This is a genomic window from Flavobacterium petrolei (genome assembly GCF_003314435.2).
Lineage (GTDB): Bacteria > Bacteroidota > Bacteroidia > Flavobacteriales > Flavobacteriaceae > Flavobacterium > Flavobacterium petrolei.
On sequence record NZ_QNVY02000001.1, the window covers coordinates 288,358 to 346,028 of the forward strand.

The following is a 57,671-nucleotide window of genomic DNA, read 5'->3' on the forward strand; positions in this document are numbered from 1 at the left end:
TTCATATTCATAGCATCTAATTGAACCAAATCTTTAGAAACTAATCCACTAAACATATTGAACGAAATATTCATTTCTTTCAATTTTTTTAATTTTTCCAACTCAAATGGAACCTGGCCTATAAAATTATTATCAAACAAACTGATACTCTCTAAGTTACTTAATGTTGCGACTAAAGGATTTAGTTTTCCTGAGAACTTATTACTATTCAAAAGTAAGATTTTCAACGACTTCAAAGTATATAATGAAGTAGGTATCTCGCCATATATATCATTATTGTAAAGCGACAAGATCTCTAACTGCTTAAGATCACCTATTTTAGAAGGCAATTCTCCTGAAAATCTGTTCATATACAATTCTAAATCTTTCAAATTTGACAATTCACAAACAGAAGAAGGAATTGAACCTGTTAGTTTATTGAACGAAAGATTCAATACTTTCATATCCTTTAATTTTCCAATAGAAGATGGAATTGTTCCTGATATTTGATTTCTATGTAAATCTAATTCTTGAAGATTAACCAAGTTTACAATATCAGTTGGAATCTCTCCCACTAAATTATTATCGGCTAAATGCACTGCGATTACTTTTTCATCTTGCACTTTAACACCATACCAAGTTGAAACAGGTGATGATAAATCCCACTGCACTTTCCATTGTTTACCATTTGTTGACTGATAAAACTTCACCAATGCATTTTTCTCGGATTGAGATACATTTGCAAGCATTGAAAATGAAAACAAAAGGGTTAATAATAGAGTAGATATTTTTTTCATAACAGGGTAATTTTCTTTTACACACCTAAAGCTACATCCATTATAGCTAATCAGCAAATAAAATCGACAAACTACATAATATTGTTTTTTACATACAGTAATACCTTACAATTAGCCTCTTTTTACTAGTAAATAATATTTTATTAAATTTGACTTACTAACCTTAATTTTAAATTTATGGAAATCAATTTCTTAGCACTATTTGTTGCCGCTTTATCTACACTTGTAATAGGATTTGTTTGGTACCATCCAAAAGTTTTTGGAACTATTTGGATGAAAGAATCTGGCTTGACTGAAGAAAAGCTAAAAGGAGGAAATATGCTTTCAATATTTGGAACTTCATTACTGTATGCTTTTTTCATCAGCTTTATACTTCAAATGTTAACTATACATCAATACGGAGCATTAGGTATGATTGGCGGAGATCCCAGTATTGCAAAACCTTCCTATGAAGCTTTTATGACTGACTATGGAAATACTTTCAGAACATTTAAGCACGGAGCTTTTCACGGCTTTATGACGGGACTGTTTTTTGCTCTACCAATTATAGGAACGAATGCTTTATATGAAAGAAGAAGTTTCAAATATACCTTTGTAACTGGTGGATTTTGGATTGTTTGCCTTACAATTATGGGAGGAATTATTTGTGGATGGAAATTATCTTAACTTTTAAATTAAATTTCGCCTTCTGATTCAAAAGGCGAAATTTATTTTGCTTTACATCTTTTCTATGGCTTTTGCCAAATCGATATCTTTATCCGTAACTCCATTTGCATCATGAGTAGTTAAGCGTATTGTGACTTTACTGTAAACATTGAATAATTCCGGATGATGACTACTTTTTTCAGCCACTACTCCTACTTGTACGATAAAACCCAAAGCTTGGGTAAAATCTTTGAATTTAAAATTTTTCTCGATTCCATTATTGACAAATTTCCAGTCTTTCAACTCTTTCAACGCGATTTGAATGGATTCTTCTGTGTAGGTTTTCATAATTAGTTTATTTAGTGATATAAAGTTAGTTTATTTCATGACAATCAGTAATACTTTAACTTTATTAACTAATTTTGAAAAAAATATTTTCACACAATTTGAATCCAGCTTACTCTTTCAAAATTTATAATTCAACTGCTGAACTTCCTGAAAACTGGGATAATTTAGCTATTTCAACTATTTTTTTGTCTAAAAAATACCTGCAGGTTTTAGAAAAATCATCTCCTGACAATATGATTTGTCACTTCTTTGGAATCTTTGATAATACAACTTTAGTTGGCATTGCAATTTCTCAATTTTTAGATTTGAATACATTGGAATCTTTTGGAGAACGTGATAAATGCATCAAAACTGCTGTACGAAATATTGTTTTTAGAAACTTTGGCTCTCATGTGCTGATCATTGGCAACAACATGCTTACGGGGCAAAACTCCTTTGCTTTATCCGATATGATTGTTAAAAAGAAAGCTATACAAACATTACATGCTGCCGCAACCGAATTAAAAAAGATATTTAAATCTAAGGGTGTCAAGATTCATATTACGACTTATAAAGATTTTAGCGAAGAGGAAATTAGACACTTTGCAGTTCCAGAATTCAAAAATGATTATCAGTTTTCGACACAACCCAACATGGTTTTCTCGATTAATGAAAACTGGAAAACGGAGCAGAATTATATCGATTCACTTTCAAAAAAATACAGAGATCAATACAAAAGAGCCCGCAAAAAAGCAGCTGATATTGAGAAAAGAAAGCTACATCTGGAGGACATCATCGCTTTGGAGGATACAATTTATGATTTGTATTTTCATGTTGCGAAAAATGCACCTTTCAATACTTTTTTTCTACCAAAAAATCATTTTAGAATTTTCAAAGAAATCTTTAAAGACAAATTCCTTTTTTACGGCTACTTTATCGATGAAAAACTGATCGGTTTTAATACTTTAATTAAAAATGGCGAAATAATGGACACGTATTTTCTAGGATATGACGAAAGTATTCAACGTGAAAAAATGCTGTACTTGAACATGTTATACGATATGATTGCCTACTCCATCAATAAAGGTTTCAAGGAAATTGTCTTTGCAAGAACAGCATTAGAAATCAAAAGTTCTGTTGGTGCAAAACCTATAAAAATGTATGGAATCATCGCACATAGTAATGAAATGGTTAATCCATATATGCCTAAAATATTCAAATATTTAGAACCAGAAACTATTTGGCAAGAACGCAATCCTTTTAAACAGTAGCACTAATTGGATGTGGAACTGCAACTTTCAATTGCTTTGGCAGAATTTCGATATTCAATTTTGTTTCTTTACCGCAATATTCGCCATCAATTTGAAAACTAACCGGAATATTAGTCGTCACAAAGGCTTTATCTGTAGAAATAATTTCAACATCATTGACATCAATCGGCATATTTCCAGTGATGATTTTTCCCAAAACCACTAAATCCATGTTTTTTAGGATTACCAATTCAAACTTTCCATCATCCATCACACCGTTTGGGTTGATAGAAACTCCAGTCCCGTATTTTTGGGAATTAGCAATAACAATCATTCTTGCTTCGCATTCAATAGTAGGAAAATCACCTGTAATGGTAGCGATAAACGGATCTTCTAAGTCAATCAAAGTCGAAACGGTTTGCAAAGCATATCCCCACTTGCCTCGGATACTGCTATTTTCATAATTCTTTATCATTTCCGCATTTACACCCAAATCACTTAAATGAATACTTTTCTTTCCGTTAATAGAAATCATATCTATTTCCATGTAATAATTATGAAAAGCAATTTCTAAGTTTTCTTCAATTGTTGAAGGCAAATTCAAATCTACCGCTAAACCATTAGCAGATCCGGCAGGTAAAATCCCAATAATAACGTCATGGGCTTCCATAGCTTCAGCAACCATTTTTATAGTTCCATCACCACCCGCTACAATAATTCGCTGAGGAGTGTAGGTATTATAAAGCACTTTTATATTGTCACTATCTGAAATTCCAGAAGTGTTGTAAATCACGAGATTCAAGTTTTCTTTTTCGGCAAAAACAGTCGCGGCATCAATAAGCTCTGATTTATCGACGTCTCCGGAAATAGGATTAACGATAAGGATAATATTATTTTTCAAACTTTTTCTTCTTTTATTGATTAAAAACCTCTAAATTGAACTCTTATCAAAAGTAATACAATATATGAAACCAATTTTAAAATTATACCGAGGATACGCAAATGAACAGGAATTAATCGTCATGGGCCACGTCTTCAAACCAACATCAATGGAAGAGTATAATTTTCAAAAAAAGAATCTAAAAAATGCAACTTCTGTTATTAAAATGTTTCAAATAAAAACGCAGGCAAATGCCGATGTCTATTTAAAACACAACAATTCCAAAATTCATACCAAAACATTAGTTGATGGCTATTTTAAATTTTGCGTCCCATTAGACCAAAACACAAATTACGGTTGGATTGATTATGAAGTAAGCATCGTTTACAAAAACGAAACGATCACCACAAAAGACAGTTATATTAGACCGCATAAGGGAAATCTGGGAATCATATCCGATATTGATGATACCTTTTTAGTATCGCATACGCTAAATCCTTTGAAAAAATTATATGTATTATTATTCAAAAATGTAAATAAGAGAAAAATATATGAAGATGTTGTAACCCATTATCAAGCTTTAAGCACAGCTGGAAGAGAAAAAAAGGAAGAGTTTAATGCTTTTTTCTATGTTTCGAGCAGCGAGTGGAATTTGTACCGTTTCATCACAAAATTCACTGAAATTCATCAGCTCCCAAAAGCAGTTTTGCTATTGAAGGACATTAAAACAAGTCTAGCAGATTTTTTCTTGACAGGAAGAGGAGATCACAACCATAAGTTTGATAAAATAAAACACATTTTAGAATTTTATCCCAATTTAGAATATGTGTTGCTCGGTGATGATTCACAGCATGATCCGTATTTATATGAAGCCATCTGTAAAATATTTCCAGTTACTGTAAAAGCAGTTTACATCCGACAGACTGGTTCAACTAAAAAGCAAAAAATAATCAACGTAATGAAAAATTTAGAAACCTTGAACGTTTCAATTTGTTATTTCAAACATAGTAGCGAAGCCATTGCGCACTCCAAATCCATTGGAATTATTGTATAAAAAAAGAGTTCCTTTGTGGAACTCTTTTTTTATTATAAATTATCTATTTCTTCCTGAACTACTTCCCAGTCCAGCAGCAGCTTATCCAACTCTGCTTTTTTCTTGTTGTAGGCCATGAAAAACTTAGCATCTTCAATATGCTTGTCATAATTAGAAGCCAACATTTTATCATCTTGTTGAATGTCTCTTTCTAATTGCTTGATTTGACTTTCTACTTTACTCAATTTGTTTTGCAAGGCTTTGCCTTTCTTTTGATCTTCGTACGATGATTTATTGCTTTCTTTAGGTGCTGCAGCTTTTTCGGCATCTTTTTTCTCCACTTCACGCATATTTTCCATATTACGCTGTTCAAGGAAATAGTTGATATCGCCTAGATATTCCTTTATTTTTTGATCTTTAAACTCATAAACCAAATTTGACATTCCTTGCAGGAAATCTCTATCGTGAGAAACTAAAAGCAAAGTACCTCCAAATTTTTGAAGTGCGGCTTTCAAAACATTCTTAGATTTGATATCTAAGTGATTCGTAGGCTCATCCATCAACAAAACATTAATAGGTTGCAATAATAATTTACACAGCGCTAAACGGTTTCTTTCGCCTCCAGAAAGCACTTTAACTTTCTTCTCGACATCATCCCCACGAAACAAGAAAGAACCCAGCATATCGCGTACTTTCATTCGGTTTGTATCTGCAGCTGCGTCTTCCATAGTTTGCAACAACGTGATTTCGCCATCCAGATATTCTGCCTGATTTTGTGCAAAATATCCTAGCTGCACATTATGTCCTAACTTGATATTTCCTTTATATTCAAATTCGTCAACAATAGCTTTAATGAAAGTCGATTTTCCTTGCCCGTTTTGTCCAACGAAGGCAATTTTACTTCCACGTTCTACCAAAAGGTTGATATCTTTCAAAATAGTTTTATCACCGTAACTTTTAGTCACATTTTCAGCTTCAATTACAACTCTTCCCGGCTCTTTTGAAACTGGAAAAGTAATATTCATCACTGAGTTATCATCTTCATCTACTTCGATGCGTTCAACTTTATCTAATTTTTTTATTAACGATTGCGCCATAGACGCTTTAGAAGCTTTGGCACGGAATTTTTCGATTAATTTCTCTGTTTCTTCAATTTTTTTGGCTTGATTTTTTTGTGTAGCCAATTGTTTCTCCCTAATTTCATGACGCAATTCTAAATATTGAGAATATGGTTTGTTGAAATCATAAGCCTTACCAAGAGAAATTTCAATAGTTCTGTTGGTCACATTATCTAAAAACATCTTATCGTGCGAAACAATCACCACAACTCCCGGATAATTACGAAGGAAACTTTCTAACCAAATGATACTTTCGATATCCAGGTGATTCGTAGGTTCATCCAGTAACAAAACGTCATTGGCTTGCAATAATAATTTGGCTAATTCGATACGCATTCTCCATCCGCCGGAAAAAGTCTCTGTTTGATTATCAAAAACATCTCTTTTAAAACCTAAACCAAGAAGAATTTTCTCTGTATCGCCCACATAATTATAACCTCCTAAAAGTTCAAAACGATGTGTATAATCAGATAGGTCTTCAATGATTTGACTGTACTCATCACTTTCATAATCCGTTCTTGTAACTAACAAGTGATTAATCTCTTCAAGCTTTTTCTCAACAATTTTTATCTCCGTGAAAGCTTCATAGGCTTCTTCAAGAACGGTTCTTCCTTGCTCAAAATCGATATCCTGACGTAAAAAACCCATTCGAAGATCCTTCTCTTGAGAAATAACACCTGAGTCAGGAGCAAAATCTTTTGCCAACATTTTAAGCATCGTAGATTTCCCCGCTCCATTCTTCCCAACAAGACCAACACGGTCTCCGGCACCCAATCGAAAGGTAACTTCTTCAAATAAATAAGAACCACCAAATGAAACGGATAAATTGTGTATATTAAGCATGTATTGTGATTTTATTCCTTTTCGAATGCGTAAATTTGTAACTCCAAAAAAGGAAAAATTAAATTTTTTGCAAATGTTAAAAAAAGGATCCAAATTATATAGCATTTTAACAGGAACTTGTCCTAAATGTCAGAATGAGAGTATGTATTTGGACAAAAATCCATTGCATTTCAACAAAATATTAAAAATGCATGAAAATTGCAGTCATTGCGGATTAAGATATCAAATTGAACCTTCTTTTTTTTACGGTGCAATGTATGTCAGTTATGGATTAAATGTTGCTATAGGAATTGCAGCTTTTATAATCTCATTTGTCTTTTTTGACTCGAATCTTAAAGTCGCCTTTATGGTCATTATTGCTTCCTTGATCGTATCATTCCCCTTTGTTCTTCGTTGGTCCAGAAATATATATATCAACATGTTTGTTTCGTACGATCCAACTACAAAACTAAAATAATATCAATTCTTACCTTTTGGTAAAAATCTATCAATGTTAATTTCCTTATCCAAAGGAATATCAAATTCTATATTTTCAAATAAAGCTTTTGCCATTGCCGGCCCTAACATCACTCCTCTCGTTCCTAAACCATTCAAGATATGAAGGGTTTTATGATATTGATGTGTCCCCACTAATGGTCTTCTATCTTTTACCGTTGGACGAACACCAGCAAAATGGTCAATAATTTCAAAATCACATGTAATTATTTCCTTGATTCTTTCCATTAATTCGGTTTTTCCTTCTTCCGTAGGTAAATCCGTTTTGTCTCTCCAATTATATGTTGCTCCTACTTTGAACAAATCATTCCCAAGAGGCAAAATAAATACGCTGGTATTCACAATTACATCAAGGTTTAATTGTGGAGCACTAATAATAAAAAGTTCTCCTTTGGTGCCATCTAGAGGCAAATTCTTGAAATAAGGATTAGCATGCATTCCGAAACCTTCAGCAAAAACAATATGTTTGGCTTTAGTATTTTTATATTGAATACCACCCGAAACAATCTGCAAAGCATCATAATCAAATGACTCTTGCTGAAATAGATTATTAACGTTCAGATAAAGCCTGTATTTATTCAACAATAAAGCCGTATCCACATAACCAGTTTGTAAAACTTCTCCATATCCGTAAGGCGAATCAATTCCCACATATTTCTTAGAGATTAATTCAGTAGATAAAAAAGGAGTCAATGCTATTTTATCCGAAGCTGCAAACCAATTATTCTGTTCTTCGACAGAGAAAAATTTCCTTAAAATGGGTCGTTTGAAATCAACTTTACATTTTAGTTTGCTTTCTAATAGGCTATAAAATTCGTTCATTAAAGTCAATTGTTCCTGCGCTTTCCATACTTCGCTAAAGCGTTTCAGTATCACAGGATTGTATAATCCCCCCGCAATTTTCGAAGAATTTTGAGAATTATTATCTAAAACCATAATAGATCTACCATTATGCAAAGCAATCTCTGCAAATGAAATACCCGCCAAACCAGAACCAACAATTAAATAATCAATCATCCAAACATTCATTTAAAACTAACTACAAAGAAAGCATATTAAAACAAAAAACTCTTACCATTACAGTAAGAGTTAATTAATATTTTATAAAACTGAAATTAGTAATTCCACATATCTTGTTCGAAATTACGTATTTTCTCTTTTACTCTTTCAGATTCTAACAACTGATTTTGAGCGTTATCTTTCATGTAATCTTCGATAGTTCTATCTCCATAGACATTCTCTTCTTTGTAGATAATACTATTGAAACGTCTTGAGTTTAATATTTGATCAAAAGAAACAGGCATTGAAGAATTTTTATCATTGAAAGCTTTAGCTTCATGTAATACTTCTCTAGCTGATGGAAAAAATATCCAAAACAATTCTATGTAATCTTTTTCATCACTATTCATAGTGTATACATCAGGTGTTACAGGACAAATACCTAACAAACGATATTTTAACTCACTTTGACGTTTGTCAAAATACCAATATCCTTTTATTTTATACTGTGTTACATCTTGAGCGGTTAAATCTTGTCTCATAATGTACTCCTGAGAAACTGATTGTCCTGCGTTAATTTGTTCACGACCTGCATCTGTAGTGTCAATACGAGAAAGAGATGCTTCAATATCTTTAAGAGATTTTTTAGTATTAAAATAGCTATCAGTATACACTTCAGTGATTTTACCATTCTTCATTGCTTTAGTCAAAACGTCATATAACGAACGTCTATCAGACCCAACATTTGCAGTGTCAATAGGAAAGTATAACGAGAAATTTATTCTTTCACTTAAATCAATTATCTCCCAAGTCGTTTTACCCATTAAAACATCACGGTCGTGTACATAACCATAAGCCAATGGTTTGTCATTATCAGAATTAAGTTGAGCTGCAGTTTTAAGTCCTATTTGATCAGGACTTTTTGCATTCAGCAAATTTGATTGTGCAAATGAAGCAACACTTCCTAGTAAGGAAACAATAGCTAAAAAAAGATTTCTAACATTCATCATGGTATCAATATATAATATTAAAGCAAGGATCCGATAAACTTACTTATTATTGTATTTCAAAAATTACTGGAGCGGTTCTAGGCAATAAATAACTACCAGCTCCTACAAGTTTAGTTTTAATTTCAGAGATCGTAACTTGATCCCCTCTTCCTGCTTTAGAAAGAACTGCTTTACATTGTGAATTTAATCTATTACCTTGAACAACTACTGTAGGTTGTCCAGTAACTTTAAGATTAAAACCAACAACATCTAAACCAACTTCAAAATCAAAATCAACTAATTTTGCTCCGATTGTAGCTATTTCTAAATTAGATTTAGGTCCTTTTACCACACCCATTTCTCCTCTTATGGTTCCTGTAGGACCAGGTATTCCTTTTATTCTAAATGCTTTTTTATCTGAAACTTTTGAACCATCGTTAAGTGTAGCTGTAACGTTAATTAAAACTTCACTACCTGCACCAGGACTCATGTTGTATTTACCGTTTCCTGAAGAACTTAATCCTGGAGCAGACGCACTTACTTTATTAGCAGCGACTCCCGCAAATGAAATAGTCATAGGATTTACAACGCCTCTATACACTACATTCATTTTATCTGCAGAAATAGTTGCAGAATTTGGTCTAGGTACAACTACATAATTACCTTGAAATTTAAGAGGTATATTTTTACCATCTTCCAAAAAAGTAAATTGACCATTAATAGTTTGCTCACCAACACTCCCAGCAGTCATTGCAATAACGGCTTGACCGTTTACAATTTTTCCAGGACCTGAAAATGATGTAGGTTTGGTATTTTCGTCATATCTTCCTAATACAACTTTTCCTGTTACTTTTTCACCTTGAAAATAAGCACTTTTATCAAGTACAACAATAGCTTGGTAGTTACTATATGAGGCAGCAGCTACTGCAGCTTTACCTAATAAAGTATTATAAACATCTGTTTCTGCTTTTTTTACATCATTCTGCCAAGCAGAAAGTTTTGCTAAAGAAGCTACGGCTGGAAAACCTTTAAAATGATAATCTAAATAATCAACTGCTATACCATCTTTATTTTTAACATCAGCTAAATTAAACTTAGTATCAACTTCAGATAAAATTGGAGATAATTTTTTATTACTACCTAATGCCAACTTCATATCTGCTTTATACTTTTCTATTGTAGCAACAACTTCTTTGCCCTTAGCCGAATATCCTGCAGGACTAAACCATAAATGATCTATATTATCGCCTTTATCCATTGCCTCATAAGGCAACTTACCCGTTTCCGGATCAACTTCAGTACCAATTAAAACTTCAGATTTTATTTTTCCAATATAATCATAAAAATTTTTGGTTATTACTTCTACTTTGTGCGCAGTAGCTGACGCAGCAGTAAATTCCCCACCTGCTTCAGATGCTTTGGCATCTAAACCAGCTAACATCTGAGTGTTAGATAATTCTGCTGAAGAATTTGCTCCTTCAAATTTTTCATTCATCAATCCAAAAGCTGACAACACTTCTTTGGACATATTTAATGCTAACATAGCGATAAAAACCAAGTACATTAGGTTAATCATCTTCTGTCTAGGGGTTAGTTTTCCTCCTGCCATATTTTCTAATAATTAGTTTATTTGTATTTATAGTTTGAAACTAATTATCCTTTATTACTCATTGCAGAAAGCATACCGCCATATACATTATTCAAAGAAGCAATGTTTGCAGTCATCGATTGCATTTGCTCTTTTAATTTACCCGCATTTTCAGCAATTTCTTTATTTGCTTCAGCATTTCTTGAAGCACTTTCCAGTTGAACTTTATATAAGCTATTTAATGATTCCATTTGTGCCGCAGCCATAGATAATTCTTCACTGTATTTTTTAGTTGAAGCTATTGAATCAACAGTAGGCGCAATACCTTTTGCTGCAGATTCAAAGTTTTTGATACTGTTTCCTAAGCTTGCCATTAATTCACCATCAATTTTAGCATCTTTCAACATCACATCTAATTTTTGAGATAATAATCCTTGTGCGTCAGAAGGTGTCTCTACTTTTTTAGTAGCAGCTTTAGCTTGGCCGTTAGCTAATTCAGGATATACAAGAGTCCAATCTAATTCATCATCAACCGGTTCAAATGCTGAAAGCGCAAAAATAGCAGCTTCAACCACAAGACCAATTGTAAGCATTAAATTTCCAGTTATAACTCCGAACTCTATGTGTGTAATTTTGAATAATGCTCCAATGATTACAACTGCTGCTCCCATACCATATGAGAAATTCATTACTTTCTTACTTAACAATGCCATAATAATTTGTTTTTTACTTTTATAGATTTGGTTTATTTGTACTACTTATTTTTTTTTCCGGTAACAGTAGTTTGTAGTCCCATGTAATCTTGGACTGTTCTGAAACCAATAAAACTTCTTGCGGAATCAGCATATTCAAAATCCCTCGTACTTACCTGTAGGAAATAAGCAACATCTTTCCATGATCCTCCACGAACAACTTTACGTTTATTAGAAGCATCAGTAACATTCGGATTCATAGAAGAAACATATTCATATCCATTAGGATCATATGCAGAATCAGTCCATTCAGAAACATTACCTGCCATGTTATACAGATTATAGCCATTTGGTTCATACGATTTTGCTTCTACCGTATACAATGCCTCATCAGCAGCGTAATCTCCTCTATTAGGTTTGAAATTAGCAAGAAAACAACCTCTGTCATTTTTCGTATAAGGACCACCCCAAGGGTATGTAGCAGACTCTAATCCTCCCCTTGCAGAATATTCCCATTCAGCTTCTGTTGGCAATCTAAAAGAATTGATCAGATCTTGACCTTTCTTTTTTGATTTAATATATGTATTTTTATTCAATGTTCTCCATGCACAAAACGCTTTTGCTTGAGTCCATTTTATACCAACGACAGGGTATTCCCCGTAAGCTTTATGCCAAAAATAATCATTGTGCATTGGTTCATTATAGGAGTAAGCAAAATCTTTAATCCAAACAGTTGTGTCAGGATATATTTTAACTTCTTCTGTTTTTACGAAATCTTTTCTTTTACCCACTTTTGCTTTCGCTGCTGCTTGAATATCCATCCAAGAATAACGAAACTTTAATTTATCTACATCAATTGTACGCAAACCATTGTATGAAGCTTCTATAGGCAAATACATTGAATCCATAACTTCGGTATAATACTCATCAGGATACAGTTTAGTATCTCTAATTAATTTAACCTTTTTATTTAATTTTCTACCTGCATATTGATCATCGTCGGTACCAACACTATAATAGTTGTCATACATATATTTATCATAAGCAGTCATTTTTTCTGGATCTGCATCATTAAAAGCATAGTCACCTATACTTCCTGCATTTTTCCCTTTTGCATTTTCTGCTCCAGCTTTCAATCCGCTTTGATCAGCCAATATGGCTAATCGCACTCTCATTGTAGAATCTTTTACCCATTCAACAAATTGACGATATTCACTGTTTGTTATTTCAGTTTCGTCCATGTAAAAAGATCTAACAGTAACTGTTTTTGTTGGAGCATCATCTACATGAGCCATATCATCATCTGATTTACCCATAATAAACGATCCACCAGGAACCAAAGTCATACCGTAAGGCTTTTCAGGATGCCATTTTTCTCCTTTAACACCAACCAATTCACCTTTGTCACTTGACTTTCCACAGCTAATTAACAAGGTCAAAATTGCCGTAAATGCAATGAACTTCTTCATATAATTTTTGGATTAACTATTCATTATTTTTAAGGGTGTAAACGTATTTATAATTTTCATAAAAAACAATTTTTTAAACAAAAGAAATCACATTTTTTTATAAAAACATTAACAAATAAAAATAAAAAAAATTTTAATAAATATTTTTGCGTTGTGCTTTCCACCATCTCTCAGGCAATTCTTGATTACAAGCCTGGAGGTATTCATTATAAGAACATGGTAATAACGAATTTCTTTTTAATTTATTATTAACATTTGAAATAAATGGAATTTCTATCCACCAGCGGTCTGTTTTATCGCTTTTATAGAAAATTAATTCCTCCTCTTCCAATGGAACAATGTATTTTAAATAATTCTCTTTGCTTCCAAAAGGATACTCATTCGAACGATAATGAAACCCTTCGATAAAATACCAAATTACCTGTGCAATCAGTACCGATTCTTGTATTGAATTATTGTGGTTGAATATCCCAAACGAAGATACTTTATCACTTATTCCAGCATATCGAGACAAAGAGCAAATTTCTTTACCATTAAAACCATTGGGTTGAAACGCAATAAAATTTCCGGAATCAGACGATTTTATAGAATTCAAATCAATACTTACCAAATCCGCATCCCTAAAAACTGGCTCTGAAATAGCAATATTATTAGACACTTCTCCTAATCTATATCCATCAAAGAATAATTTTTCTATCAAATCTATTTCTTCCTGAGAATTAAAATAAGTTTGATACCCTATATTACAATAGTTAAAAAGATTATTAGGCTCGTCTATAATTATTTTTGTCAAATAAGAAGATGCAGAAACTTCTTCATCTTCTTTTCCGAAATCAAATTTATTATCAATAGAAACCAAGTTGACCATTTGTTCCAAATCATCATACGCTCTATAAAGCGCATACGTTATATCCTGAGAACCTCCTATAACTATTGGCGTGATTTTTTTCTTAATCAAACTTGCCACCACTTTTTTTACTGCAAAATAAGTGTCCATAACCGAATTCCCTGCAGCAATATCGCCCAAATCAGCAATTGATGCATCCCAGTTTCCTGGAAACAAACCATATAATTCTTTTCTGAGTGGTACCAAATCTACATCTGAAACCGCTTTTTTATCTCCGCGGTTTTCTAAAACCCCTATTACGGCTATTTTAATCTTATTCAAATCTGGAAATTGCTCCTTCGTATGTAAAACTATTTTACTGCCAAGTTGCTGTGAAGTCAATCCATTTATAAACTCCTGGATTTCATCATCTATTGGTTTAAGAAAATCAAATTCCATTTTTTACTTTTTTGCTACGGGTTTCTTAACTGCTGTTTTTTTCGCCACTGCTTTCTTTGCAGGCGCTTTTTTAGCAGCTACTTTTTTAGCAGGCGTTTTCTTGGCAATCATTTCTTGAACTTCTTCCAATGTCAATTTAGTAGCATCAACATCTTTGCTTAATTCAATTTTGATTTTCCCTTTGGTAATAACCGAGCGTCCCCAACGGGCTTTTTCGACTAAAATCCCTTCTTCTTCCCAGTTATGCAAAACCTTATCAATATTCTTTTGCAATTTATCTTCAATCAACGCTTCAATATCAGCTTGAGACAAATTATCAAAATTATATTTCTTACTTACATTGATAAACAACCCGTCCCATTTGATGAAAGGACCAAAACGACCTGTTCCTTTTTGCACACCTTCGCCTTTATAAACTGCAATTGGAGCATCTGCTATTGCTTTTTCATCAATTAATTCCTGCGCTCTTTCAAAATCTACATCTAATGGGTTTTCTCCTTTTGGCAAGGAAACAAAAGCCGCACCATGACGAATATAAGGACCGTAACGGCCATTACTTACTTCAACTTCTTCTCCTTTATATTCACCTAAATTTTTTGGCAATAAAAATAAATTCAATGTTTCTTCTAGAGTGATGTTTCCAATGTTTTGATCGTTCATCAAACTCGCAAACTTTTTCTCTTCATCATCTGCAGCTCCAATTTGAGCCATTGGTCCAAATTTCCCTAAACGAACTGAAACCGGTTTTCCTGTTTTTGGATCTGTCCCCAGAATTCTTTCACCGCTTTCTCTTTCTGCATTGGCTTCGACATCTTTCACAGTTGGATGAAATTTATCATAAAACTCCTGCATCATTTTTGTCCAAACGATATTTCCATCTGCAATTTCATCAAAATCCTGTTCCACTTTTGCCGTGAAATTATAATCTAAAATATTTCCGAAATTCTTTACCAAGAAATCCGTAACAATCGTTCCAATATCTGTAGGAACTAATTTTCCTTTATCAGAACCGGTATTTTCTTTCAATAGCTTCTCTCCTACTTTTCCAGATTGTAACGTCAATTGCGTATAATTACGTTCTTGTCCGTCAAGATTTCCTTTCTCTACATAATTTCTATTGATTATTGTAGAAATCGTTGGCGCATAAGTAGAAGGACGACCAATTCCCAGTTCCTCTAATTTTTTTACCAAAGAAGCTTCAGTATATCTTGCAGCAGCACGAGAATATCTCTCTGTCGCAGTAATGTAATTATTTTGTAATTTTTCGTTGACTTTCATTGCAGGCAACATTCCTTCTTGCTCTTCTTCATCGTCATCATGACCTTCCAAATACACTTTCAAGAAACCTTCAAAAAGCAACACTTCTCCAGATGCAGTGAATATTTCACCGTGATTGTTTGCTTCAATTTTTACGTTGGTTCGTTCTAATTGCGCATCACTCATTTGCGAAGCCAACGTTCTTTTCCAAATCAAATCATACAAACGCGCTTGATCTCTGTCAATATCTACCGTATGACGGGACATATCCGTAGGTCGAATCGCCTCGTGCGCTTCCTGTGCCCCTTTGCTTTTATTGACAAAAGTTCGAGGTTTAGAGAACTCTTTTCCATAGGATTTGATAATTTCTGCCTGGGCAGCTTCCATCGCATCTTTGGATAAATTCACACTATCCGTTCTCATATACGTGATAAGTCCGGCTTCGTACAAACGCTGTGCTAACTGCATGGTAATTCCAACAGGTAAATACAATTTACGAGCGGCTTCTTGTTGTAAAGTCGAAGTGGTAAATGGACCCGTTGGTGATTTTTTGGTAGGTTTCGTTTCTAAATCGGCTACCTTATATGTAGAACCTATATTTTTATTTAAAAAATCTTCAGCTTCTTTTTTAGTATTGAAATTTTTAGGTAGTTTGGCTTTGAATATTTTTCCAGATTCGTTAGTAAATTCAGCCACTACAGAATACGTAGCAATAGCTTTAAAATTTTGAATTTCCCTTTCACGTTCCACAATCAAACGAACAGAAACAGATTGTACACGTCCGGCAGAAAGTCCGCCTTTTATTTTTCTCCAAAGTACAGGCGATAATTCATATCCAACCAATCGATCTAATACACGTCGCGCTTGTTGCGCATTGACTAAATTATAATCGATTTCACGTGGATTATCAATCGCTTTTAGAATCGCAGTCTTAGTAATTTCGTGAAATACAATACGTTTTGTTTTGCTTTTGTCTAATTTTAATTCTTCGGCTAAATGCCAAGAAATAGCCTCACCCTCTCGATCCTCATCACTTGCTAACCAAACCATTTCAGCTTTTTTAGCCAGTCCTTTTAATTTAGTAACCAACGCTTTTTTATCAGCAGAAACTTCGTATTTAGGTTTGAAACCATTTTCCACATCTACTCCAATTTCTTTGGATGGTAAGTCGGCAATATGTCCATAACTGGACTCTACCTGAAAATCACTCCCTAAAAATTTTTCGATTGTTTTTGCCTTTGCAGGTGATTCAACTATAACTAAATTCTTTGCCATATTCCGATTGTTTATGTCGGCAAAAGTATATGATTTTTTTAAATTTTAAGTTTTTTAAATTTTAAAAGTCAATTTAATCGTTGAATAGCGGGTTTTAACATATTTAAATTCAATAAATTTTGGATCAATTTATCTGTTACTACAAACGCCTTAAAATAGTGTTAATTCTTAATCTGACATCTTGTCATATTTATTTGAATTGCGTTATCTTTGCACTTTGAAAATACAAGATGGAAAAGATTATTGAAGAAAGTAAACAAGGTGAAAGTCTTGTTTTAGAGAATAAACCTGAGAATACAAAAAAGCTATTTATAGAAAGTTACGGTTGCGCGATGAATTTTTCGGACAGCGAAATTGTAGCTTCCATATTATCTGGAAACGGATATAATACGACTCAAGTACTGGAAGAAGCCGATTTGGTTTTGGTCAATACCTGTTCTATTCGGGACAAGGCAGAACAAACCATTCGTAAACGTTTGGAGAAATACAATGCGGTGAAACGCATTAATCCGAAGATGAAAGTCGGCGTTTTGGGCTGTATGGCCGAGCGTTTGAAAAGTCAATTCCTTGAAGAAGAAAAAATCGTTGACCTTGTTGTAGGACCTGATGCTTATAAAGATTTACCAAACCTTTTGCAAGAAGTTGAAGAAGGCCGAGATGCGATTAATGTGATTTTGTCGAAAGACGAAACCTATGGTGATATTTCACCGGTTCGATTGATGAGCAACGGAATTACAGCTTTGGTTTCTATCACGCGTGGTTGTGATAATATGTGTACGTTTTGCGTGGTACCTTTTACCCGCGGACGCGAACGCAGCCGTGAACCACAAAGTATCATGAAAGAAATCCAAGATTTATGGGACAAAGGATTTAAAGAAATTACGCTTTTGGGACAAAACGTGGATAGTTTCCTTTGGTACGGCGGCGGATTGAAAAAAGATTTTGAGAATGCTACCGAAATGCAAAAAGCTACTGCAGTTGACTTTGATCAATTACTGGAAATGGTGGCTGTTGGTTTTCCTAAAATGAGAATCCGATTTTCGACCTCTAATCCGCAAGACATGCACGAAAGTATTTTACATGTGATTGCAAAACATCCTAATATTTGCAAACACATTCACTTACCAGTTCAATCTGGAAGCAATAGAATCCTAAAAGAGATGAATCGTTTGCATACGCGTGAAGAATACATGACTTTGATTGACAAAATCAAAACTATTATTCCAAATAGCTCTATTTCTCAGGATATGATTGCTGGTTTCCCAACAGAAACCGAACAAAATCATCAAGACACAATGAGCTTGATGGAATATGTGAAATATAATTTTGGTTATATGTATTCGTATTCCGAACGTCCGGGAACATTGGCAGGAAGAAAAATGGAAGACGACGTTCCAGAAGAAACAAAAGCAAGAAGATTGCAGGAAATTGTCGATTTACAACAAAAACACGCTTGGTTCCGCTCTGAGGAATTCATTGGACAAACTGTAGAAGTTTTGGTTGAGAAAGTTTCCAAAAAATCGACACAAGAGTTTTCAGGAAGAAATTCACAAAGTATTACCGTGGTTTTTCCAAAAGAAAATTACAAGATTGGAGATTTTGTAAATGTGAGAATCACTTCTTGCACAAGCGGAACTTTGAAAGGAGAAGCAGTTGGGTTGAGTGAGATGAATTAAGAAAAAGTTTGTTTCAGGTTTCAGGTTTAAAGTTGTCTCGATAACTTGAAACTTGAAGCAAAGAAAACTTTAAACAAAAATAATATGGAATCAGTTCAAGCTATAAAACAACGATTTGAGATTATCGGGAATGACCCGAAGCTTAATCGTGCGATAGAAAAAGCCATTCAGGTTGCTCCTACTGATATTACGGTATTAGTAGCGGGAGAAAGCGGAGTTGGAAAAGAAAACATTCCTCGAATTATCCATTCGCTTTCGCACAGAAAACATGGAAAATATATTGCCGTAAACTGTGGAGCCATTCCAGAAGGAACGATTGACAGTGAACTTTTTGGACATGAAAAAGGCGCTTTTACAGGAGCCACAGGCACTCGTGAAGGTTATTTTGAAGTCGCTGACGGCGGAACTATATTTCTGGATGAAGTAGGTGAATTACCGTTAACTACACAAGTTCGTTTGTTGCGTGTTCTTGAAAATGGCGAATTTATAAAAGTCGGTTCTTCACAAGTACAGAAAACGGACGTCAGAATTGTTGCGGCTACGAATGTCAATTTATTTGATGCGATTGAAAAAGGGAAATTCCGTGAGGATTTGTATTATCGTTTGAGTACTGTGGATATTACTTTGCCGCCTTTGCGCGATCGAAAAGACGACATTCATTTATTGTTCCGGAAATTCGTTGCTGATTTTGCACATAAATATAAAATGCCTCCTTTGAAATTAGACGAAAATGCTATTCAATTATTGCAGAAATTTCGTTGGAGCGGAAACATTAGACAATTGCGAAATGTTGCGGAACAAATCTCCGTTTTAGAAACCAATAGAGATATATCTGCTGTGACTTTACAATCATATTTGCCAGCGCAAGGAAGCAATTTACCTTCAGTTATAAAAGATAAAAAAAGCGAAAGTGATTTTAGTACCGAAAGGGAAATTTTGTACAAAGTACTTTTTGATATGAAAAGTGATTTGAATGATTTGAAAAAATTAACACTGGAACTAATTCAAAATGGAGGTTCAAAAGTGCAGGAAACGAATCAGAATTTGATAAAAAAAATATACGGTTCAAAAGAAAATGACAGTGAAATAGATTTTGAAGAAGAACCTAGAGCATCGTTAATAGCGTCTCAAAACAATGAGGATTTATACCAGGAACATGATGACAATTATCTTTTTGCAGAAACCGTTGAGGAGGAAGAAACTTTACGTTTAGAACAAAAAGAAATTGAAATGATTAAAAAATCATTAGAAAAAAATAAAGGAAAACGAAAAGCTGCCGCAGACGAATTAGGTATTTCGGAACGGACTTTATACCGAAAAATAAAGCAATTTGATTTGTAGTTTTTCTTTCGAGACCTAAATGTCTTTGATTGAAAATGAATATATTTGAACCAGACTTTAGCAAATTAGCGAGGCAATTTTTAAAATAAAAAATGAAACACATTAAACTTATTCTTTTTTCAATACTAATATTGAGCATCAATAGTTGCTCGGTTTATAACTTCACAGGAACCGGTAAAATCGACGCCGAAACATTCCAAGTTGGTTTTTTCCAAAATAATGCGGAGTTAATCGAACCCGGAATTGATCGTACATTTACATTAGAACTTCAAGATTTGATTCAGAACCAAACTAATCTAAACTTGGTCAAAAACGGTGCTGATTTGACATATGAAGGAGAAATTGTAGATTATAGAATTAGTCCAATGACAGCAACCGCGGATCAGCGAGCAGCTCAAAACCGTTTAACGATTCGGGTGAATGTTCGTTTTACCAATAAGAAAAAAGAAGCGGATGATTTTGAAAAACCATTCACATTTTTCTACGATTATCCAGCAGAACAACAATTGACAGGCGCGACTTTGAATAGTGCTTTGAAAGATATTTTTGAAAGAATAACACAAGATATTTTCAACGAGTCATTAGCTAAATGGTAAATGAGGTTTTATTCGGAAATTTGATGATTTGCTCAATCGAATAACAAATTAATGAATAACCAAATAAACGAATAACCTTTATGAATGTAACCGATTATACTTACTTGATTAACAAACCCGATGCTATCCATGAAAAGCAAACGGAGGCTTTAGGAAAAGTACTCATTGAGTTTCCTTATTTTCAAAGTGCCAGAGCGATTCAATTAAAAGGACTTTACAATCAAAATAGTTTTAAATACAATGCTGCTTTAAAAATAACAGCAGCCTATTCAACGGACAGATCGGTTTTATTTGATTTCATCACATCGGACACTTTTACTTCTATTCATAAAAGTCTGTATGATAAAAGAGCCCTCGAAATTTTAGATATACAAGTAATCGATAGTGAAATTCTTATTTCTGAAGAAAAATCAGAAGTTAAAATAAACACATTAGAACAATCGATTCTGACTTCAATAAAGGAAGCTTCTCCAATTGAAAAAGAGAACAATTCAATAGCAATCGAGGAAAAACTAGCTATTGGAACACCGTTGGACTTCTCTAAAAAAGAACAACATTCCTTCCAAGAATGGCTACAGCTTTCGCGAACTGAACCAATTAAAAGAGAAAGTGAGCAACCAATACATCAAGCTGCACCAATAATAGATGCAGACAAAAGAAAAAAAACAGAATTAATTGATAAGTTTATAGAAACGAGTCCGAAGATTTCTCCATTAAAACATGGCGTACCTTCCACTGTTGCTTTTGACTTAAATGCAGCTGACAATTCCTTCTTAATGACGGAAACTTTAGCCAGAGTCTATTTGGAACAAAAAAAATATCAAAAAGCGATTCAAGCTTATGAAATATTAATTTTGAAATATCCAGAAAAAAGTAGTTTCTTTGCAGACCGCATAACGGATATTAAGATTTTACAACATAATAATAATTAAACAATGAGCACATTTTCAATTTTTTTAGTTTTAATAACTATAGTTTGTTTTCTATTAATCGTAGTAATCATGGTTCAAAACCCTAAAGGTGGCGGATTATCATCTACAATAGGTGGTTCTCAAATGCTGGGTGGCGTACAAAAAACAACTGATTTTTTAGACAAAAGCACTTGGACATTAGCAACTATATTAATTGCACTTATTTTACTTTCTAGCTTAAGCTTTACAGGAACATTAAGTGATACCGATTCAAAAATCATTGAAAACACAGGAAGTACAGCGCCAGCCGCAAACACTCCAGTTGCACCAGCTCAAAACACACCTGCTGCCACAAATCCAGCACAATAAATTATTACAACATATTCTAAATGCCAGCCTGTCAAAGCTGGCATTTTTTATAAGAAATTATGTCAGTTTCAGTAGCATGGCACAATTTCTGAAATCTTTATAGACGTTAAAATAAATATATAAAAATATAAAATCATGGCTTTAAACATTAAACCACTTTCAGACAGAGTTCTTATCGAACCCGTTGCAGCTGAAACAAAAACTGCTTCAGGGATTTTTATTCCAGATACAGCAAAAGAAAAACCACAAAAAGGAACTGTTGTTGCTGTTGGAAACGGAACAAAAGAACATACAATGACTGTAAAAATTGGCGATTCTGTTCTTTACGGAAAATATGCTGGTACTGAATTAAAACTGGAAGGAAAAGATTATTTGATCATGCGTGAAGACGATATTTTAGCAATAATATAATCGAATTAACAAATAAACGAATTAACAAATAAAATTAAAATGGCAAAAGATATAAAATTTGATATTGAAGCACGTGACGGATTAAAACGTGGAGTTGATGCATTGGCAAATGCTGTAAAAGTGACTCTTGGACCAAAAGGTCGTAACGTAATTATTGGAAAAGCTTTTGGTGGACCAAACGTTACTAAAGATGGTGTTACCGTTGCAAAAGAAATTGAATTGAAAGATCCATTGGAAAACATGGGTGCTCAAATGGTAAAAGAAGTAGCGTCTAAAACTAATGATTTAGCTGGAGACGGAACTACAACTGCAACTGTTTTGGCACAAGCTATCGTAAAAGAAGGTTTGAAAAACGTTGCTGCAGGTGCAAATCCTATGGATTTGAAACGCGGTATTGACAAAGCGGTTGAAGCTATTGTAGCTGACTTAGCAAAACAAGCAAAAGTGGTAGGAAGCGATTCTGAGAAAATCAAACAAATTGCTTCAATTTCTGCTAACAATGACGAAGTAATTGGTGAGTTAATCGCTACTGCTTTCGCAAAAGTTGGAAAAGAAGGCGTTATCACTGTTGAAGAAGCTAAAGGAACTGATACGTATGTTGATGTTGTAGAAGGTATGCAATTTGATAGAGGCTATCTTTCTCCATATTTTGTGACTAATTCAGAAAAAATGGAAGTAGAATTGGAAAATCCTTACATCCTTTTGTACGACAAAAAAGTTTCTTCATTAAAAGAATTATTACCAGTTCTTGAGCCAGTTGCTCAATCTGGAAAACCATTATTGATTATTGCTGAAGATGTTGATGGTGAAGCTTTATCTACTTTGGTTGTAAATAAATTACGTGGAGCCTTGAAAATCGCTGCTGTAAAAGCACCTGGTTTTGGTGACAGAAGAAAAGCAATGTTAGAAGACATCGCTATCTTAACTGGAGGAACTGTGATTTCTGAAGAAAGAGGATACACTTTAGAAAACACAACTATCGAAATGTTAGGAACTGCTAAAAAAGTGACTATCGATAAAGACAATACAACAATTGTTAGTGGTGCTGGTGACGCGGATATGATCAAAAATCGTGTAAACCAAATCAAAGGTCAAATGGAAGCTACCACTTCTGATTATGATAAAGAAAAATTGCAGGAACGTTTGGCTAAATTAGCTGGTGGAGTTGCCGTACTTTACGTTGGTGCTGCATCTGAAGTAGAAATGAAAGAGAAAAAAGACAGAGTTGATGATGCACTTCACGCAACTCGCGCTGCTGTTGAAGAAGGAATTGTTGCTGGTGGTGGTGTAGCTTTATTAAGAGCTAAAAATGCACTTAGCGCTATTAAAGCTGATAATGCTGATGAAGCTACAGGAATTCAAATTGTATCTCGTGCCGTAGAGTCTCCATTAAGAACTATTGTTGAAAACGCAGGCCTTGAAGGTTCAGTTGTTGTAGCAAAAGTTGCTGAAGGTTCAGGTGATTTTGGATATAATGCCAAAACTGACGAGTATGTTGACATGCTTAAAGCCGGTATTATTGATCCTAAAAAAGTAACGCGTGTAGCATTAGAAAACGCAGCTTCGGTTGCCGGAATGATATTAACTACCGAATGTGCTTTGATTGATATCAAAGAAGACAATGGTGGTGGAAACCCAATGGGTGGTGGTATGCCAGGAATGATGTAATAGCATCTTCCTTAAAATAAAAAACCGTCTCGATTAATCGAGACGGTTTTTTTATGAGTTGTATTTTTTTCTTATTCTTGAACTTTTGATTTTTTACTGAACTTGTAAATTACAGGTAAGACCGTTATTCCAACTAAAATCAAAACAATTAATTCGATGTGTTCTTTTAAATCAATTTGATAATTATCGAGCAAAAATCCATATAAATAGTGTCCTGCAAAAATTAATGTAAACGACCAGATAAATGAACTTAAAATATTATAAAACATGAATTTTTGTTTATCCATGGACACAATTCCTGCTACTATAGGCGCAAAGGTTCTAAATATTGGAAGAAAACGAGCAAAAATAATTGCCTTTCCGCCGTATTTTTCAAAAAAGTCTTTGGATTGAACCAAGTATTTTTTCTTAAACCAAAAACTATCTTCCTTGTTGTACAAATAGTAACCACTTTTTGAACCAAACCAGTATCCTACTACATTCCCTAAGATTCCTGATAACGCCACAAGGGTTGATAAAAGAACAACATTTATAAAATCGTTATTAATAAATACAATATTCTCTATTAATTCACGGCTGTAAATTCCCGCCAAAAACAACAAACTATCTCCTGGTAAAAAGAAACCAGCAAAGAGGCCTGTTTCGGCAAATACAATAAATAAAACTATATAAATACCCAATTTAATTCCATTAACATCAAAATGAATATAAAAAAGTGGGTCAATTAAATTCTTCCAATCAAAATCGTTCATTCTTAGGTTTTTTATGCTAAAATTATTCGTGCGTGAAAGTACGGATAATATATCTTAACAACAATTTATTGCTTTATTTTAAAGTTTTATTAACGGTTCATTATGCCTCTTCATTTTGAATATAAATTATACTCCTCTATTTATCAAATACCGTACAAGGATTACAAAATTTTACACTGATTTAACTACTGTGACAATATGTAATTTTATTAAAAAAAAGGTTTACAATTCAAATTCTTGCCCCATCAAAGGAACTTTACAATCAAAATCATATTTTTCATGCACTTTTATACGGAGCTCATCTAATGGCTCATTTTCACCATGAACTAAAAAAACTCTGGTTGGTTTATTTTCCAATTCGGACAACCAATTGAGCAAATCTTTTTGATCTCCATGCGCTGATAAACCTTGTATCTCTAGCACATTTGCTTTTACCGGATAATACTGCCCATGAATTTTAATTTCTGACGCTCCTTCTAACAACTTTCTTCCGCGTGTTCCTTCGGCTTGATACCCTACAATAATCAAAGTAGTTTCCGGAAGACCAATATAATGTTCGAGATAACTCAAAACCCTTCCTCCAGTTACCATTCCGCTGGCTGCTATCACCACTTTAGGTTGCTCATCAAAAATCACCTCCATGGTTTCCTGATAATCCGAAACCAATGAAAACATTTCACTCATTTCGGCACATTCTTCCAAGGACAATTTGTGCCACTTTTGGTTATTCGAAAAAATATTCAATGCATTTATTCCCATTGGTGTATCGATAATGTATGGAATATGAGGGATTTTATCTTCTTTTCTGAGTTGCCACAATAGATACATGATGGTTTGCGCACGCTCAACGGCAAAACTCGGAATAATAATAGTTCCACCTTTATTGACGGTATTATTGATATACATTTCCAATTCTAATTTAGTGTCCGTTTTAGGATGAATACGATTTCCGTAGGTACTTTCCAGAAAAACATAATCGGCTTTTTTAGGTTTGGTTGGGGGATACATTAACACATCATCATCACGGCCAATGTCACCTGAGAAAACTAAAGTCTTATTTTCAAGTGTTAGAGCAATACTGCAAGCCCCCAGAATATGTCCTGCATTGGTATAAACAGCTTCGATTTGCGCATCTAAAGCAACAGCCTCATTAGTTTCAATTACTCTAAATAGCGGAAAAACTTTCTCAGCTTGATCCACCGTGTACAGCGGCTCGGCTATTTCATGTTTCGAATATTTCCCTTCATTGGCATTTTTAGCCTCTTCTTCCTGAATTTTAGCACTATCTAAAAGAATTAGTTTGGTAATATCTTTTGTAGGCCTTGTACAATATATTTTCCCTGAAAAACCTTGATTAACTAATCTTGGCAACCAGCCACAATGATCTAAATGTCCATGAGTCAGCAAAACAAAGTCTATTGTGGATGCCAAAACAGGCAGAGGCTCCCAGTTAAGTTCGCGCAACGGCTTTAATCCTTGAAACAATCCACAATCAATCAAAATCCGAATTCCGTTACTTTCAATTAATGTTTTAGAACCGGTTACAGTTCCCGCTCCACCTATAAATCTTACTTTCATGGGATTTGATTTTTAAAATTAAACTGACAGTACAAACTTACTACTTAGAAATACCTACATAATTCTGATGCCTCTTTCAGCACATTTTTCATCCGATTTTCACTTAATCCAATCCTATTGAGACAATCCGAATTGTTAATTATTTCCTTTACTAAAATGACATCTAAAATTAGTAACTTATCTTTTTCAGCGAGAGACAAAGTCGTCAAACAGGTGACTGGATAAAGCGAATTAGTATCATTTTTGGTTTTCAAATTATTTTCCGCTGGATAGTCCCAGCTCAGCAAACTCAATTCAGAACATTTAGAAAATGTAATTGCATCTGCAGTAAAACGGTTATTAGTAACAATCCAACATTTAGAAACGGTGTCTTTTTGGTCAAAAATAGGATGCTTCCTTTCTTTTATATCATTAAAACGAGACAAAATATACATCGGGACTTTCACATCAGACGCGACATCTCTACCCGCATGATACTTACATTCGACCATAGCAATAATTTCATTTTTTTTGACCAAAACATCTATTTCATGCGAAACACATTTTCCTTGCAAAGTCAAATTGGTAATCGTTTTGTAGTTTTCAGCAGCAAAAAGACGGGCTATATATTTTTCGAAAAAGAAACCTGCAGGACCTAAAAGCCGAATTGCTTCTCTTAAATTATATCGTGCTGCATGGGAATTAGCAGTTTTTTTCAATAGCGAAAAAGCCATTTTATAAATTTCTTTCGTGGAAATACCTTCATACATCTGCTTTTTTATAGCATAAAGTATGTTATCAACCACAACAGCACTTGCACCCGATTTCAAAAGAGATTTTTTGAGTTTATCTGAGTTAAATTCGACAATATCTCCAGAATGTTTGATGATTTTCATATTCGTAATGTTTTGATAAACAAACTCTTAAATCACCACTAAAGATACGAAAAAAAGACTACTTATTTTGTTTTTGATAATAAAATCCAGGAACAAATAACAGTACAAAAATAGGTTGGATTAAAAACCTACGGACATAAAATAGAATCCAATTACTATTTTCATTTGCGTAGTAAACAATGTAGAAAAAAGCAGCCATTAGAATCATGAAGAAAAAGTAATACAGTGCAAAAGCAAATTTCACCATTGTCACATCTTTGAAGAGGACATAGATAATACCCAACGAGATCGCAGTATTTAATGTATAACGAAAAAATAATCCTAAAAATAATTGGGTCGGATTAAAACTTGGCAATCGTAGCTTGGTAAAATCTTTTTTGAAAAAATCCAAAAAAGGATCATAGAATAACTCATTTTCAAAAGCACGAACCAGCACCAACAATGCCACCAAAAAAAGGAATTGTAGCACTCGTATTTTGTTATTTAGTATCTTTTGAAGCATATCTAGAAAAATTACGGACCCAAATTAACCACAACATAAAAACTACACCATAAATATACAAAGGAAAAAGGACTCCGTGTAAAAACGGCTCTTGTTTTGGAAAATAAAAAATCAGGGCACTTAAAGCCGCAATTCTCAAAACATTCAATACGTAAATAAGCAGGCTTCCGCCAAAGATAAATAGCAATGTTATTTTTAGTTTCCCTGAAAAAGCTACCACAAATGAAATAAACAAAATAATCACACTAACAGCATTACAACCTTCGACAATTCGGGCAACATATTTATCATTGAAAAACAGCTTCATATAAGGATGAATCTCACTTTTTTTAATGTAGGATTGATTATTAAATAATCGCATGACTTGTTCTGTATTATCACTCACTATTCTGGTAATAGAATCCATTTCGTTTTCTTCAAAACTATTAAGATAGCGCTGATACAAAAAAGTTAGTACTATATATGTCAAAAAAAAAGTGCCCAGAAAAAGCAAAAACGGTTTGTAGAGAATAAAATATTTTTTCAAAATCAAATTTTTAACAAATTTATGTAATTTTTGAAACTGGCTTTAAATACTTTTGCATAAATAAAAATTAAAAACATGACATTTCAAGAATTACAACCAAAAGTAACCGAAATCACATTAAATACAACGCTTTCAAGAGATGAAAAACTATTGTCTATTTGTCAATTGTTAAGCGAATCAGTAGATTATTATAATTGGGTTGGATTTTATTTTGCAAATCATGAATCTAAAACATTGCACTTAGGACCTTATGTAGGAGCAGAAACAGACCACACAGTAATCCCTTTCGGAAAAGGAATTTGCGGACAAGTAGCCGTTTCTAACGAAAACTTTGTAGTTCCTGACGTTTCGGCACAAGACAATTATATCGCTTGTAGTTTTACCGTAAAATCAGAAATCGTGGTACCGCTTTTTGTAAATGGAGAAAACATAGGTCAAATTGATATTGACAGTCATGTAATAGATCCTTTCACTGAAGAGGATGAAAAATTCTTGGAATTTGTAAATAAAGAGGTGGCTAAATTGTACTAAAATAATTATATTTGGTTGCAAATAAAACGTCTTATGTCAACTAATTCATTTGCTGCAATATTATTTTTGCTGTCCACTTTATCATTTTCACAAACTCCAAAAGACGGGAAAATATTTTTAGATTCAACATGGAATGAGACTACTGAAGCAAATCATAAATATTATAGGATAGTCAAAGATTATTATTCTGATAAAGAAAGCTATAAAATTTATGATTATTTTAAATCCGGAGTTTTACAAATGGCTGGAGCCTCAAAATTCAAAGATCGTTTACAAAAAGAAGGACAGTTTGTTTATTATTATGAAAATGGCAACAAAGAATCCATGGAAAGTTATATAAACGGTTCGCAAACTGGAAAACAATACAATTGGTATCAAAATGGACAAAAAAAATCAGAGACTGAATTTTTCATCGATAACAACACCAGATATCCTAATTATAAAATAATTCAATTTCGGGACATAAATGGTAACCAAAAAATAATTGATGGTAATGGTGATTATGAAACGAAAACTGACAATTTCTATGAAACCGGCAAAATTGTTAATGGTTTAAAACATGGAATATGGGAAGGTGTTGTTAATTCTGAAAAGTATACCTATACCGAAAATTATGTAGAGGGAAATCTTATATCTGGAACAAGCACAGATTACAACAATATTAAATATAATTATACTTCAATAACTACTATGCCTGGACCAAAAAAGGGCATAAAGCATTTTTACAATTTTATTAGCAATAATTTCATCCAACCCAAAGAAGCTAAATTATATAACGTGTCAGGCACTGTATATTTAACCTTCATTATTGAAAAAGACGGTAGAGCGAGTGATATTAAAGTTGTCAGAAAGGTAGGTTTCGGAATTGATGAAGAAGCTATTCGAATAGTCAAAAGTTATAACCAATGGAGTGCTAGTAAAACAAGAGGAATGAGCAGAAGTGTAATGTATTCTTTACCTATATCAATAAAATAATTCTCAAATGAGTTAAATACTATTTTTAAAACTGAAAGATACAAAATACTAATATCATCTAAAACTTGTCGATTTGAAAATAAAGATTATCTTTGCACCCGTCTTACAATAGATGTATGACATACATAAAAATCATTAAACAAATATTGGAATGTATTTAACTAAAGAGATTAAAGAAGAAATCTTCGCTCAACACGGAGAAAAAACAAACACAGGAAAAGCTGAAGCGCAGATTGCTTTATTCACTTTCAGAATTAGCCACTTGACTGAGCACTTGAAAAAAAATCGTCATGATTATAATACAGAGCGTTCATTAGTATTGCTTGTAGGTAAAAGAAGATCTTTGTTGGATTACTTGAAGAAAACAGAAATCAACAGATACCGTGAAATTATCAAAGTATTGAATATCAGAAAATAATCAATATAAAAGAGGTGCGAAAGTGCCTCTTTTTTTATTTTACAATTTAAAGTCTAAAGGTTCTATTTTGGTCCTGACACAAAAGGGATTAGAATCAAGACTACACCATAAAGTCTGTACTAAATCAGTATAGATGAATAAAAAAAGTTTGGTTTTTCATTGGGTTTTAGGCATTAACTACGCAAAACAACAACTACAACACAACTAAAACCCATGTTTAACTAATAAATTAAATTTATGATTCCACAATTATTTGTAGAAAGTATCGATTTAGGTGATGGCAGAAACATCACAATCGAGACAGGTCGTTTAGCCAAACAAGCTGATGGATCTGTAGTAGTAAGAATAGGTAAAACTGTTATTTTAGGAACAGTTGTATCTTCAAGAAAAGCAAGTCCAGGTATCGACTTTTTACCACTTACGGTAGATTATCGTGAAAAATTTGCTGCAGCAGGACGTTTTCCTGGTGGTTTCTTCAAAAGAGAAGCGCGTCCAAGTGATAACGAAGTGTTAACAATGCGTTTAGTAGACCGTGTTTTGCGTCCACTTTTCCCAGATGATTACCACGCAGAAGTGCAAGTTATGATTCAATTAATGTCTTATGATGAAGATGTAATGCCAGATGCATTAGCTGGTTTAGCCGCTTCCGCAGCATTAGCTTTATCAGATATTCCTTTTGAAACTTTAATTTCTGAAGCTAGAGTTGGAAGAATTGATGGTAAATTCATCATCAATCCAAGTCGCGCACAATTAGCTTTATCTGATATTGATATGATGATTGGAGCTTCTATGGATTCTATCGCGATGGTAGAGGGTGAAATGAAAGAAATTTCAGAAGCAGAAATGTTAGAAGCAATTAAATTTGCTCACGAACACATCAAAAATCAAATTGCTGCTCAACTACGTTTGCAAGCTGCTTTTGGAAAAAAAGAAGTTCGCACCTATGAAGGAGAAAGAGAAGATGAGACTATTTATGCAAAAGTAAAAGACGCATCTTACGATAAAATTTATGCTATTGCAAGCAAAGGTTCTTCAAAACAAGAACGTACAGCTTCATTTGCAGAAGTAAAAGAAGAAGTAAAAGCATTATTTACAGAAGAAGAATTAGCCGCAAATGGCGATCTAGTTTCTAAATATTTTTACAAAACTAACAAAGAAGCGGTTCGTAACGTAACCCTAGATTTAGGAACACGTTTAGACGGAAGAAAAACTACCGAAATCAGACCAATCTGGAGTGAAGTAGATTATTTACCATCGGTTCACGGATCAGCATTGTTTACACGTGGAGAAACACAAGCATTGGCTACAGCAACTTTAGGAACATCCAGAGAAGCAAACCAAATTGACTCTCCATCAGAACAAGGTGAAGAAAAATTCTACTTACATTATAACTTCCCTCCTTTCTCAACTGGTGAAGCTCGTCCTTTAAGAGGAACTTCAAGAAGAGAAGTAGGTCACGGAAACTTGGCTCAAAGAGCATTAAAAAACATGATTCCTGCTGATTGTCCGTATACAATTCGTGTAGTATCTGAAGTTTTAGAATCTAACGGTTCTTCTTCTATGGCAACAGTTTGTGCTGGAACATTAGCACTTATGGATGCTGGTATCCAAATGATTCGTCCAGTTTCTGGAATTGCAATGGGATTAATTACTGATGGAGAACGTTTTGCTGTATTGTCTGATATTCTTGGTGATGAAGATCACTTAGGAGATATGGATTTCAAGGTAACTGGAACTTCTGTAGGAATTACAGCTTGTCAAATGGACATCAAGATTGACGGATTGAAATATGAGATTATGGAAGCAGCATTGGCGCAAGCTCGTGACGGTCGTTTGCATATTCTTGGAAAATTAATCGAAACTTTAGCAGCTCCAAAAGAAGATGTTAAAGCTTACGCTCCAAAAATCATTACAAGAAGAATTCCTAATGCGTTTATTGGAGCATTGATCGGACCTGGTGGAAAAGTGATTCAAGAATTACAAAAAACTACAGGAACTACAATTGTTATCAATGAAGATCCAACTACTGAAGAAGGAGTTATTGAAATTTTAGGAACAGATCCTGCTGGAATAGAAGCGGTATTAGCTAAAATTAAATCAATCACTTTTAAGCCTCAAATGAATGAGTCTTACGAAGTAAAAGTAATCAAAATGCTAGATTTTGGTGCAGTAGTAGAATACACTGCCGCTCCAGGAAACGAAGTTTTATTACACGTATCGGAACTTGCTTGGGAACGTACTGAAAATGTTTCTGATGTAGTAAAAATGGGTGATGTATTCGAAGTAAAATACTTAGGATTGGATCCAAAAACTAGAAAAGAAAAAGTGTCAAGAAAAGCGCTTATGCCAAGACCTCCACGTGAGGAAAGAAAAGAGTAATCAGATCTTAAGTTTACTAAAGGTTTATTTATAGGAAATCCCGTTTCATGAATTTGAAACGGGATTTTTGTTTTTTAAAAAAATTTATACCGAATTATATTACATAAATATAATAATTTTTATATATTTGATATGATCTTACAATAAATAACATCCATATATCATATATTTTGAAAATTAATAAAACAAAATACATTATCAGTTTTACATTAGTTTTACTTTTAAGCACATTGTCTTTACGTAGTCAAACCAAAAATGATATCTTAATTTACAATTGGTTTGATAATTTAACAGGCAAGGAAAACCTAGATATTAATACTGGAAAACTTCATAGTAACCCTTATAAGACAACCGTAAATAACAGTATGTATTACAAAGACGAGAAGTTTGAATTAGGGATCTTGAGCTATGAAAAACAAACTTATTACAATGTCAACTTAAAATATGACATACACACTGATTGTCTAGTAGTATATCCTTTCGGCATTAATAAAAATACAGGAATCAACCTTAATAGTGATAAAGTTGATTCATTCAATTTAAACGGCAAACACTTTGTTAAAATTACAAAAAAAGAAAATCATCAAACAGAGCTCTTAAATGGCTATTATGAAGAAAACAAAATTTCTTCTGATTTTGTCTTTTACATACGCCATCATAAAGACATTCAAAAAAAGATAAATGATAATGGAGTAATTTACAAATTCAATGAAAATAATTCATTCTTTATAGAATATAAAAAAAAAATGTATAAGATTAAATCTAAAAACGATGTTAGCAAAATATTTCCTGCGCAAAAAAAGCAAATAAATGAGTTTTATTTAATCAATAAAGAAATTAAAAAGAACAACGAAAATCAATTTATGGAAAATTTAATGAGATACATGTATAAATCCTCTTCACTTAAAAATAAATGAAATTAACGAAAAAAAAAATCTATATATTATTTATTTTATTGTTTATAAATGAATTCTCATTTGCTCAAAAACCAGAAGACAAATTATCAATTGAGCTTAAAAACTGTTCATTATTAACCGCAATTGAAACCATAGAAAACTCAAGTACTTATACGTTTTATTTTGACCCAACTTGGATTAATTTAAATAAAAATCAAATAAGCGGAAATTACAACAACATAACTATTAGCGAGTTATTAAATAAAATTTTTGATGAGACTGATTTAAATTACATCATCATAAATCACAAAATCATACTCACCTCAAACAACTTAATATACAATAATCTACCCGCTAACTATTTTAATGAATTAGACTCAAACAAAACTACTAGAGAATTTAACAATATTTCTGGAAATCCTATTTTCTACAGACAATACGACTCTTTAAACCAACATAAATTTACAAAAAAACCCTCGCTGCAATTTATAGGTAAAGAAAATAAAAACACCACAAAAAAAAATTTTTTATTATCTGGATACATTGTTAATGAGAAAACAGAGAAGCCAGAAGTTAATATTTATCTTAAAATACGCGACAAAGACATCAGTACATCAAGTGATTTAAATGGCCATTATAAACTGTTGTTACCAGCTGGAATAAATATTATTGAAATAAAATCAATGAATCATGTTGAAGTAATTAAAACATTAATGGTTTATGATGATGGAAACCTAGACATAACCATAAATGATCAATCAAATCAGCTTGACGAAGTCGTAATTACAAAAAAAGGGATGAGAGCCAAAGAGACGACTATATCCGGATTAGTTTCAATAGATATTAAAGCTATTAAAAACACACCTTTAATTCTTGGTGAAAGAGATATATTAAGAGTTGCAACTACTCTCCCAGGTATCAAAACTACAGGAGAAGGCGCATCTGGTTTTAATGTTAGAGGAGGAAAAGACGATCAAAATTTAATACTCCTAGACAATTCAGTTCTTTATAATCCTCAACATTTTCTAGGGTTTTTCTCTGCAATAAACCCATATACCGCTAAGAAAGCAGAAATTTACAAAGGAAGCATCCCTGCTGATTTTGGAGGTAGACTTTCTTCTGTTTTTGACATAACTACAAAAAATGGAAATCCGGAAAATTTCTCAGGAGAAGGAGCTATAGGTCCTATAACATCAAATTTAAGCTTTGGTCTACCTATTCAAAAAAATAAATCTAGTATTCTTGTTGGAGCAAGAGCGACCTATTCCGATTGGATTTTAAAAACTTTAGATGACGAAAATTTAAAAAATAGTGAAGCTGGATTTTATGATGGAATTATTAAATATAATAATACTATTAATGATAATAATGATTTAGAAGCTACAGTATATTACAGTAAGGATCGGTTTAGTTTAAGCTCTGATTCAATATACAAGTATAGCAATCGTCTGATTTCTTTAAAATGGGATCATACATTTAACAAAAAAAGTAAAGTTGAATTAATTCTTACAAATAGTGAATATAAATTTAATATAGATTACAATTCAAGTGATGATAATTCATTTGATTTTGGCTACAAAATAAGTGAAACACAATTACAGTTAAAATTTAAATATTTATTTAATAAAAAGCATACCTTCTCATACGGAATAGCAAGTAAATCTTATGGTATTTCTCCTGGATATCAACACCCAAAAAGTCTTATGTCAACTTTAATTGCCATAGACATCGAAAAAGAAAAAGCCTTAGAGTCTGCTATTTACATTTCAGATAATTACAAAATAGGCGAAAAATTATTAATTGACTTAGGGCTAAGATATTCCTTTTATGCTTCTTTAGGAGAAGCTAATGTAAACATATATCAAGAAGGATTTCCTTTAAACAAAGAAACGATAATTGAAAATAAACATTATATAAAAAACGAGATAATCAAAACCTATGGTGGATTTGAACCACGTTTAGCAGCACGCTATTTCTTGAATGATGATTTATCAATAAAAGCAAGTTATGACTTCACTAGACAATACATTCATCTTTTATCGAGTAATACAACACAGTCACCGACCGATTCTTGGAAATTATCTGATATTAATGTCAAACCACAAAGTGCACAACAATTCTCTTTAGGCCTCTACAAAACTCTTCAAGATAATCTATATGAAATTAGTTTAGAAGGATATTATAAAAAATCAAAAAACATCCTTGATTATAAAGTTGGTGCTGAACTATTATTAAATAAAAATGTAGAAACTGAATTATTACAAGGTGTAGGAAAAGCTTACGGTATAGAATTACTACTTAAGAAACAAGAAGGCAAATTAAATGGCTGGATTGGCTATACTTATTCTAGAACGTTTATTAAACTTGATAGTAATTTCGAATCAGAAATAGTCAATAATGGAAAGTATTTTTCAGCAAATTTTGACAAACCACATGACTTTAGTGCTATTTTAAATTATAAATTCACAAAACGTTACAGTTTATCTACTAATTTTTCATACCAAACAGGTAGGCCAATTACTTACCCTATAGGTGTGTTTCAATATGGAAATTCAGAATACACCTTATATAGTGATCGAAATCAATATCGAATCCCAGATTATATACGCCTAGACATTGGAATAAACATTGAAGGAAATCATAAAATAAAAAAGTTAGCGCATAGCTTTTGGAATATTTCGATTTATAATATTTTAGGTAGAAATAACCCTTATTCAATTTATTTCGTAACTGATAAAAATGGAGGAGTAAAAGGGTACAAAACATCAATTTTCTCAATCCCAATACCGAGTATTACATATAATTTTAAATTTTAGCTATATTAAGTAATGAATAAAAAAAAAATACAAAAATTCTCTTTGGGTAAAATTATTATTGCTTTATTAATTCTTAATATTTTAAATAGTTGTAGCGAAGCATATAATTTACAAACTGACACCTATCAAGAGGCACTTGTAGTAGAAGCAACTATTACAAATGAATTTATCAGACAAGAAATAAAAATATCTAAAACCTCTCAATTTGAAGATGAAGGAATAGAAAAAGAAAGCGGTGCTATTGTAATCATAGAAGACGACTTAGGCAACACATTCCCTTTTGAAGAAAAGGATGATATTTACATCTCTAAAAACCCTTTTAAAGCTGAATCAAATAGAGAGTATACTTTAAAGATAGAAACAAATGAAGGTAAAGTTTTTAAATCATCAAGTCAAAAACTAACAACAGAAAACAAAATTTTAGATATTATCCCAAAATTAGTTACAACCAAAGATAATGAAAGAGGTATTCAAATTACCGTTAACAATTATGACTCTACTAACTCTTCAAAATATTACCGATATGAATATGAAGAAACATACAAAATAGTTGCTCCAGTTTGGCGTCAACAGAAGCTTGTTGTAACAGGACAGCAGGAAGTGGCACTCATACCCAACTCCCTTGAAACAAGAATATGTTACAAAACACAAAAATCCAATGATATAATTTTAGCATCAACGACAAACTTACAAGAAGACAAAGTTAATCTTGATATTCGCTTCATTAGTGATAATGATTATATAATTAGCCATCGATATAGCATAATTGTCAAACAATATGTATTAAGTTTAGAGTCATATTCTTTTAGAAGAACATTAAAAGACTTATCGACTTCTTCTAGTATTTTTTCACCTAAACAACCTGGATTCTTGAATGGAAACATTAAATGTATTTCAAATACAAATGAAAAAGTGATTGGTTTTTTTGAGGTATCTTCTTTTTCTTCAAAAAGAATTTTTTTCAATCATGAAGACTTATTTCCTAATGAGCCTAAACCTCCTTATTTCACAAATTGCGATGAGCAAGAATATAAATTCTGTTTTGGTTACTCAGTTCCAGTATGTGAAGGCCCCTTATTAATCTCTAAGATAAAAGGAAATACGATAGCTTATTCTTCAAATTTATCAAACTCCTTTTATTCAGTTGTACCCATAGAATGCGGCGATTGCACTTCTTTTTCATCAAACTTAATACCTTCATTTTGGATCGATTAAAACACATTGTCATTTTGTTCGTATTAATAAATGCAACAATAACCAAGGCTCAACAAATTGTCTTTATAGATGAAACAATATTTCTCCATGCAAATGCTACAACTTTTGTCTCAGGAGAAACATTATTATACAAAATACATTGTCTAAAATCTACAGACAAAACACCAAGTACCATAAGTAAAATTGCTTATGTGGAACTTATTGATGAAGCAAAAAAAATAGTCTTCAAAAATAAAATAAATTTGGAAAGTAGCACTGGTCAAGCTGAATACTTCATTCCTACAACTGTAAAAACTGGAAAATATAAGCTTATTGCTTATACACAATGGATGTTAAACAAACTGGATTCATCATTTTTCGAAACAAACATAACAATCATAAACCCCTATATAAGTGACGAAAAACAAAACTCAAATGTTATTATAAATACTGATCCAGATAAATTCATAAAAAATATAAAAAGTACAAATTCAAATATAATTCCACCTAATAATATTAAACTAATACTTAATAAGAATAAATTCAAAAATCGTGAAATTGTCTCGTTAAATTTTAAGTCAGACGACAATACCATAACAGAAGGGAGTTTTTCTTTGTCAGTTAGAAAAATAGAGGATTTACCATTTGAAAATCAAATTTCAGCTGTTGACTTCAGTTTCAAACAAGAGAACAATTTCGTCGATTTACAAAATTCGAAAACTAAAATTTATCTTCCAGAGCTTCGAGGAGAAAAATTATCTGGAAAATTAATAGCTAAAAACAATACTGATAAAGTTGAAAATAAAACAATAGCTTTTTCTTTACCAGGTAAAAATTTCATCTTTAAAATTATTAGAACTGACAATACTGGAAGCTTTCAAATTAACATTAACCAAGTAGATTCTAACTCTGAAATAACAATCCAACTAATGGATGAAGATGTTAACAATTATTACATTAAATTAGATGAAGAAGCCATCATAGATTACACAAAACTATTGATTACAGAAAACTATAAACTACCTCCAAACTTTAAAGAAATTTTAATTAATAGATCAATTAATAGTCAAATTGAAAATGCATATTACGCTAGCAAAACTGACAAAATAATTATTCCGAAAGAAAATCCTACATTTTTTCATCCATTAGCCAAAAAGTATATACTGGATGATTATACAAGGTTCAATACTTTAAAAGAAACAATTAAAGAAGTAACAACCGAAGTATATTACAAACAAATAGACAACAAATCATTCCTTCATGTAAATGATCCTAATGTTTTTCCTCAGCAACCAGACCTACCATTAGTGTTGATTGATGGATTGTATTTAGAAAATCAGAATGAATTATTTGAGTACAATATGAAAAATGTATTTAAAATTGAAATAATTACTGGTAGGTATTTTTTAGGCTCAAAATTTTTTAATGGTCTTATAAGCTTCACTACATTCAATAATGCTTTCAAAAGCTCACAAAGCGGAAGTTCAATAATAAAAAGTACCATACAAAGGCCACAACCTAAAAAAACATATTACGAAGTTAATTATTCCGATTTAAACATAAACAAAAGAATTCCTGATTTTAGAAATCAATTAATATGGAATCCCGAAGTTGACTTAAGAAATATTAATACTTTCTACACTTCTGATGTTTCAGGTACATTTGAAATAAAACTTGAAGGGTTCGCTAAAAACGGAACTCCTGTTTCTTTGATTGAAACATTTGAGGTCAATGAATAATTTAAGCCAACATGTATTTTGCATTAGCTCTAACTACCCTTGTTCAAGCACTTTTTATGAATACAAAGTAAGTGCGTAAAGCCTGCCAACTTTCGGCTAAACTTAAAATAATAAAAAAATGAGATGTTTTGTAACTTTTCTGAAACTCCATACGTATAATCAGTTGTACACTTAAAATTTAGGAGACAAAAAAACATGAGACAACTAAAAATCACCAAGCAGGTAACCAATCGTGAAACTGCTTCATTAGACAAGTATTTACAAGAAATTGGTAAAGTTGACCTTATTACCGCTGACGAAGAGGTAGAATTAGCACAGAAGATTAAAGCCGGTGACCAGAAAGCATTAGAGAAATTGACAAAAGCCAATTTACGTTTCGTGGTTTCGGTGGCAAAACAATACCAAAATCAAGGGTTAACGCTTCCCGATTTGATTAACGAAGGAAATTTAGGATTGATAAAAGCAGCACAACGTTTTGATGAAACACGTGGTTTCAAATTCATCTCGTATGCAGTTTGGTGGATTCGTCAATCTATTTTACAAGCATTGGCAGAACAATCTCGTATCGTTCGTTTGCCTTTGAACAAAATTGGTTCTATCAATAAAATCAACAAAATGTACGCTTTATTAGAGCAATCTAACGAGCGTCCACCATCTGCTGAGGAAATTGCAAAAGAACTTGATATGACCGTAAATGACGTAAAAGAGAGTATGAAAAACTCTGGTCGTCACTTATCAATGGATGCACCTCTTGTAGAAGGAGAAGATTCTAACCTTTACGATGTATTGCGTTCTGGTGAGTCACCAAATCCAGACAGAGAATTAATCCACGAATCATTGCGTACCGAAATCGAGCGTTCCTTAGAAACATTGACTCCAAGAGAAGCTGATGTAGTTCGTTTGTACTTTGGTCTTGGCGATCAACACCCAATGACATTAGAGGAAATCGGGGAAACTTTCGACTTAACTCGTGAGCGTGTACGTCAAATCAAGGAAAAAGCAATCCGCAGATTAAAACACACTTCAAGAAGTAAAATATTAAAAACCTATTTAGGATAATACAGTCAAATGCTACAAAGTCAAAAATCATATCGTCCAACAACAGTATGATTTTTGACTTTCGGCTTTCGACTAAAAAGTAACGACGGTCTGATTAACTGTTCGTTTTTTGATTGATGATTGAAACTCCGGCTGATTACCGGAGTTTTGTTTTTTTCAGCAAAACTCCAGTCACTTCGAGCTTCGCTCTCGGGTTTCCGGAGTTTTATTTTTTAAATCTGAATTCTTCTCACTTTTCACTTTTCACTTTTCACTTTTCACTTTTCACTTTTCACTAATATGGCGTAACCCTCCGTAAAAACTTCGGGTCAGGCTTTCGGCTTTATCTCTCCGTTACATTGCGAGGATACCGCCTCGATCCCTTACGCGACGTACAGACAATTTGCAAGATGACCCTTCACTAAAAAAACTTTCTCCAATTGCTGCAAAAAAACTACTTTTGCACAAACAACACAAACTGTATAGATGCACTGCGGTGCATCTATACATAACAACTACCCAATGAAGAATACACTTATTGCACCATCAGTGCTTGCAGCCGATTTTGGTAATCTGCAACGCGACATCGAAATGATCAACAACAGCGAAGCCGATTGGTTTCACATTGACATCATGGATGGCGTTTTTGTTCCAAACATTTCTTATGGAATGCCAGTTTTGGAAGCCATTAACCGCCATGCCAAAAAAACAATTGACGTTCACTTGATGATTATCGATCCAGACCGTTATATTAAAACTTTTGCTGAATTAGGCGCAAATATTTTAAGCGTACACTATGAAGCTTGCACACACCTCCACAGAACGCTACAGGCAATTAAAGCTGAGGGAATGAAAGCTGGAGTTGCCATTAACCCACACACTAATATTGATTTACTGGAAGATGTAATCAATGACATTGATTTAGTTTGTATCATGAGTGTGAATCCTGGTTTTGGAGGACAATCTTTTATAGAAAACACCTATGCAAAAATTGAAAAGCTAAAAGCTTTAATCCTTAAAAAAGGAGCAACTACAATCATTGAAGTTGATGGTGGCGTAACCAATAAAAATGCAAAACAATTAGTGGAAGCCGGAGCCGATGTTCTGGTAGCGGGAAGTTTTGTTTTCAAAGCGGAAAATCCAACCCAAACGATACAAGATTTAAAGAAGCTTACAAACTTCTAAAAAAGTGGCGCATTTAGCGCCATTTTTTATTTTAGAAAGGTTCATCAAAGTTAATCATTGCAGCAACATGTGCATATAATTCAGGATGGTAGCTTTTAAAAACACGCGGAGTTTCAAAGAAATGCTCCAAGATAACCGATAAAAATTCAAATTGATTTTCATAGGCATATAATCTAAAATAATCCCTTTGAGTCAGTTCGTCATTTAAAACTGGATCGATGTAATATTTTACAACGTCATTAAAAGCATCAAAAAATACAATGGCGCTTGGATCATTACTTTTTAAACAATGAAAATGCAATACATGCGAAAACTCATGTAAACCCAAATTTATATTATCATTTAAAGCTGAATGACCAATAATGAAATCTTCCCACGAAAACACAACAGCTTTCATTCTGGGATTAAATTCTCCTTTGTGATGCGCTTGATTTACGGTAGAAAAATAATTGGAAGGATAAATAATTATTTTGTCGAACAAATTTACAAGATAATTTCTCATCCCGAAGGTCAACATTACATAGGTTCCAGCAATCAATATTTGCATTTGCTCCGTAATTTTAATGTCTTTACCAATGAACTGATATTTCGCGATAAACGCAATAATGCGATGTTCAAAATACTTTTTCTTTTTGACAGAAAGCTGATTGTAATATGGAAAATCATTTATTAAAATTTGCCGTTGACTTAATTTTAATTTCTTTGAAAAAGGATACCAATGAATATAAAGTGGCTTATTAAATAACAATACATAAGTTGGCTCAACCACTCTAAAAACTAAAAGCAGAAGAAAAACCATTCCAAAAAATGCTGTAATAAAAAGCTGTAGTGACATGTATTATAACTGCTTTAAAAGAAAAAATGCCTCAAAAGAATTCAAGCCAACTTGATTTTTTGAAGCATTTTATGTGTTTGTGGCCGCGACAGGGTTCGAACCTGCAACCCTCAGAGTCGAAATCTGATATTCTATCCAGTTGAACTACGCAGCCATTTGATTTAAGATTGCTGATTAACGATTTTAGATTTATGAACTAAAATCGTTAACCTTGAATCCAAAGATTTATGTCAATAATTTTTTTACAATTGTAGAAATTGTTTTTCCTTCGGCTGTTCCACCTAATTGAGCTGCAGCCAATCCCATTACTTTTCCCATTGACGCAATTCCTGACGCTCCAGTTTCTGCAATTATTTTTGCTATCACTGCTTCAACTTCTGCTTCGCTTAATTGTGCCGGTAAGAATTTTTCGATTACAGCAATTTGAGCTAATTCTGGTTCCGCTAAATCCAAACGGTTTTGCTCCGTGAAAATCCTAGCACTTTCTTTACGAGTTTTTACTAATCTTTGTAGCAATTTAACCTCGTCATCTTGTGTTATTTCTTCTTTTGATCCTGATGCTGTCTGAGCTAAAAGAATTTCAGATTTAATAGCTCTTAAAGCTTCTAATGCAACGGTATCTTTGGCTCTCATGGCGGTTTTGATTTCGTCCATGATTAGTACTGATAAACTCATATTCTATATTGTTAATTGCGTTAATCCATTATTTGATCAACCGATTTATTGAATTACTACTTTTAAAAATGATTTTTCGCTCTGATTACAGTAAAAAGCTCCCAATTATTAAGGCGGAACTTAAAACAAAAGCTCTTCTAAGGCCCGACAAATCTAAAGAATTTTACTCGGATTTACAACAACAGATTGTCTCGTGTAAGAGATAAGTATTGAAACTCCTTATAATGGCAAAAAGTAGCCCGAAAATTAAATATAATTTTCGGGCTACTCCTTTTTGTTTTGTTTTTATTAATCTACGTTATCGTGCAAATAGGAATTATTTGAACGCAACTGTAAATCATTATTACTGTCTGTTCCTACAGATATTCTCGAGTTTGTATTGTTCGCTTGATTGTTTGATATGTCTATTCCCAATCTTTTGTAAGCTGGTTCTTTTTCATACTCATCAATTTTAGAAACATTGTTATGGAACTTATAATTGAATTCCTTCAATTTTTTTCTTCTTTCGTCTGCTCTCATTCGCAATGATTCTTCAATAGTCATTTCGGTAGCAGCAATATCTTCAAAATCAACCGGATTAATCACAGTTCTTTGTACTTGTCTCATGGTGATATTTAACTCCTCCGGGACAACAACTTCTGGAGTTTTTGCAACTGGCTTAGGCATAAAATCAGGCTCCGCTTCCATATATTCTTCTAGAGAATATTTGATAATTCCATTATCCGTTAATTCCGTTACTGGTACAAACTGAACTGCTTCATTTACTTTAATGTCACGAGTTTCATTCGTTAGCTCATACATCACTTTACTTTCTTCAACTTGAGCTACTGGCTCCGCTTTAAAAAGTGGTAAATCAAAAGAGAAAGTAGTTTGTTCTTGTCTTTCGATTGCTTTTGGCTGCACAGCTTTTACTTCAGCAACAGGAGAGGAAATTGTGAAATCAATATCTGTAATTGGAGAAACAATTTCGAAAGTCACATCTAAATTTTTAATAAATTCAGACATAACCATCAACTCTTCTTTATTGATTGTTGGAGATGTAACCACTGGCTCAGGCGCAACAACTGTATCTTCGACTAAATCAAAAACAATTCTTTCGTTAGCGTTTGTAACTGGTGATGACTCCGTGTTCAAATCAAATCCAGCAACAGTTTTATTACTTAAATTATGTACACTTCTTTGTTCGTCCTCTAGTGTGTGAATTATTTTTTTAGGTTCCGTGTTTACGATTCCATTTTGTTGTTCAATATCAAAACCAGTAGCGATTATGGTTACAGCGATTGAATCTCCAAGTGATTCGTCTTCACCAACTCCCATGATAATATTAGCATTGTGACCCGCTTCGATTTGAATATGATCATTAATTTCTCCTATTTCATCAATTGTAATTTCATTAGTTCCAGAAACGATAAGCAACAATACGTTTTTGGCACCTGTAATTTTGTTGTCATTCAACAAAGGAGAATCTAAAGCAGCAATAATTGCTTCCTTAGCTCTGTTTTCACCAGAAGAAATAGAAGATCCCATAATAGCAGTTCCGCTGTTATACAAAACTGTCTTAGCATCTCTTAAATCGATATTTTGAGTGTAATGATGCGTTATTACTTCAGCAATTCCTCTTGAGGCAGTTGCTAAAACTTCATCCGCTTTTGAAAACCCAGCTTTGAAACCAAGATTACCGTAAACTTCTCTTAATTTATTATTGTTGATAACAATTAATGAGTCGACCTGTTTGCGTAATTTTTCAATACCGATTAACGCTTGTTCCTGACGCACTTTCCCTTCAAACAAGAAAGGCAATGTCACAATCCCTACAGTAAGAATATCTCTTTCTTTAGCCAATTGCGCGATAACTGGCGCAGCTCCCGTTCCTGTACCACCACCCATTCCGGCAGTGATGAAGACCATTTTAGTATTGCGATCCAACATTTTTTCAATCTCGGAAATACTCTCGATAGCGGATTGTTGTCCCACATCAGGATTTGCTCCAGCACCAAGTCCTTCTGTCAAATGCACTCCCAACTGGATTTTATTAGGCACAGAACTACTCTGTAAAGCTTGAGAATCCGTATTACATACGATAAAATCTACACCTTTGATCCCTTGCTTGAACATGTGATTTATGGCGTTACTTCCGCCTCCACCTACACCTATAACTTTTATCACATTTGATTGATTCTTTGGTAAATCAAATGAAATACTTCCAAATTCTGAGTCGCTCATCATTTTATTTGGTTTTTGAAATTGTTATATTATTAATTCTTATATTTTTTTGGGCCCCACCCTTATTCTGCGTTATCTAAAAAGTCTTTAATCTTATCTACATAACGATCAAAGAAATTTCTTTGTATTCTGTTTACGGTAGAATTCTGCTTCTCATTCGCATTATGATCTTCGGCCTCTTCTACCTTTTCAGGAGCCTCATAAACAGGTGTTTGAACAACTGCCGGTCTGTAAACAGGTGCCTTTGATTGTTCTATAGCATCAATTCGCACAGCGCTTTGTGTTTTATTTTCAATGCTTTTCATCACTAATCCAACTGCAGTTGCATACAAGGGACTTGAGATCTCCTCATCTGAGTTTCCAGCTAAATGTTCGTTTGGATATCCAATTCTAGTATCCATTCCCGTAATATATTCAACTAACTGTTTGATGTGTTTCAATTGAGCACCACCACCAGTAAGTACAATTCCTGCAATTAGTTTTTTTCTAGGATCTTCATGACCGTACGCTTTTACTTCTGTAAAAACCTGATCTACAATCTCCACAACACGAGCATGAATTATTTTAGAAAGATTTTTTAACGAAATCTCTTTTGGCTCTCTACCTCTCAATCCCGGAATAGAAACAATTTCATTGTCTTTATTTTCTCCTGGCCAAGCAGATCCAAATTTAACTTTCAATAACTCGGCTTGCTTTTCTATTATAGAGCATCCTTCTTTTATATCATCTGTAATCACATTTCCTCCAAAAGGAATTACAGCAGTATGACGAATGATGCCATCTTTAAAAATTGCCAAATCAGTTGTTCCACCACCGATATCGATAAGTGCAACTCCCGCTTCCTTTTCTTCCTGACTTAAAACTGCATCTGCAGAAGCCAGCGGTTCTAATGTCAAACCTGACAATTCAATTCCGGAACTTTGAATACATCTTCCAACGTTACGAATTGAAGAAGCCTGCCCCACTACAACGTGAAAACTAGACTCCAATCTTCCGCCGTACATTCCTATAGGTTCTTTAATCTCAGATTGCCCGTCAATTTTGAATTCTTGAGGCAAAACATGAATTATTTCTTCACCTGGTAACATTGCCAATTTATTGACTTGATCAATCAAAAGCTGAATATCGCTCCCACCGATAACCTCTTCAGGATTATGTCTGCTGATGTAATCTGTATGTTGAATACTTCGAATATGCTGTCCTGCAATTCCAACTACTACATCTTTTATTTTATAGCCTGAATTAATTTCGGCTTCTTGTATCGCTTGTTGTATTGATTGTATGGTTTGAGTGATGTTGTTTACAACGCCTCTTGCCACTCCTAAACTTTTAGACTTTCCAACACCTAAAATTTCTAGTTTGCCATATTCATTCTTCTTGCCTATCATGGCAACTATTTTAGTTGTCCCAATATCTAGACCTACTGCAATATTCTCGTTTTCCATTATCTATTATTTAGTGCAAACTACTTGATCCGTAAATCGGAGGTCAATTTTTTTATATTTATACAACGAACTATCTAAAACTGCTTTTTGAAAAAAAGCTTTATAATTTTTAAATTTGCGCTCTACATTTATCAGAATACCAAAATCTATTTGATAATCAAAATTTCTGTTGTGCATTTTTAAGCTTCCGTTAGGCATAATTTCAATTCCAATGATGTTTTTTTTCAAAAATGCATCGTCATAAATTATGCGGAATAAGTCGGCTAGTTTTTCGTTATTATGTTTATTTATTCCCCCTGAAACAAGTGGAACTCGAGCTGTAAAATTTGTTGACAACGGCATTCTATTCCCTTCGTAATCAATGTAAAAAGAACTTCCTTCGTCAAAAACTCTAGCAATAGGAGTTTTTTGTTTTACCACTGCTTTTAACACACCATCAATGCTCACAAAAACATCTGATTTTTCAATCATTTCTTGTGAATTTAGATTTGTCTCCAGCTTATTCAAATCTAAATTAACTTTTTGAATGCTCGATGCCTCTCTATTTTTTTCTATTAACAATTTATTAACCGTTTCTTGCTTAACAAAAGGAGCGTCATCTCCTACAAAAACAACGACTAAATTAGTCAGTTTTCTATTTTCATTTCGTTTAGACGTGAAAGAAAAAAGAAAAATAACCAATCCAAACATCAGTAATAATCGAATATTTGTCCAATTAAAGAGTTTCATTTATCGCTTTTTTTATAGATGGCACTAATTCTCCAATGTCTCCTGCACCAATTGTCACAATTACAGTTGCGTTACTCTCTAAAATTGCTGCTACCAAATTATTTTTAATCACAATTTTCTTATTATTATTTGTCATTTTATCCATCAGCCACTGTGAATTTACACCCTCAATCGGTTGTTCACGAGCCGGATAAATATCTAATAAAATAATCTCATCAAAAGCGGATAAACTTTTGGCAAAATCATCAGCAAAATCTCTTGTTCTGCTAAACAAGTGCGGTTGGAAAGCAGCTAAAATCTTTTGGTTTGGATACAATTCTCTAACGGCTTGATGCACTGCATTTATTTCGGTAGGATGATGCGCATAATCATCTATATAAACCTTAGCTTCTGTTTTTATTTGATACGAAAACCTTCTTTTTATTCCTTTGAATGATGCTAAAGCTCTTGCAATGGCATCGGTTGGGGTACCAAATAAATTTGCCATTGCAATAGCCATCAATGCATTCATTAAATTATGTCGTCCCGGTAATCCAAAATGCAAATCTCTGATTATCTCGGTAGGTGTTTGCACATCAAAAATGTAACTTCCATCTCCTATTCTAACATTAAACGCTTTATAACCAGCATCTTCATTGACCGCACAAACAACTCCTTCTATTGGCAATTCTTTAGTAATAAAAAGCTTGCTCTTGTCTTTAATTTTCGAAGCAAATTCTATAAAAGATTCTTCGATAGCCTCACTAGTTCCATAAATATCCAAGTGATCTGCGTCCATAGATGTAATACATGCAATATTGGGATGCAAGTGCAGAAATGAACGGTCAAATTCATCGGCTTCAACAACGGTAATCGTCTTTCCGCTTCCTATTAAATTTGAATTATAATTTTCTACTATTCCACCTATAAATGCAGTGACATCTGCTCCACTTTCGTGCAAAATATGTCCTAATATACCTGAGGTAGTCGTTTTACCATGCGTACCGGCTACAGCAAAGCAAAAGGTATCTTTTGTGATTAATCCTAAAACTTCGGCTCTCTTTTTTATTTGAAAGTCTCTTTCTAAAAAATAATTCCATTCTGAATGCGAAACTGGAACTGCCGGAGTAATAATTACCAAAGTGTTTTCTATATAAAAATCCTTTGGAATCAAATCAATATTATCTTCAAAATGAATTGAAATGCCACTTTCTATTAATTCATTCGTCAGCGTAGAAGGAGTTTTATCATAACCGGAAACTTGCTTTCCCAAGTTCTTGAAATAGCGGGCTAGATTGCTCATCCCGATTCCTCCGATTCCTATAAAATAGACGTTATGTATTTGATTCAGTTTCATTTTCGTTTTCGTTTTTGTCTATTATCTTAATTCTTTCTATCTGATTAACTTCACAATTTCATCTACAATTTGTTTTGTAGCTTCTGGAAGAGCCAATTGTTTAATGTTTTTACTCAGCTGCTTTTGCTTTTCTGGATCTTTCACCAGGGATTCAAATACAACGCTGAATTGGGAATTGAGTTCAGATTCTTTTAATAACAAAGCTCCTTTCTTATCCACTATCGCTTGAGCATTTTTAGTTTGATGATCCTCCGCTACATTAGGAGAAGGAATGAAAATCACGGGCTTGCCTACGATACATAATTCCGAAACTGAGGAAGCTCCTGCACGCGAAATCACAATATCCGCAGCGGCGTAAACTAAATCCATTCGGTCAATAAAGGAATGAATCTGAATATTTTCATTCTCTTCAACACGCTTATATTCATCAAAATATAACTTCCCACATTGCCAAATCACTTGTATATTATGAGCAGCGAACGTTAAGATTTCTTTAGCTATTAACTGATTCACTCTTCTTGCTCCCAGACTGCCACCCAATACCAAAAGTGTTTGTTTATTAGGATCTAAATTAAAATACTGTAATGCTTCTTCTCTCTTACTGTCGATATCTATCAAATCCTGTCGCACTGGATTCCCTGTCAAAATCATTTTGTTTTTTGGAAAAAAGCGCTCTAAATTCTCGTAAGCAACACAAATCTTATCTGCATTTTTGCCTAACAATTTATTCGTAATTCCAGGATATGAATTTTGCTCCTGAATCACCGTTGGAATTCCTGCAATTGCTGCTATTTGCAATAATGGACCGCTTGCAAAACCTCCAGTTCCTACGACAACATCCGGTTTAAAATTCCTTATTATAGTTCTCGACTTCAATAAACTGCTAATCAGTTTTATTGGAAAAAGAGTATTATCAAATGTTAATCTTCTTTGTAATCCTGCAATCCATAAACCTATTATTTTGTAACCTGCCTGTGGCACTTTTTGCATTTCCATTTTATCCTTGGCACCTACAAAAAGAAATTCAGCATCTGGAAAACGAGATTTTAATTCATTTGCAATAGCAATTGCAGGATAAATATGTCCACCTGTTCCACCACCACTTAATATGAATTTATACTGTTTCATTATTCCTGATTTCTAATTTTCTAAAACGACTTACTTATTTAAAACTGCATGCATCGGGTTCTTTGCTTTATCTTCAATCGAATATCCTTCTGCTACTGCAGCATCTCCCTCTAATTCTCTATCAATCAAATTTTGGAGTGCTTCCTCTCTTTTGGCAGCATCTTTCATTTCCTGTGCAATTTCTTCTTCCTTTTTAGTTACACTTATAATAATTCCAAGTGCAAAACAAGTCATCCAGATAGAACTTCCCCCACTACTTATTAGCGGCAGTGTTTGTCCGGTAACGGGCAATAATTCAACCGCAACGGCCATATTTACCATTGCCTGAAATATCATTGGAAAACCCAAACCGACCACTACTAATTTCCCAAATAGCGAATTGGCTTTGTGCGAAGCGATAATAAAACGAAATAACAATAATAAATACAATGCCAACACTCCCAAACCTCCTATTAGTCCGTATTCTTCAACAATTATGGCAAAAATAAAATCGGAAGAAGATTGCGGCAAAAAGTTCTTTTGAATACTTTTCCCTGGACCTAAGCCGTATATTTTTCCCGAAGCAATTGCTATTTTAGCTTTTTCTATTTGATAGTCATCCTCGCCCGGTTTGTCACTTGTAAAATTATCAATACGATTGATCCACGTATCAACCCGGTTTGGGAATGCATCTGGAAATGCTTTTGCAATAAGTATAAAAAAAGCAAGAAATACGATCCCTGAGCCCACAACAATTCCGATGTAGCGCAGTGGATATTTACCTATAAAAACCAACATTAAAACCATCGAAAAAATTAATGCAGTTGTCGAGAAGTTAGCTGGTAAAATAAATAACAATGTAACAAAAACAGGAATCCAAAGCTCCAGTACTGAAGACTTAAAATCAATAGGCACTTCTCTTGCCTTAGATAAATACCGCGCAACAAAAATAAACAAAACCATTGAGGCCAATGTTGATGTTTGAAACGTAACTCCTATGAACGGCACTTGTATCCATCGACTGGCATTGGCACCTGCAATTACTGTTCCTTTTATTAATGTGTACGCCAATAAAACCCAAACAATATACAACGCCCCTTTAGAAACAGCTTTAAAATAGTGATAAGGCACTTTATGCACCATGAAAATAATGGCAAAACCAATACCAATATGCATGATATGCTTCACTAAGTAACCTAAAGTATTTCCGTTTCCCTGACCAATGTAGGCCAAATTACTACTAGCACTAAAAACAGGCATAAACGAAAACAAGGCCAATAAGGCCACAAATGACCAAATCCCTTTATCTCCTTTTAAATTGTTTATTAGTTGTTTCATTTTAAGTTTGGGTTTAAAGTTTCGTTTAAAGTTTAAAGTTGCTCAACCTTACACTTTAAAACTTAAACTTTTTTATAAATTTTTAACGGCTTGTTTGAACTGATTTCCTCTGTCTTCATAATTCTCGAATAAATCGAAACTAGCACAAGCAGGCGATAATAAAACCGTGTCCCCTTTTTCTGATAATCGTTGTGCCATTCTCACTGCATCATCCATATTAGAAACTTCGATCATCATATCGACAACATTGCCAAAAACATCGATAATTTTCTTGTTATCTACTCCTAGGCAAATAATAGCTTTTACCTTTTCACGAACTAATGACATCAATTCGTTATAATCATTTCCTTTATCAACACCACCAACAATCCAAACAGTAGGTGTATTCATGCTGTCTAAAGCAAAAAAAGTAGCATTAACATTCGTTGCTTTTGAATCATTAATATATTGAACGTTCTGGATTTTCAAAACTTTCTCAAGACGGTGTTCTACTCCCTGAAAATTAGAAAGACTCTCACGAATTGTCGCCTTTCTTATTTGCATTAATTTTGCCACAGAGGTTGCTGCCATTGCGTTTTTCATATTATGTTTTCCTTCTAAAGCAATGTGTTCTGTGTCCATTGTAAATTCTTCTCGATTGATCTTTATTTCCATTTTGTTGTTTTTTATATAAGCCCCTTCGCTGAAAATTTTAGTCAATGAAAAAGGAATTAATTTTGCTTTTGTTGTGTGCGTTTTGAACCATTCATTAATAGCTTCATCATCTGCATCGTATATGAGGTAATCGTCCTCCGTTTGATTCATCGTTATTCTGAACTTTGCATCAATATAATTTTCATACTTGTAATCGTAACGATCTAAATGATCTGGACTGATATTCGTAATAATAGCAATATGCGGTTTAAAATCTACAATCCCATCGAGTTGAAAACTACTCAACTCCAGCACATAGGAATCGTATTTATTATCCGCAATTTGCCAGGCAAAACTCTTCCCGATATTTCCTCCCAATCCAACATTTAACCCCGCTGATTTCAGCAAATGATGCGCAAGCATGGTAGTGGTTGTCTTTCCATTACTTCCGGTAATCCCAATAATCGTAGCATCTGTAAATGGGGCCGCAAACTCGATTTCTGAAATAACAGCAATTCCTTTTTCCAAAAGCTTCTTTACTATTGGCGATTTATCAGGGATTCCAGGGCTTTTCATCACCACATCCGCATTCAAGATAAAATCTTCGGTATGTTTTTCCTCTTCCCAAGCTATTCCATTGATAATAAGAATCTCTTTGTAATTGCCTTTTATCTTTCCAAAATCAGATACAAAAACTTCATATCCTTTTTTCTTACCCAGAATAGCGGTTCCAACACCACTTTCGCCTCCACCTAAGATTACTAGCCTCATATTATCTTAATTTTAAGGTAACAATTGATAATATGGCCAGCATTATAGCAACAATCCAAAAACGGGTAACAATTTTACTTTCGTGATATCCCTTTTTCTGATAATGATGATGCAAAGGCGACATAAGAAATATTCTTCGGCCTTCGCCAAAACGTTTCTTGGTATATTTAAAATAACTTACCTGAAGTACTACAGAGAAATTTTCGACTAAGAAAATTCCACATAATAACGGAATCAGCATTTCTTTACGGACAGCTATTGCTAAAACCGCTATAATTCCACCTATCGTCAAACTTCCTGTATCTCCCATAAAAACCGAAGCCGGATACGAGTTGTACCAAAGAAATCCGATTAATGACCCCACAAATGCAGCAATAAATACCGTCATTTCCCCTGAGTTTGGGATATACATAATATTCAGATAATTAGAGAAAATAATATTTCCCGATACAAACGTGAATATTCCCAGCGCAAGCACTGAAATTGCCGAAGTTCCTGCTGCCAATCCGTCAATTCCATCCGTTAAATTAGCTCCGTTAGAAACGGCAGTAATAATAAAAATCACCACTGGAATAAAAATCAACCAAGCCCATTTTTCATATCCCTCGCCGGTCCAAGCCAATAATTCGGCATAATCAAATTCATTATTTTTAAAAAAAGGAATTGTTGTCGCTGTAGACTTCTCCTCAATTGGCGCAGGCAGAATCACGGTTTCTGTTGGTGCTTTAAAAATATCTGAACTAGAAGTATCAGTACGAACCGTTACACCAGCATGAAAATAAAGAACAATCCCTACAATTAAACCCAAACCTACTTGCCCTACAACTTTGAATATTCCTTTTAAACCTTCTTTATCTTTTTTGAAAATTTTAATATAATCATCTATAAACCCTATTGTACCCATCCAAAGTGTGGTTACAATCAACAAAACGATGTAAATATTATGCAGTTTGGCAAAAAGAATTACCGGAACTAGCGTAGCAAAAATGATGATTAATCCACCCATCGTTGGCGTACCTGCTTTTTCGTTTTGACCTGCCAGTCCAAGCTCTCGAACAGTTTCTCCTACTTGCTGTCTTTGCAAAAAACGAATTATCATTTTTCCGTAAATTGTTGACAAAAGCAACGATAGCATTAAAGCTAATGCAGATCTAAAAGTAATGTACTGGAAAACCCCTGTTCCCGGGACATCTAGTGTTTTGTCTAAATATTCAAATAAATAATACAGCATATATTTTTGTTTATTTGGTTAATCGTTGATACCTTATCCGTTAATTCCTAATCACATCTTTATTTGCTCAAACAAATAATTCAAGCTCCCGACTAACTCTTATTTTCCTAATTGAGCTAATATCTCTTTAACTATTTTCATGTCGTCAAAATCATGACGAACTCCATTTATTTCCTGATAGGTTTCGTGTCCTTTGCCTGCAATTAAAATAATGTCATTAGGCTGAGCCAATTGACAAGCCGTTTTAATCGCTTGTTTTCTATCCGTTATGGTCAATACTTTTTTATAATTCTGCGGGGCAATTCCTTCTTCCATTTCAGTAATAATTACCTCAGGATCTTCATTCCTAGGATTATCCGAGGTGAATATTGCTTTATCACTTAAATCCGATGCAATCCCCGCCATAATTGGACGCTTGGTCTTGTCTCTATTTCCTCCGCAACCAACAACCGTAATTAATTGTTCGTTTTTGGTCCGAATATCATTGATGGTTTTCAATACGTTTTCTAAAGCATCCGGCGTATGCGCATAATCCACAATTGCCGTAATATTTGAATCCGAAACAATAAATTGAAAACGTCCCGAAACACTTTCTAAATCTGACAACAATCGAAGTACTTCCAGACTTTCCATTCCTAACTCAACCGCTGTCCCATAGATTGCCAATAAATTATAGGCATTGAATGTTCCTATCAGCTTAACCCAAACTTCATTTCCGTTTATTTTCAACAACAAACCTGACAATTGATTCTCCAAAATTTGAGCCTTGTAATCGGCATACGATTTTAACGCATAACTCAATTTTTTTGCCGCAGTATTCTGCAACATCACGAGCCCATTTTTATCATCAATATTGGATAATGCGAATGCTGTTTTCGGTAAATTATCAAAGAATGATTTTTTTACATCTCTGTATTCTGCAAAACTTGGATGATAATCCAAATGATCGTGAGACAAATTCGTAAAAATACCTCCAACAAAATGCAATGCTTCCGTTCTTTTTTGATGAATTCCATGCGAACTCACTTCCATAAAACAATATTCGACCTCATTTTCGACCATCTCTTTTAGAAAATGATTTATCGTAATTGAATCCGGAGTTGTGTGAGTCGCTTTATATTCTGCTTCGTCAACCATTATTTTAACGGTAGATAGTAATCCAACTTTAAATCCTGCTTTTTTAAACAATTGATACAATAAAGAAGCGATGGTAGTTTTACCATTTGTACCTGTAATTCCAACTAATTTCAAGCTTTGAGAAGGATCACCAAAATAATTTGCAGCCATAAATGCTAGGGCCGAATTGGTATCTTTGACCTGAACATAGGTAATTCCTTTAGCAATGTTTTCTGGAAATGTGTCGCATATAACTGCAACCGCACCTTGAAGAATGGCTTTTTCTATAAAATCATGACCATCAGAAATGGAACCACGAATCGCTACAAAAACATCATTGGTCTCGATTTTTCTAGAATCGAAATCCATTTTGTTGATAGCAATATCCGTCGAACCTTTTACGGCTTCGATAGCTACTTTGTACAATATATCTTTTAGTATACTCATGATAATTCTAATAGTATCGTTGTGTTTTTTACTAAATTCTGCCCTGCTGCTAGAGACTGTTTTTTAACTTTTCCTACCCCTTGTACCTTCACTTTCATCCCTAAATTCCCTAATAAAGCGACAGCATCCATTCCCGACATTCCCTTTAAATTTGGAATTATTTGTTGCTTCTTTTGCGATTTAACAAAATAGGAATCATAATTGTTTTCTTGCTTTGGAATTTTTCTGTCCAAGTTTTTAATCTCATTTGTTGATGGCGCATCGGTAAAAATCTTTTGTGCAATTCTTTTAAAAACTGGACCTGCCACATCCGCACCATAGTAATTATTCATTGCTGTATTAGGTTTATGCACTACAACTATGCAGGAATATTTAGGTTCATCAGCAGGGAAGTACCCCACAAAAGAAGAGGCATAATATTTTCCAACTCCACCAGCTTTTCCGTAATTCACCGCCGCTGTTCCTGTTTTTCCTGCCATCGAAAAATCCTTAGAATATAATTTCGAAGCAGTTCCTTTTTTTACAACATTTGCCAGAACTGCTCTTAATTTCGAAATAGTTTGTGGAGAACAAATTCTTGGAATCAAAACTTCTTTTTCATATTTTTTGATGGTTCTGTTCCATTCCTTAATTTCAGAAACAAACTGAGGCTTTACCATTTCACCATCATTGGCAACCGCGTTATAAAAAGCTAATGTTTGCAATGGTGTAATATGAACCCCATATCCAAAAGCCATCCAAGGCAATGAGATATTCGACCAGTTTTTATCACTTGGTTGCGGGATATATGGTATTCCTTCCCCTTTAATGGAAAGTCCTAAAGTTTTATTTAATCCAAAATTATTAAGATGATTCACAAATCTTGAAGGTTCATCTTTATACGCATTATAAACCGCCTGAACCAGAACTGTGTTCGACGAAAGTTCAAAACCTCTTCCTAATGAAATTTTTCCGTAACCACCTTGATGAGAATCGCGTACTTTTTTTCCTGAATATACTACTACTCCACCTTTACTGTCATAAACAGTGCTAGTATCCGCTTTTTTATCCTCAAAAAGCGCCATTAAATCAGCTAATTTATAGGTAGAACCCGGCTCATGCGATTCGGCTACTGCATAATTTGTAGTCTCATAATAGGTTCCATCATTAGCTCTTCCCAAATTTGAAATTGCTTTCACATGACCTGTTTTTGTTTCCATAACCACCACACAACCATGATCCGCCTGATACAATTCCAACTGTTTTAGCAATGCGTGATGCGCTATATCCTGAACATAAACATCTATTGTAGATATTACATCATACCCATCCTGAGGATCGACTTCATTAATATCCCTTATTGGTTTCCACTGCCCTTTTGCAATTTTCTGTTTTAAAATCTTACCGTCTTTCCCATTTAGATATTTCCTGAAAGCCCACTCAATTCCTTTTCCGTCTAGTGACTCCCCATTAGAAGTCCGCTCGTAACCAACGGTACGTTCCGCAATTTTGCCTATCGGATGTTCTCTTATGGTTTCTTGTTCAATTATAATTCCACCTTTATTAGCACCTAGATTAAATAATGGAAATCCTTTTATTTTAAAATACTCTGTGTAACTCAAATTTCGAGCTATCAGATAATATCTATTTTTGTTTGCTCTGGCTTTTCGAAGTTCATTTTCAAAAAAGCTGGCAGGCTTACCTAAAACTGTTGCTAATGAGTCTGACAGGGACTTCACATTTTTTTCGAAAGATTCCACTTTTGGTGCCAAAGCATCAAAACGTATTTCATAGTTCGGAATTGATGTAGCCAAAAGACTTCCGTCAGCAGAATAAATATTACCTTTATTAGCAGGAATTACAAAATTTCTAACCGTTCTCTCTTTAGCTAATTTCCTATAATAATCACCTTCAACCCACTGAATATTTGTCAATTTTACAGCAATTGCTATGGCCATCAAAAAAATGACAAAAGCTACCAGATAAATTCTGTAGGATATGTATTTATCTTCTACTGCCATATTTTTTCTAAAAAGTTTTTCTCTTTTTCTTTTTTAACTTTAATTTTAATTGGAGGAACTGTTGACGGAAAAATTTCTTTCTCAATCATTTTCTCAGAAACCGTCGACTCCATCTTCAATTTCTGCAACTCAGAACGTCTGTCTACAAACTCAGAACGCAACTCCTTTACTTTATTTGTTAGTTCAGCAATCATGAAAACTTTCTGTTCAAATCGCTGTGTATTTGCAATCATTATAATAGCCAAAAGAATTATAAAAACGATGAAACGCCAGTTTTTCACAGCATCATCATTAATTAGAAATCTTGCTTTTAATATGCTGTAAACTCCGTTTTTCATTTTTATGACTACTTATCGTTTCTCAGCTATCCTTAATTTAGCACTTCTGGCTCTGTTATTTTCCTTTATTTCGGCAGCGTCCGGAACAATCAATTTTCCAACGGTTTTGAATGGAACCGAAAAATTTCCAAAAAAATCACGTTCAGGCTC

Annotated in this window: 51 protein-coding genes and 1 tRNA gene (2 of these 52 only partly in view); 21 read left to right on the forward strand and 31 right to left on the reverse strand. The window is 33.5% G+C overall.

Translation table 11 applies throughout. The features are described 5' to 3' along the window. Window positions 1-776, reverse strand: partial view of a leucine-rich repeat domain-containing protein gene (locus DR871_RS01265; RefSeq protein WP_113665202.1) — the 5' portion only. The gene continues 79 nt to the left of window position 1, outside the view; 776 of the gene's 855 nt are visible here — the first part of the coding sequence; its start codon is at window positions 774-776; its stop codon lies off the left edge, out of view. Between the two features lie 177 nt (window positions 777-953). Between DR871_RS01265 and DR871_RS01270 the strand changes: the two genes are divergently transcribed. Continuing rightward, a complete protein-coding gene (locus tag DR871_RS01270; RefSeq protein ID WP_113665201.1) occupies window positions 954-1,442 on the forward strand; it encodes a DUF1761 domain-containing protein in 489 nt (162 codons plus the stop codon). Window positions 1,443-1,493: 51 nt separating this feature from the next. On the opposite strand, the gene DR871_RS01275 is transcribed toward DR871_RS01270, so the two are convergent. Then, the gene (locus DR871_RS01275; RefSeq protein WP_113665200.1) at window positions 1,494-1,769 is read right to left on the reverse strand and encodes a 4a-hydroxytetrahydrobiopterin dehydratase; all 276 of its coding nucleotides are present in this window, start codon (window positions 1,767-1,769) and stop codon (window positions 1,494-1,496) included. A gap of 98 nt (window positions 1,770-1,867) precedes the next feature. Here DR871_RS01275 and DR871_RS01280 point away from each other — a divergent pair, with 98 nt between their 5' ends. Then, a complete protein-coding gene (locus DR871_RS01280; RefSeq protein WP_113665491.1) occupies window positions 1,868-3,019 on the forward strand; it encodes a GNAT family N-acetyltransferase in 1,152 nt (383 codons plus the stop codon). On the opposite strand, the gene DR871_RS01285 is transcribed toward DR871_RS01280, so the two are convergent. Continuing rightward, a complete protein-coding gene (locus tag DR871_RS01285; protein WP_113665199.1) occupies window positions 3,009-3,899 on the reverse strand; it encodes a diacylglycerol/lipid kinase family protein in 891 nt (296 codons plus the stop codon). The two genes, DR871_RS01280 and DR871_RS01285, sit on opposite strands and share 11 nt — an antisense overlap. A gap of 64 nt (window positions 3,900-3,963) precedes the next feature. Here DR871_RS01285 and DR871_RS01290 point away from each other — a divergent pair, with 64 nt between their 5' ends. Then, on the forward strand, window positions 3,964-4,932 hold the full coding sequence (locus DR871_RS01290) for an App1 family protein (protein WP_113665198.1): 969 nt from the start codon (window positions 3,964-3,966) through the stop codon (window positions 4,930-4,932). A gap of 32 nt (window positions 4,933-4,964) precedes the next feature. Here the strand turns inward: DR871_RS01290 and DR871_RS01295 are convergent, their stop codons facing one another. Beyond that, a complete protein-coding gene (locus DR871_RS01295; RefSeq protein ID WP_113665490.1) occupies window positions 4,965-6,872 on the reverse strand; it encodes an ABC transporter ATP-binding protein in 1,908 nt (635 codons plus the stop codon). A 73-nt stretch (window positions 6,873-6,945) separates the two neighbouring features. Between DR871_RS01295 and DR871_RS01300 the strand changes: the two genes are divergently transcribed. Beyond that, window positions 6,946-7,329 (forward strand): DUF983 domain-containing protein, encoded by a 384-nt coding sequence (locus DR871_RS01300; protein WP_113665197.1) that lies wholly within the window; start codon window positions 6,946-6,948, stop codon window positions 7,327-7,329. Window positions 7,330-7,331: 2 nt separating this feature from the next. Here the strand turns inward: DR871_RS01300 and DR871_RS01305 are convergent, their stop codons facing one another. The 7 genes from DR871_RS01305 to topA all read right to left on the reverse strand — a co-directional run bounded on the left by DR871_RS01305 (window position 7,332) and on the right by topA (window position 16,921). Next, window positions 7,332-8,384, reverse strand: coding sequence for an NAD(P)/FAD-dependent oxidoreductase (locus DR871_RS01305; protein ID WP_113665489.1), 1,053 nt, complete (start codon window positions 8,382-8,384; stop codon window positions 7,332-7,334). A gap of 98 nt (window positions 8,385-8,482) precedes the next feature. After that, entirely contained in the window at window positions 8,483-9,373 is an 891-nt protein-coding gene (gene porN, locus DR871_RS01310; protein WP_113665488.1) for a type IX secretion system ring subunit PorN/GldN, read from the reverse strand. Window positions 9,374-9,422: 49 nt separating this feature from the next. Beyond that, window positions 9,423-10,964 (reverse strand): type IX secretion system motor protein PorM/GldM, encoded by a 1,542-nt coding sequence (gene porM / locus DR871_RS01315; RefSeq protein ID WP_113665196.1) that lies wholly within the window; start codon window positions 10,962-10,964, stop codon window positions 9,423-9,425. Between the two features lie 44 nt (window positions 10,965-11,008). Then, window positions 11,009-11,656 (reverse strand): type IX secretion system motor protein PorL/GldL, encoded by a 648-nt coding sequence (gene porL / locus DR871_RS01320; protein ID WP_113665195.1) that lies wholly within the window; start codon window positions 11,654-11,656, stop codon window positions 11,009-11,011. Between the two features lie 41 nt (window positions 11,657-11,697). After that, entirely contained in the window at window positions 11,698-13,104 is a 1,407-nt protein-coding gene (porK, locus tag DR871_RS01325) for a T9SS ring complex lipoprotein PorK/GldK (RefSeq protein WP_113665194.1), read from the reverse strand. 133 nt (window positions 13,105-13,237) lie between these two features. Continuing rightward, window positions 13,238-14,389: a formimidoylglutamase gene (locus DR871_RS01330; protein ID WP_113665193.1), complete on the reverse strand. Its 1,152-nt coding sequence runs from the start codon at window positions 14,387-14,389 to the stop codon at window positions 13,238-13,240. Window positions 14,390-14,392: 3 nt separating this feature from the next. After that, complete coding sequence (topA, locus tag DR871_RS01335; RefSeq protein ID WP_113665192.1) at window positions 14,393-16,921, reverse strand: type I DNA topoisomerase; 2,529 nt, start codon at window positions 16,919-16,921, stop codon at window positions 14,393-14,395. Between the two features lie 230 nt (window positions 16,922-17,151). On the opposite strand from topA, the gene miaB reads away from it, so the two are divergent. From miaB to groL, 7 genes are all read left to right on the forward strand, one after another. Then, a complete protein-coding gene (miaB, locus tag DR871_RS01340) occupies window positions 17,152-18,597 on the forward strand; it encodes a tRNA (N6-isopentenyl adenosine(37)-C2)-methylthiotransferase MiaB (protein WP_113665191.1) in 1,446 nt (481 codons plus the stop codon). A gap of 84 nt (window positions 18,598-18,681) precedes the next feature. Continuing rightward, window positions 18,682-19,938: a sigma-54 interaction domain-containing protein gene (locus DR871_RS01345; protein WP_113665487.1), complete on the forward strand. Its 1,257-nt coding sequence runs from the start codon at window positions 18,682-18,684 to the stop codon at window positions 19,936-19,938. Window positions 19,939-20,030: 92 nt separating this feature from the next. Beyond that, window positions 20,031-20,534: an LptE family protein gene (locus tag DR871_RS01350; RefSeq protein WP_113665190.1), complete on the forward strand. Its 504-nt coding sequence runs from the start codon at window positions 20,031-20,033 to the stop codon at window positions 20,532-20,534. 80 nt (window positions 20,535-20,614) lie between these two features. Further along, the gene (locus tag DR871_RS01355; protein ID WP_113665189.1) at window positions 20,615-21,466 is read left to right on the forward strand and encodes a tetratricopeptide repeat protein; all 852 of its coding nucleotides are present in this window, start codon (window positions 20,615-20,617) and stop codon (window positions 21,464-21,466) included. 3 nt (window positions 21,467-21,469) lie between these two features. After that, complete coding sequence (gene secG / locus DR871_RS01360; protein ID WP_113634855.1) at window positions 21,470-21,814, forward strand: preprotein translocase subunit SecG; 345 nt, start codon at window positions 21,470-21,472, stop codon at window positions 21,812-21,814. A gap of 135 nt (window positions 21,815-21,949) precedes the next feature. Further along, complete coding sequence (locus tag DR871_RS01365; protein WP_007137725.1) at window positions 21,950-22,225, forward strand: co-chaperone GroES; 276 nt, start codon at window positions 21,950-21,952, stop codon at window positions 22,223-22,225. 39 nt (window positions 22,226-22,264) lie between these two features. Beyond that, window positions 22,265-23,893: a chaperonin GroEL gene (groL, locus tag DR871_RS01370; protein ID WP_113665188.1), complete on the forward strand. Its 1,629-nt coding sequence runs from the start codon at window positions 22,265-22,267 to the stop codon at window positions 23,891-23,893. A 71-nt stretch (window positions 23,894-23,964) separates the two neighbouring features. On the opposite strand, the gene DR871_RS01375 is transcribed toward groL, so the two are convergent. The 5 genes from DR871_RS01375 to xrtF form a co-directional block, all read right to left on the reverse strand. Next, window positions 23,965-24,645: a DedA family protein gene (locus tag DR871_RS01375; RefSeq protein ID WP_113665187.1), complete on the reverse strand. Its 681-nt coding sequence runs from the start codon at window positions 24,643-24,645 to the stop codon at window positions 23,965-23,967. A 222-nt stretch (window positions 24,646-24,867) separates the two neighbouring features. Beyond that, complete coding sequence (locus tag DR871_RS01380) at window positions 24,868-26,223, reverse strand: MBL fold metallo-hydrolase (protein WP_113665186.1); 1,356 nt, start codon at window positions 26,221-26,223, stop codon at window positions 24,868-24,870. Between the two features lie 44 nt (window positions 26,224-26,267). Continuing rightward, window positions 26,268-27,098: an ATP cone domain-containing protein gene (locus DR871_RS01385; protein WP_113665185.1), complete on the reverse strand. Its 831-nt coding sequence runs from the start codon at window positions 27,096-27,098 to the stop codon at window positions 26,268-26,270. Between the two features lie 58 nt (window positions 27,099-27,156). After that, the gene (locus DR871_RS01390; RefSeq protein WP_113665184.1) at window positions 27,157-27,600 is read right to left on the reverse strand and encodes an exosortase F system-associated membrane protein; all 444 of its coding nucleotides are present in this window, start codon (window positions 27,598-27,600) and stop codon (window positions 27,157-27,159) included. Continuing rightward, window positions 27,578-28,126 (reverse strand): exosortase family protein XrtF, encoded by a 549-nt coding sequence (xrtF, locus tag DR871_RS01395; protein WP_113665486.1) that lies wholly within the window; start codon window positions 28,124-28,126, stop codon window positions 27,578-27,580. Before xrtF ends, DR871_RS01390 begins: the two co-directional genes overlap by 23 nt. Before the next feature lie 75 nt (window positions 28,127-28,201). Between xrtF and DR871_RS01400 the strand changes: the two genes are divergently transcribed. The 10 genes from DR871_RS01400 (at window position 28,202) to rpe (ending at window position 41,297) form a co-directional block, all read left to right on the forward strand. Further along, entirely contained in the window at window positions 28,202-28,657 is a 456-nt protein-coding gene (locus DR871_RS01400; protein ID WP_113665183.1) for a GAF domain-containing protein, read from the forward strand. 33 nt (window positions 28,658-28,690) lie between these two features. After that, window positions 28,691-29,632, forward strand: a complete 942-nt coding sequence (locus tag DR871_RS01405) for an energy transducer TonB (RefSeq protein ID WP_113665182.1) — start codon at window positions 28,691-28,693, stop codon at window positions 29,630-29,632. A gap of 151 nt (window positions 29,633-29,783) precedes the next feature. Beyond that, window positions 29,784-30,050: a 30S ribosomal protein S15 gene (gene rpsO / locus DR871_RS01410; RefSeq protein ID WP_113634840.1), complete on the forward strand. Its 267-nt coding sequence runs from the start codon at window positions 29,784-29,786 to the stop codon at window positions 30,048-30,050. A gap of 237 nt (window positions 30,051-30,287) precedes the next feature. Continuing rightward, window positions 30,288-32,429 (forward strand): polyribonucleotide nucleotidyltransferase, encoded by a 2,142-nt coding sequence (locus tag DR871_RS01415; protein ID WP_113665181.1) that lies wholly within the window; start codon window positions 30,288-30,290, stop codon window positions 32,427-32,429. A 170-nt stretch (window positions 32,430-32,599) separates the two neighbouring features. Beyond that, a complete protein-coding gene (locus tag DR871_RS01420; protein ID WP_113665180.1) occupies window positions 32,600-33,346 on the forward strand; it encodes a hypothetical protein in 747 nt (248 codons plus the stop codon). Then, a complete protein-coding gene (locus DR871_RS01425) occupies window positions 33,343-36,141 on the forward strand; it encodes a TonB-dependent receptor (protein ID WP_113665179.1) in 2,799 nt (932 codons plus the stop codon). The genes DR871_RS01420 and DR871_RS01425 overlap by 4 nt, the downstream gene beginning before the upstream one ends. Before the next feature lie 12 nt (window positions 36,142-36,153). After that, window positions 36,154-37,356: a DUF4249 domain-containing protein gene (locus DR871_RS01430; protein ID WP_113665178.1), complete on the forward strand. Its 1,203-nt coding sequence runs from the start codon at window positions 36,154-36,156 to the stop codon at window positions 37,354-37,356. Between the two features lie 14 nt (window positions 37,357-37,370). Further along, the gene (locus tag DR871_RS01435; protein WP_242497059.1) at window positions 37,371-39,074 is read left to right on the forward strand and encodes a hypothetical protein; all 1,704 of its coding nucleotides are present in this window, start codon (window positions 37,371-37,373) and stop codon (window positions 39,072-39,074) included. A gap of 195 nt (window positions 39,075-39,269) precedes the next feature. Then, window positions 39,270-40,133, forward strand: a complete 864-nt coding sequence (locus tag DR871_RS01440; protein ID WP_007137700.1) for a sigma-70 family RNA polymerase sigma factor — start codon at window positions 39,270-39,272, stop codon at window positions 40,131-40,133. Window positions 40,134-40,634: 501 nt separating this feature from the next. Beyond that, entirely contained in the window at window positions 40,635-41,297 is a 663-nt protein-coding gene (gene rpe, locus DR871_RS01445; protein ID WP_113665485.1) for a ribulose-phosphate 3-epimerase, read from the forward strand. Between the two features lie 31 nt (window positions 41,298-41,328). Here rpe and DR871_RS01450 read toward each other — a convergent pair whose 3' ends face one another. The 15 genes from DR871_RS01450 to rsmH form a co-directional block, all read right to left on the reverse strand. Next, complete coding sequence (locus DR871_RS01450) at window positions 41,329-42,132, reverse strand: zinc-dependent peptidase (protein ID WP_113665176.1); 804 nt, start codon at window positions 42,130-42,132, stop codon at window positions 41,329-41,331. Between the two features lie 80 nt (window positions 42,133-42,212). Beyond that, window positions 42,213-42,286 (reverse strand) — tRNA-Arg (locus tag DR871_RS01455). Between the two features lie 71 nt (window positions 42,287-42,357). Continuing rightward, entirely contained in the window at window positions 42,358-42,807 is a 450-nt protein-coding gene (locus DR871_RS01460; protein ID WP_113665175.1) for a GatB/YqeY domain-containing protein, read from the reverse strand. 288 nt (window positions 42,808-43,095) lie between these two features. Further along, window positions 43,096-45,033, reverse strand: coding sequence for a cell division protein FtsZ (ftsZ, locus tag DR871_RS01465; protein WP_113665174.1), 1,938 nt, complete (start codon window positions 45,031-45,033; stop codon window positions 43,096-43,098). A 59-nt stretch (window positions 45,034-45,092) separates the two neighbouring features. Then, the gene (ftsA, locus tag DR871_RS01470) at window positions 45,093-46,475 is read right to left on the reverse strand and encodes a cell division protein FtsA (RefSeq protein WP_113665173.1); all 1,383 of its coding nucleotides are present in this window, start codon (window positions 46,473-46,475) and stop codon (window positions 45,093-45,095) included. Window positions 46,476-46,481: 6 nt separating this feature from the next. Continuing rightward, window positions 46,482-47,204: a cell division protein FtsQ/DivIB gene (locus DR871_RS01475; RefSeq protein WP_113665172.1), complete on the reverse strand. Its 723-nt coding sequence runs from the start codon at window positions 47,202-47,204 to the stop codon at window positions 46,482-46,484. Further along, a complete protein-coding gene (gene murC, locus DR871_RS01480) occupies window positions 47,191-48,540 on the reverse strand; it encodes a UDP-N-acetylmuramate--L-alanine ligase (RefSeq protein ID WP_113665171.1) in 1,350 nt (449 codons plus the stop codon). The genes DR871_RS01475 and murC overlap by 14 nt, the downstream gene beginning before the upstream one ends. Window positions 48,541-48,576: 36 nt before the next feature. Further along, complete coding sequence (gene murG / locus DR871_RS01485) at window positions 48,577-49,668, reverse strand: undecaprenyldiphospho-muramoylpentapeptide beta-N-acetylglucosaminyltransferase (protein WP_113665170.1); 1,092 nt, start codon at window positions 49,666-49,668, stop codon at window positions 48,577-48,579. A gap of 30 nt (window positions 49,669-49,698) precedes the next feature. Further along, window positions 49,699-50,985, reverse strand: a complete 1,287-nt coding sequence (locus DR871_RS01490; RefSeq protein WP_113665169.1) for an FtsW/RodA/SpoVE family cell cycle protein — start codon at window positions 50,983-50,985, stop codon at window positions 49,699-49,701. 72 nt (window positions 50,986-51,057) lie between these two features. Continuing rightward, window positions 51,058-52,389 carry a UDP-N-acetylmuramoyl-L-alanine--D-glutamate ligase gene (gene murD / locus DR871_RS01495; RefSeq protein WP_113665168.1) on the reverse strand — a complete coding sequence of 444 codons (1,332 nt, stop codon included), beginning with the start codon at window positions 52,387-52,389 and terminating at the stop codon, window positions 51,058-51,060. Window position 52,390: 1 nt separating this feature from the next. Next, window positions 52,391-53,620, reverse strand: coding sequence for a phospho-N-acetylmuramoyl-pentapeptide-transferase (gene mraY, locus DR871_RS01500; protein WP_113665167.1), 1,230 nt, complete (start codon window positions 53,618-53,620; stop codon window positions 52,391-52,393). A gap of 99 nt (window positions 53,621-53,719) precedes the next feature. After that, on the reverse strand, window positions 53,720-55,183 hold the full coding sequence (locus tag DR871_RS01505; protein ID WP_113665166.1) for a UDP-N-acetylmuramoyl-L-alanyl-D-glutamate--2,6-diaminopimelate ligase: 1,464 nt from the start codon (window positions 55,181-55,183) through the stop codon (window positions 53,720-53,722). After that, the gene (locus DR871_RS01510) at window positions 55,180-57,183 is read right to left on the reverse strand and encodes a penicillin-binding protein (RefSeq protein ID WP_113665165.1); all 2,004 of its coding nucleotides are present in this window, start codon (window positions 57,181-57,183) and stop codon (window positions 55,180-55,182) included. Before DR871_RS01510 ends, DR871_RS01505 begins: the two co-directional genes overlap by 4 nt. Further along, window positions 57,174-57,521 (reverse strand): FtsL-like putative cell division protein, encoded by a 348-nt coding sequence (locus tag DR871_RS01515; protein ID WP_113665164.1) that lies wholly within the window; start codon window positions 57,519-57,521, stop codon window positions 57,174-57,176. Before DR871_RS01515 ends, DR871_RS01510 begins: the two co-directional genes overlap by 10 nt. Before the next feature lie 12 nt (window positions 57,522-57,533). Further along, on the reverse strand, window positions 57,534-57,671 hold the end of the coding sequence (rsmH, locus tag DR871_RS01520) for a 16S rRNA (cytosine(1402)-N(4))-methyltransferase RsmH (protein ID WP_207209791.1). 771 nt of this gene lie beyond the right edge of the window; the window shows 138 of its 909 coding nt (coding positions 772-909); the start codon falls outside the window, past its right edge; the stop codon is at window positions 57,534-57,536.

Excerpts from the sequence above, each read along its gene's own strand:
- DR871_RS01330 (WP_113665193.1), bottom strand. The coding sequence starts at position 14,389 with ATGGAATTTGATTTTCTTAAACCAATAGATGATGAAATCCAGGAGTTT.
- mraY (WP_113665167.1), bottom strand. The coding sequence starts at position 53,620 with ATGCTGTATTATTTATTTGAATATTTAGACAAAACACTAGATGTCCCG.
- ftsZ (WP_113665174.1), bottom strand. The coding sequence starts at position 45,033 with ATGATGAGCGACTCAGAATTTGGAAGTATTTCATTTGATTTACCAAAG.
- DR871_RS01375 (WP_113665187.1), bottom strand. The coding sequence starts at position 24,645 with ATGAACGATTTTGATTGGAAGAATTTAATTGACCCACTTTTTTATATT.
- secG (WP_113634855.1), top strand. The coding sequence starts at position 21,470 with ATGAGCACATTTTCAATTTTTTTAGTTTTAATAACTATAGTTTGTTTT.
- rpsO (WP_113634840.1), top strand. The coding sequence starts at position 29,784 with ATGTATTTAACTAAAGAGATTAAAGAAGAAATCTTCGCTCAACACGGA.
- DR871_RS01510 (WP_113665165.1), bottom strand. The coding sequence starts at position 57,183 with ATGGCAGTAGAAGATAAATACATATCCTACAGAATTTATCTGGTAGCT.
- DR871_RS01290 (WP_113665198.1), top strand. The coding sequence starts at position 3,964 with ATGAAACCAATTTTAAAATTATACCGAGGATACGCAAATGAACAGGAA.
- murG (WP_113665170.1), bottom strand. The coding sequence starts at position 49,668 with ATGAAACAGTATAAATTCATATTAAGTGGTGGTGGAACAGGTGGACAT.
- DR871_RS01385 (WP_113665185.1), bottom strand. The coding sequence starts at position 27,098 with ATGAAAATCATCAAACATTCTGGAGATATTGTCGAATTTAACTCAGAT.
- DR871_RS01365 (WP_007137725.1), top strand. The coding sequence starts at position 21,950 with ATGGCTTTAAACATTAAACCACTTTCAGACAGAGTTCTTATCGAACCC.
- DR871_RS01460 (WP_113665175.1), bottom strand. The coding sequence starts at position 42,807 with ATGAGTTTATCAGTACTAATCATGGACGAAATCAAAACCGCCATGAGA.
- DR871_RS01275 (WP_113665200.1), bottom strand. The coding sequence starts at position 1,769 with ATGAAAACCTACACAGAAGAATCCATTCAAATCGCGTTGAAAGAGTTG.
- DR871_RS01295 (WP_113665490.1), bottom strand. The coding sequence starts at position 6,872 with ATGCTTAATATACACAATTTATCCGTTTCATTTGGTGGTTCTTATTTA.
- DR871_RS01270 (WP_113665201.1), top strand. The coding sequence starts at position 954 with ATGGAAATCAATTTCTTAGCACTATTTGTTGCCGCTTTATCTACACTT.
- DR871_RS01400 (WP_113665183.1), top strand. The coding sequence starts at position 28,202 with ATGACATTTCAAGAATTACAACCAAAAGTAACCGAAATCACATTAAAT.
- murC (WP_113665171.1), bottom strand. The coding sequence starts at position 48,540 with ATGAAACTGAATCAAATACATAACGTCTATTTTATAGGAATCGGAGGA.
- porL (WP_113665195.1), bottom strand. The coding sequence starts at position 11,656 with ATGGCATTGTTAAGTAAGAAAGTAATGAATTTCTCATATGGTATGGGA.
- DR871_RS01415 (WP_113665181.1), top strand. The coding sequence starts at position 30,288 with ATGATTCCACAATTATTTGTAGAAAGTATCGATTTAGGTGATGGCAGA.
- rpe (WP_113665485.1), top strand. The coding sequence starts at position 40,635 with ATGAAGAATACACTTATTGCACCATCAGTGCTTGCAGCCGATTTTGGT.
- DR871_RS01405 (WP_113665182.1), top strand. The coding sequence starts at position 28,691 with ATGTCAACTAATTCATTTGCTGCAATATTATTTTTGCTGTCCACTTTA.
- DR871_RS01345 (WP_113665487.1), top strand. The coding sequence starts at position 18,682 with ATGGAATCAGTTCAAGCTATAAAACAACGATTTGAGATTATCGGGAAT.
- DR871_RS01490 (WP_113665169.1), bottom strand. The coding sequence starts at position 50,985 with ATGAAACAACTAATAAACAATTTAAAAGGAGATAAAGGGATTTGGTCA.
- DR871_RS01450 (WP_113665176.1), bottom strand. The coding sequence starts at position 42,132 with ATGTCACTACAGCTTTTTATTACAGCATTTTTTGGAATGGTTTTTCTT.
- DR871_RS01515 (WP_113665164.1), bottom strand. The coding sequence starts at position 57,521 with ATGAAAAACGGAGTTTACAGCATATTAAAAGCAAGATTTCTAATTAAT.
- DR871_RS01355 (WP_113665189.1), top strand. The coding sequence starts at position 20,615 with ATGAATGTAACCGATTATACTTACTTGATTAACAAACCCGATGCTATC.
- porK (WP_113665194.1), bottom strand. The coding sequence starts at position 13,104 with ATGAAGAAGTTCATTGCATTTACGGCAATTTTGACCTTGTTAATTAGC.
- ftsA (WP_113665173.1), bottom strand. The coding sequence starts at position 46,475 with ATGGAAAACGAGAATATTGCAGTAGGTCTAGATATTGGGACAACTAAA.
- DR871_RS01300 (WP_113665197.1), top strand. The coding sequence starts at position 6,946 with ATGTTAAAAAAAGGATCCAAATTATATAGCATTTTAACAGGAACTTGT.
- DR871_RS01305 (WP_113665489.1), bottom strand. The coding sequence starts at position 8,384 with ATGATTGATTATTTAATTGTTGGTTCTGGTTTGGCGGGTATTTCATTT.
- DR871_RS01350 (WP_113665190.1), top strand. The coding sequence starts at position 20,031 with ATGAAACACATTAAACTTATTCTTTTTTCAATACTAATATTGAGCATC.
- DR871_RS01425 (WP_113665179.1), top strand. The coding sequence starts at position 33,343 with ATGAAATTAACGAAAAAAAAAATCTATATATTATTTATTTTATTGTTT.
- DR871_RS01430 (WP_113665178.1), top strand. The coding sequence starts at position 36,154 with ATGAATAAAAAAAAAATACAAAAATTCTCTTTGGGTAAAATTATTATT.
- DR871_RS01390 (WP_113665184.1), bottom strand. The coding sequence starts at position 27,600 with ATGCTTCAAAAGATACTAAATAACAAAATACGAGTGCTACAATTCCTT.
- DR871_RS01440 (WP_007137700.1), top strand. The coding sequence starts at position 39,270 with ATGAGACAACTAAAAATCACCAAGCAGGTAACCAATCGTGAAACTGCT.
- murD (WP_113665168.1), bottom strand. The coding sequence starts at position 52,389 with ATGAGGCTAGTAATCTTAGGTGGAGGCGAAAGTGGTGTTGGAACCGCT.
- DR871_RS01475 (WP_113665172.1), bottom strand. The coding sequence starts at position 47,204 with ATGAAACTCTTTAATTGGACAAATATTCGATTATTACTGATGTTTGGA.
- DR871_RS01505 (WP_113665166.1), bottom strand. The coding sequence starts at position 55,183 with ATGAGTATACTAAAAGATATATTGTACAAAGTAGCTATCGAAGCCGTA.
- DR871_RS01380 (WP_113665186.1), bottom strand. The coding sequence starts at position 26,223 with ATGAAAGTAAGATTTATAGGTGGAGCGGGAACTGTAACCGGTTCTAAA.
- groL (WP_113665188.1), top strand. The coding sequence starts at position 22,265 with ATGGCAAAAGATATAAAATTTGATATTGAAGCACGTGACGGATTAAAA.
- miaB (WP_113665191.1), top strand. The coding sequence starts at position 17,152 with ATGGAAAAGATTATTGAAGAAAGTAAACAAGGTGAAAGTCTTGTTTTA.
- topA (WP_113665192.1), bottom strand. The coding sequence starts at position 16,921 with ATGGCAAAGAATTTAGTTATAGTTGAATCACCTGCAAAGGCAAAAACA.
- porM (WP_113665196.1), bottom strand. The coding sequence starts at position 10,964 with ATGGCAGGAGGAAAACTAACCCCTAGACAGAAGATGATTAACCTAATG.
- porN (WP_113665488.1), bottom strand. The coding sequence starts at position 9,373 with ATGAATGTTAGAAATCTTTTTTTAGCTATTGTTTCCTTACTAGGAAGT.